This is a genomic window from Vibrio sp. Vb2131 (genome assembly GCF_033338535.1).
GTDB classification, from domain to species: domain Bacteria; phylum Pseudomonadota; class Gammaproteobacteria; order Enterobacterales; family Vibrionaceae; genus Vibrio; species Vibrio alginolyticus.
This window is the reverse complement of sequence record NZ_JAWOSW010000002.1, coordinates 115344-173014: the sequence shown is the minus strand read 5'-3', so window position 1 is coordinate 173014 and position 57671 is coordinate 115344. Positions and strand designations below refer to the sequence as shown.

General features: G+C 44.3%; 43 protein-coding genes and 1 pseudogene (2 of these 44 cut by a window edge). 20 read left to right on the top strand and 24 right to left on the bottom strand.

Features of this window, described 5'->3' with window-relative positions; genetic code table 11:
• The 8 genes from R7E38_RS02890 to fabV form a co-directional block, all read left to right on the top strand.
• A protein-coding gene (locus R7E38_RS02890; protein ID WP_017820846.1) for an MATE family efflux transporter crosses the window boundary here: on the top strand, positions 1-633 show its 3' portion. It extends 744 nt beyond the left edge of the window; the window shows 633 of its 1377 coding nt (coding positions 745-1377); the start codon falls outside the window, past its left edge; the stop codon is at positions 631-633.
• 187 nt (positions 634-820) lie between these two features.
• Entirely contained in the window at positions 821-1492 is a 672-nt protein-coding gene (locus R7E38_RS02885; RefSeq protein ID WP_005378040.1) for an ABC transporter ATP-binding protein, read from the top strand.
• Positions 1473-3926, top strand: a complete 2454-nt coding sequence (locus tag R7E38_RS02880; protein ID WP_005378038.1) for an ABC transporter permease — start codon at positions 1473-1475, stop codon at positions 3924-3926. The genes R7E38_RS02885 and R7E38_RS02880 overlap by 20 nt, the downstream gene beginning before the upstream one ends.
• Complete coding sequence (locus R7E38_RS02875; RefSeq protein WP_226082895.1) at positions 3926-5050, top strand: lipocalin-like domain-containing protein; 1125 nt, start codon at positions 3926-3928, stop codon at positions 5048-5050. The genes R7E38_RS02880 and R7E38_RS02875 overlap by 1 nt, the downstream gene beginning before the upstream one ends.
• Before the next feature lie 330 nt (positions 5051-5380).
• Complete coding sequence (nhaA, locus tag R7E38_RS02870; protein ID WP_005378034.1) at positions 5381-6532, top strand: Na+/H+ antiporter NhaA; 1152 nt, start codon at positions 5381-5383, stop codon at positions 6530-6532.
• Positions 6533-7249: 717 nt separating this feature from the next.
• A complete protein-coding gene (locus R7E38_RS02865) occupies positions 7250-7885 on the top strand; it encodes a TetR/AcrR family transcriptional regulator (protein WP_053306960.1) in 636 nt (211 codons plus the stop codon).
• Between the two features lie 71 nt (positions 7886-7956).
• Complete coding sequence (locus tag R7E38_RS02860; RefSeq protein WP_226082896.1) at positions 7957-10239, top strand: acyl-CoA dehydrogenase; 2283 nt, start codon at positions 7957-7959, stop codon at positions 10237-10239.
• A gap of 174 nt (positions 10240-10413) precedes the next feature.
• On the top strand, positions 10414-11616 hold the full coding sequence (fabV, locus tag R7E38_RS02855; RefSeq protein WP_005388648.1) for an enoyl-ACP reductase FabV: 1203 nt from the start codon (positions 10414-10416) through the stop codon (positions 11614-11616).
• A 78-nt stretch (positions 11617-11694) separates the two neighbouring features.
• Here the strand turns inward: fabV and R7E38_RS02850 are convergent, their stop codons facing one another.
• On the bottom strand, positions 11695-13377 hold the full coding sequence (locus R7E38_RS02850; protein ID WP_005378028.1) for an aspartate:alanine antiporter: 1683 nt from the start codon (positions 13375-13377) through the stop codon (positions 11695-11697).
• Between the two features lie 175 nt (positions 13378-13552).
• Positions 13553-13819 (bottom strand): GrxA family glutaredoxin, encoded by a 267-nt coding sequence (locus R7E38_RS02845; protein WP_005378026.1) that lies wholly within the window; start codon positions 13817-13819, stop codon positions 13553-13555.
• Positions 13820-14196: 377 nt separating this feature from the next.
• Between R7E38_RS02845 and R7E38_RS02840 the strand changes: the two genes are divergently transcribed.
• Positions 14197-15441, top strand: coding sequence for an iron-containing alcohol dehydrogenase (locus R7E38_RS02840; protein ID WP_017820842.1), 1245 nt, complete (start codon positions 14197-14199; stop codon positions 15439-15441).
• A 76-nt stretch (positions 15442-15517) separates the two neighbouring features.
• On the opposite strand, the gene R7E38_RS02835 is transcribed toward R7E38_RS02840, so the two are convergent.
• From R7E38_RS02835 to R7E38_RS02815, 5 genes are all read right to left on the bottom strand, one after another.
• Positions 15518-16372: a MurR/RpiR family transcriptional regulator gene (locus R7E38_RS02835; protein ID WP_005378021.1), complete on the bottom strand. Its 855-nt coding sequence runs from the start codon at positions 16370-16372 to the stop codon at positions 15518-15520.
• Between the two features lie 311 nt (positions 16373-16683).
• Positions 16684-18330 carry a pyridoxal-dependent aspartate 1-decarboxylase PanP gene (panP, locus tag R7E38_RS02830; RefSeq protein ID WP_005378019.1) on the bottom strand — a complete coding sequence of 549 codons (1647 nt, stop codon included), beginning with the start codon at positions 18328-18330 and terminating at the stop codon, positions 16684-16686.
• Between the two features lie 211 nt (positions 18331-18541).
• Positions 18542-19054, bottom strand: coding sequence for a hypothetical protein (locus R7E38_RS02825; RefSeq protein ID WP_017634875.1), 513 nt, complete (start codon positions 19052-19054; stop codon positions 18542-18544).
• Between the two features lie 208 nt (positions 19055-19262).
• Positions 19263-20168: a lysine exporter LysO family protein gene (locus tag R7E38_RS02820; RefSeq protein ID WP_005378011.1), complete on the bottom strand. Its 906-nt coding sequence runs from the start codon at positions 20166-20168 to the stop codon at positions 19263-19265.
• 146 nt (positions 20169-20314) lie between these two features.
• Positions 20315-21235, bottom strand: a complete 921-nt coding sequence (locus R7E38_RS02815) for an HDOD domain-containing protein (protein ID WP_005378009.1) — start codon at positions 21233-21235, stop codon at positions 20315-20317.
• 369 nt (positions 21236-21604) lie between these two features.
• Between R7E38_RS02815 and R7E38_RS02810 the strand changes: the two genes are divergently transcribed.
• A complete protein-coding gene (locus tag R7E38_RS02810; protein ID WP_005378007.1) occupies positions 21605-22192 on the top strand; it encodes a TfoX/Sxy family DNA transformation protein in 588 nt (195 codons plus the stop codon).
• A gap of 192 nt (positions 22193-22384) precedes the next feature.
• Here R7E38_RS02810 and R7E38_RS02805 read toward each other — a convergent pair whose 3' ends face one another.
• The 3 genes from R7E38_RS02805 to R7E38_RS02795 form a co-directional block, all read right to left on the bottom strand.
• Positions 22385-22933, bottom strand: coding sequence for a hypothetical protein (locus tag R7E38_RS02805; protein WP_005378006.1), 549 nt, complete (start codon positions 22931-22933; stop codon positions 22385-22387).
• A gap of 291 nt (positions 22934-23224) precedes the next feature.
• Entirely contained in the window at positions 23225-23722 is a 498-nt protein-coding gene (locus R7E38_RS02800) for a response regulator (protein WP_017820839.1), read from the bottom strand.
• Positions 23719-25659 (bottom strand): ATP-binding protein, encoded by a 1941-nt coding sequence (locus R7E38_RS02795; protein WP_226082898.1) that lies wholly within the window; start codon positions 25657-25659, stop codon positions 23719-23721. Before R7E38_RS02795 ends, R7E38_RS02800 begins: the two co-directional genes overlap by 4 nt.
• 186 nt (positions 25660-25845) lie before the next feature.
• Between R7E38_RS02795 and R7E38_RS02790 the strand changes: the two genes are divergently transcribed.
• The 3 genes from R7E38_RS02790 (at position 25846) to R7E38_RS02780 (ending at position 29761) form a co-directional block, all read left to right on the top strand.
• Positions 25846-27114: a DUF945 family protein gene (locus R7E38_RS02790; RefSeq protein WP_005389614.1), complete on the top strand. Its 1269-nt coding sequence runs from the start codon at positions 25846-25848 to the stop codon at positions 27112-27114.
• Between the two features lie 137 nt (positions 27115-27251).
• A complete protein-coding gene (gene serC / locus R7E38_RS02785; protein ID WP_226082899.1) occupies positions 27252-28346 on the top strand; it encodes a 3-phosphoserine/phosphohydroxythreonine transaminase in 1095 nt (364 codons plus the stop codon).
• Positions 28347-28429: 83 nt separating this feature from the next.
• Complete coding sequence (locus tag R7E38_RS02780; RefSeq protein WP_226082901.1) at positions 28430-29761, top strand: D-serine ammonia-lyase; 1332 nt, start codon at positions 28430-28432, stop codon at positions 29759-29761.
• 97 nt (positions 29762-29858) lie between these two features.
• Here R7E38_RS02780 and cydC read toward each other — a convergent pair whose 3' ends face one another.
• The 3 genes from cydC to trxB all read right to left on the bottom strand — a co-directional run bounded on the left by cydC (position 29859) and on the right by trxB (position 34423).
• Complete coding sequence (gene cydC, locus R7E38_RS02775) at positions 29859-31580, bottom strand: heme ABC transporter ATP-binding protein/permease CydC (protein WP_226082907.1); 1722 nt, start codon at positions 31578-31580, stop codon at positions 29859-29861.
• Positions 31573-33360: a heme ABC transporter permease/ATP-binding protein CydD gene (gene cydD / locus R7E38_RS02770; protein ID WP_226082908.1), complete on the bottom strand. Its 1788-nt coding sequence runs from the start codon at positions 33358-33360 to the stop codon at positions 31573-31575. The genes cydC and cydD overlap by 8 nt, the downstream gene beginning before the upstream one ends.
• Positions 33361-33463: 103 nt before the next feature.
• Positions 33464-34423 (bottom strand): thioredoxin-disulfide reductase, encoded by a 960-nt coding sequence (gene trxB, locus R7E38_RS02765; RefSeq protein ID WP_213966547.1) that lies wholly within the window; start codon positions 34421-34423, stop codon positions 33464-33466.
• Positions 34424-34782: 359 nt separating this feature from the next.
• On the opposite strand from trxB, the gene R7E38_RS02760 reads away from it, so the two are divergent.
• Together R7E38_RS02760 and R7E38_RS02755 are read left to right on the top strand one after the other, a co-directional pair.
• On the top strand, positions 34783-35439 hold the full coding sequence (locus tag R7E38_RS02760; RefSeq protein ID WP_005377989.1) for a 2OG-Fe dioxygenase family protein: 657 nt from the start codon (positions 34783-34785) through the stop codon (positions 35437-35439).
• Positions 35423-36658 carry a cysteine desulfurase-like protein gene (locus R7E38_RS02755; RefSeq protein ID WP_130546685.1) on the top strand — a complete coding sequence of 412 codons (1236 nt, stop codon included), beginning with the start codon at positions 35423-35425 and terminating at the stop codon, positions 36656-36658. Before R7E38_RS02760 ends, R7E38_RS02755 begins: the two co-directional genes overlap by 17 nt.
• Positions 36659-36748: 90 nt before the next feature.
• On the opposite strand, the gene R7E38_RS02750 is transcribed toward R7E38_RS02755, so the two are convergent.
• Positions 36749-37573 (bottom strand): DUF2797 domain-containing protein, encoded by an 825-nt coding sequence (locus R7E38_RS02750; RefSeq protein WP_053303179.1) that lies wholly within the window; start codon positions 37571-37573, stop codon positions 36749-36751.
• 334 nt (positions 37574-37907) lie between these two features.
• On the opposite strand from R7E38_RS02750, the pseudogene R7E38_RS02745 reads away from it, so the two are divergent.
• Positions 37908-39253: pseudogene (locus tag R7E38_RS02745) on the top strand (GGDEF domain-containing protein).
• Between the two features lie 142 nt (positions 39254-39395).
• Here the strand turns inward: R7E38_RS02745 and R7E38_RS02740 are convergent.
• The 3 genes from R7E38_RS02740 to R7E38_RS02730 form a co-directional block, all read right to left on the bottom strand.
• Positions 39396-40766, bottom strand: coding sequence for an SLC13 family permease (locus tag R7E38_RS02740; protein WP_017634863.1), 1371 nt, complete (start codon positions 40764-40766; stop codon positions 39396-39398).
• Between the two features lie 219 nt (positions 40767-40985).
• Positions 40986-41720, bottom strand: coding sequence for a vancomycin high temperature exclusion protein (locus R7E38_RS02735; RefSeq protein WP_005388862.1), 735 nt, complete (start codon positions 41718-41720; stop codon positions 40986-40988).
• A 154-nt stretch (positions 41721-41874) separates the two neighbouring features.
• Positions 41875-43563 carry an NAD-dependent malic enzyme gene (locus tag R7E38_RS02730; RefSeq protein WP_005377977.1) on the bottom strand — a complete coding sequence of 563 codons (1689 nt, stop codon included), beginning with the start codon at positions 43561-43563 and terminating at the stop codon, positions 41875-41877.
• 213 nt (positions 43564-43776) lie between these two features.
• Between R7E38_RS02730 and R7E38_RS02725 the strand changes: the two genes are divergently transcribed.
• From R7E38_RS02725 to R7E38_RS02715, 3 genes are all read left to right on the top strand, one after another.
• The gene (locus R7E38_RS02725) at positions 43777-46131 is read left to right on the top strand and encodes a helicase-related protein (RefSeq protein WP_226082912.1); all 2355 of its coding nucleotides are present in this window, start codon (positions 43777-43779) and stop codon (positions 46129-46131) included.
• Positions 46132-46419: 288 nt separating this feature from the next.
• Positions 46420-46797, top strand: coding sequence for a hypothetical protein (locus R7E38_RS02720; protein ID WP_005377965.1), 378 nt, complete (start codon positions 46420-46422; stop codon positions 46795-46797).
• Positions 46798-47127: 330 nt separating this feature from the next.
• A complete protein-coding gene (locus R7E38_RS02715) occupies positions 47128-48801 on the top strand; it encodes an alkaline phosphatase D family protein (protein ID WP_226082916.1) in 1674 nt (557 codons plus the stop codon).
• A 78-nt stretch (positions 48802-48879) separates the two neighbouring features.
• On the opposite strand, the gene R7E38_RS02710 is transcribed toward R7E38_RS02715, so the two are convergent.
• From R7E38_RS02710 to R7E38_RS02680, 7 genes are all read right to left on the bottom strand, one after another.
• Positions 48880-49983, bottom strand: coding sequence for a phosphoribosylaminoimidazolesuccinocarboxamide synthase (locus R7E38_RS02710; protein ID WP_005377963.1), 1104 nt, complete (start codon positions 49981-49983; stop codon positions 48880-48882).
• A gap of 203 nt (positions 49984-50186) precedes the next feature.
• Entirely contained in the window at positions 50187-50579 is a 393-nt protein-coding gene (locus tag R7E38_RS02705; RefSeq protein WP_130546007.1) for a SulA-like leucine-rich domain-containing protein, read from the bottom strand.
• A gap of 412 nt (positions 50580-50991) precedes the next feature.
• Positions 50992-51174: a hypothetical protein gene (locus tag R7E38_RS02700; RefSeq protein ID WP_005377960.1), complete on the bottom strand. Its 183-nt coding sequence runs from the start codon at positions 51172-51174 to the stop codon at positions 50992-50994.
• A gap of 177 nt (positions 51175-51351) precedes the next feature.
• The gene (locus R7E38_RS02695) at positions 51352-52326 is read right to left on the bottom strand and encodes a J domain-containing protein (RefSeq protein ID WP_238853021.1); all 975 of its coding nucleotides are present in this window, start codon (positions 52324-52326) and stop codon (positions 51352-51354) included.
• 76 nt (positions 52327-52402) lie between these two features.
• Positions 52403-53062, bottom strand: a complete 660-nt coding sequence (locus R7E38_RS02690) for an OmpA family protein (protein ID WP_005377956.1) — start codon at positions 53060-53062, stop codon at positions 52403-52405.
• Positions 53063-53279: 217 nt separating this feature from the next.
• Positions 53280-53975 (bottom strand): DUF2786 domain-containing protein, encoded by a 696-nt coding sequence (locus tag R7E38_RS02685; RefSeq protein WP_005377954.1) that lies wholly within the window; start codon positions 53973-53975, stop codon positions 53280-53282.
• A 208-nt stretch (positions 53976-54183) separates the two neighbouring features.
• A complete protein-coding gene (locus R7E38_RS02680; RefSeq protein ID WP_005388843.1) occupies positions 54184-54864 on the bottom strand; it encodes a DUF3334 family protein in 681 nt (226 codons plus the stop codon).
• A 263-nt stretch (positions 54865-55127) separates the two neighbouring features.
• Here R7E38_RS02680 and R7E38_RS02675 point away from each other — a divergent pair, with 263 nt between their 5' ends.
• A protein-coding gene (locus R7E38_RS02675) for an FAD-binding and (Fe-S)-binding domain-containing protein (protein WP_042521968.1) crosses the window boundary here: on the top strand, positions 55128-57671 show its 5' portion. 492 nt of this gene lie beyond the right edge of the window; the window shows 2544 of its 3036 coding nt (coding positions 1-2544); it begins with the start codon at positions 55128-55130; its stop codon lies off the right edge, out of view.

Below are 57671 nucleotides of genomic sequence, written 5' to 3'. Positions count from 1 at the left end.
CTCTCTTTGCCAACCACATTTAACTTCTTGGCGTGGGCTGGTGGGCTGTTTGCTTATCACGCCATCATGGGGCAAGCAGGTGTACAAGGTTTGGCGGCACTTTCCGTAATGACACCTGTTGAGTCGATCGCATTGGCGATGATGATTGGTTTATCGAATGCGGCTGCAGTTCTAGTCGGGAACCAGCTCGGCGCTCGTAATTTTGAACCCGTTTATTATCAAGCATGGGCTACGGTCATTTTGAATGTGCTTATCGCATTTGTGGTCGCCGTCTTGTTGATAGTGTCAAATCAATGGATCCTTAATGCGTTTAGTGCACTGACAACAGACACTCGCGAGCTAGCTGAACAGTTTATGGTGATTCTTGCGTTGGGTGTCGTGCTACGCTCGGTGCCGATGATGGCGATTGTTGGTGTATTACGTGCGGGCGGTGATGTTAAGTTTTGTTTGTATCAAGACATCTTGGCGCAGTGGGTGATCGGGATTCCACTCGCAGCATTTGCAGCGATTTATCTCAATTGGGACCCACAATGGGTTTACTTACTCTTTTTGACGGAAGAAGTTGTGAAGTGGGCGATTTGCTTGCCAAGAATGGTTAGCCGAAAATGGATGAAAAACCTGATTGGCCAGTAAGGAGGAACAGAGTTTATTTTGGCTGCAAAAATCTGCTCAAAACGTCAACAAAATTAGCAACAGAAAGTGAATCGAGTTGCATTTGTACTTCCATAGTGTGATCAAGCATTCAAAATACTTTCTACTAACAGGATTTTAGTGTAGATTCTGATCCCAATTTTTAAACACCATCCGAGCGGCATAATCAATGTTAAAACTGTCAGACCTATGTAAAGGCTATGTAGACGGGGGAGAGTTTCACCCTGTATTACAAGGGGCAGAATTAACATTGCAGCAAGGCGACCAAGTTGCTCTGATGGGGGAAAGTGGTTCGGGTAAAAGTACTCTGCTGAATTTAATCGCCGGATTAGATACTGCTGACTCTGGTGAAGTGCAGTTTCCAAATTTTGCTATGCATGAAGCACCGGAGCATTTAAGAACCCTTTATCGCCGCAACAATATTGGTAATATCTTCCAACAATTCAACCTGCTTCCTACACTTAATATTGCCGACAATATTCGTTTTTGTCGTCAGTTAAAAGGTCTGCCGGAAGATAAAGAGTTGTGGCGTCAAATTCTTTCTGCTTTGGACTTAATGCCATTGCTAGGACGTTATCCGGAAGAGGCGTCTGGTGGTCAGCAACAACGTGCGGCGATTGCTCGTGCACTCTATATGGAACCCAAAATCCTGCTTGCTGATGAGCCAACTGGTAGTCTAGATGAGCGAAACGCAGAAGCAGTAATGCGCTTATTAACGAGTCTCGCTCGCCAACTGGAGTGTACTTTGCTGTTAGTGACGCACAGTGAAAAAGTGGCCGCCCATATGGAAGGAAAGATTCGACTTCAAGGAGGGCAGCTACATGTTATGGCCCGTAGTTAAGGCACTACTCGGTCATTACCGTCGTTACCCTCTACAAATTATTCTTGTCTGGCTGGGATTAACTTTAGGCGTGTCCCTCCTTGTTGGTGTTACTTCTATCAACCAGCATGCAAAACAAAGTTATGCTACTGGGGAAAAGCTTTTCTCCAATCCTTTGCCATACCGAATCCGAACGAAGCACTCTGCCAATAAAATTCCTCAAGGTTTCTATATTCAGTTACGTCGAGCTGGGTTTAACCAATGTGCACCGTTTGATGTGCTTCATCTAGATGCCAAGACCGATATGAGCCTGATGTTGGTGGGGATAGATCCTGTCGCGATGATCCCACTACAACAAGGAAAATCGCTGGGTGAGATGCCGGTTTTATCACTAATGAAGCCTCCTTATCCTATTCTTGTTAGTCAAGATTTGGCCGCTTACATGAGTTGGCAGGATGGGGACTTCATTGAGATGAATGACGGAAGCCGTCTTGGGCCTATTCAAGTAGATAAGGACAAGATGCTTTCGGGTACTCGGCTGGTTACTGATATATCGTTGTTGCGTATGCTCAAGCGGAGCTCAGGTTTGTCTGCGATTTCTTGTGGTGAAATGCCAGAGGAAAAGCTAATAGCACTGAAAAACATGCTGCCAAACGGAATGACGCTCGTTAGGAATACGCGTACAGAGCTTGAGTCGCTAACTAACGCATTCCATATGAATCTCACCGCGATGGGAATGCTGTCGTTTTTGGTCGGGTTGTTTATTTTTTATCAAGCGATGTCTCTGTCTTTCATCCAGCGACAACGTTTGGTAGGTATTTTGAGACAGACTGGTGTTAACGGAACACAGTTAGCGCAAGCTTTATTACTAGAGTTGTCTTTGCTCGTCTTTATTGCGTGGGCGTGTGGTAACTTTTTTGGCTTGATCTTAGCAAATGAACTTATCCCAGCAGTGTCTTCGAGCCTGAGTGATTTGTATGATGCCAACGTAGGCTTAACCATAGGATGGTCATGGCAATCTAGCTTATACAGTCTAATCATGGCAGCGATGGGTGCGTTGATATCGTGTCTGTGGCCATTAATCCGTTTGTTGAAGTCACAACCAATCCGCCTTTCTTCTCGACTGTCGCTAATGCGATTTGCTGGAAGAGAGTTCTCTTGGCAGGCGCTTGCGGCATGTGCGTTTTGTGTCGCTGCAATAGCGGTATATCAGGCGCCGAAAACACAAGAAACCGGCTTTGCTATTATTGCTCTGATGTTGGTTAGTGTGGCGTTGTTTATGCCATTTATTATGTGGCATATGTTCCAAAGTTTTTCTTATACCATGCGATGGGTTCGTGTCCGTTGGTTTTTTGCTGATGCAGCAGCCAGCATGAGCTATCGCGGTGTGGCTACGATGGCGTTTATGTTAGCGCTGGCGGCAAACATTGGTGTAGAAACAATGGTCGGAAGCTTTCGAGATACAACCGATAAGTGGCTAAATCAGCGATTAGCCGCTGATGTGTACATCTATCCGACCAACAATTCAGCCGCTAGGATGAGCGCATGGCTCCAGAATCAGCCAGAGGTGAACTCGGTTTGGTGGCGCTGGGAAAAAGATATGCCGACCGAGCATGGTGCTCTGCAAGTTGTGAGTACGGGCTCTTCTGAAGGTGAGTTAGACTCACTTACCGTCAAGTTAGGTGTCCCAAATTACTGGTATCAACTGCACGCTACCAAGAGCTTAATGGTCAGTGAGTCGATGGCCTTGAAGCTGGATATCCGCCCTGGCGATTTCATTAACTTGCAAGAACCGCTTGGTGGTGACTGGCAAGTCGTAGGCGTTTACTACGATTATGGAAACCCATATAACCAGGTGATGATGTCGCACCGGAATTGGCTGTATGCATTTGCAGGTACGGGTAATGTTGGTCTTGGCGTAGTATTAAAAGATAACGTCAATGGAGAAGGGCTGAAAAATCGCTTAGAGAATGTATTCCGTCTCCCGCAAGATCGTGTGTTTGATAACGGTAATATTTATAGCCAAGCAATGAGAGTGTTTGATCATACTTTTGCGATAGCAGGAACCTTGGGCAATATCACGCTGATTATTGCCGTGTTTGGTTTATTCTTTGCGACGTTGGCAGGAGAACTTTCACGGCAGCGGCATTTTTCCTTATTAAGGTGCATGGGTGTGTCCGGAAAAGAACTTGTCGTATTAGGTGGTTTGCAGCTATTCGTCTTCGGAGCCATTTCTGCGATTATTGCAGTGCCGCTCGGCTTGGCGCTCGCACATTTGATCGTTGATATTATCATTAAGCAATCATTTGGCTGGTCTCTAGAGCTTCAAACGATTCCATGGGAGTATGCTCAAACCATTGCTTGGGCGATGCTTGCCATCATGGTTGCTGGCGCATTGCCAGTTATTAGAATGATCAAAAGTACACCGATGAAGTCATTAAGGGACGCGTTGTAATGAAAAAAGTGGGCTCTAAAAAACGCTTGTTGGTTTCAACGCTCATTGTTGTTACGTTCGCTTTTCTGACTGGGGCTGCTTTTTACTCAACTTTTTGGTTAGAGGCGACAGCAACACGAGAAGGCGAACTTGATTCTATCTTAACGCGTGAAAATCAAACGATTTTCGAGCCTGTACTACCTAATGAGCATGTCTCTTTACCCTCAGACTTTCGCTTTCATCCCGAGTATCAGCATGAATGGTGGCACTACTTTGCGAAACTAAAAGATGAGCAAGGCAAGATCTACAATGTTCAATGGAGCTATTTCAGGGTTGCGACGGACGAGCGAGAAACCAGCGGTTGGCAGAACCCTCAATTGTACATTTCACATGTTGTCGTCAGTCATGGCTCGCATGTATGGAAAGAGCAACGGGTAGCTAGAGGTGGGATAGGCCAAGCTGGTATGATCAATCGTCCTTTCAGGTTATGGATTGATAATTGGACTTGGCGATCACTCGGTGCGACGCCTTTCCCGGGCAACTTGAATGTGAATACTGATACGTTTGGACTTGAGCTCAATACCATGACAAGCGGCCCCTTTGTGGTGAATGGAGACAAAGGCTTCCAAGTTAAACATGCGTTGCAATCTGTTGCTTCTTTCAGCTTCAGTGCTCCATTTTTAAAAGTAAAAGGCAGCTTAAGCTTAAATGGTAAGCGATTCTCAGTGACGGGTTCTGCTTGGGCGCAAAAAGAGTGGGGCAGCGGCTTAATTGGTGAGGGGCAACAAGGCTGGGATTGGTTTGTTTTCAATTTAGATGATGGTCGAGCATTAACTGTTAGCCGTTATCGTCACCATGGGCAAACACCGCACGTGTTTGGCACGTTGTCGACACGCTCAGGTAAAGTCATCAACCTCTCAGACGATGATATCAGTATTGAGCCAATGCAAGTGACCAGTTTATCCAATGGAAGAAGGTTACCTTTGCAGTGGATTATCAATATTCCGAAGCATCAAATTAACTTGACTACCCGCATTATCAAGTCAGATATGTGGCTATCCTTTGTAATACCTTACTGGGAAGGGCCTACTTTAGCTTCCGGCTCCAATGAAGCTTGGGGCTTTATGCAGCTGACAGGCTATTGAGTTGTGAAGAAAACCACCCCCTGCGGGTGGTTTTTTAGTGCGCGAAGCTTCCTGGCTTTTTCTCAAAAGTACGGGGTTATCATGATGGTACAAGCCGTGTTATGCTGATTTTCTCATCATCTTGATAAATATTTGGTGCGACAAAAACAAATACGATCTCCGATCAAAATTGAGTGTCATGTTGGAAAATACGATGTATAGTAAACTTAACATCGAAAAAACCGAAGTTTATACTCTGAAGAAGCGATTATTCTAAAGTTTTCGACAGCTATACACTCTTATCACTCTTTGTTAATCGTTTATTAAGATAATAAATATAAGGACGAAACCATGAACGATGTCATTCGTGACTTTTTCAAAATGGAATCAGCAGGTGGTATTCTTCTCGTAATTGCAGCGGCAATTGCGATGACCATTGCTAACTCACCGCTGGGCGAAACTTATCAATCTGTACTGCATACTTATGTATTCGGTATGTCAGTTTCTCACTGGATTAATGACGGCCTAATGGCTGTTTTCTTCTTACTTATTGGCCTTGAAGTGAAGCGAGAGCTACTTGAAGGAGCGCTAAAATCAAAAGAAACCGCAATTTTCCCTGCTATTGCGGCGGTTGGTGGTATGTTAGCCCCTGCTCTTATTTACGTTGCGTTTAATGCTAACGACCCAGAGGCGGTTTCTGGCTGGGCCATTCCAGCTGCGACGGATATTGCATTTGCTCTAGGTATCATGGCGCTACTAGGTAAGCGCGTACCAGTAAGCCTTAAAGTGTTTTTGTTAGCTCTCGCTATTATCGACGATTTAGGCGTGGTTGTTATTATTGCACTGTTTTACACAGGTGATCTTTCTAGCATGGCACTGCTTGTTGGCTTCATCATGACTGGTGTCCTGTTCATGTTGAATGCGAAGGAAGTAACGAAACTGACACCATACATGATAGTCGGCGCGATCTTATGGTTTGCGGTACTTAAATCTGGTGTTCACGCAACACTTGCAGGCGTAGTGATCGGCTTTGCTATTCCTCTTAAGGGTAAACAGGGCGAACATTCCCCACTTAAGCACATGGAGCACGCACTTCATCCATACGTGGCATTTGGTATCTTACCTCTATTCGCATTTGCAAATGCGGGGATTTCGCTAGAAGGCGTATCGATGTCAGGCCTAACTTCAATGCTGCCATTAGGTATTGCTTTGGGGCTACTGGTTGGTAAGCCTCTAGGTATCTTCACCTTTAGTTGGGCTGCTGTGAAAATGGGTGTAGCTAAGCTACCGGAAGGCATTAACTTCAAGCATATCTTTGCGGTCTCTGTGTTGTGTGGTATCGGTTTTACAATGTCTATATTCATTTCCTCTTTAGCGTTTGGAAATGTAAGCCCTGAGTTTGATACCTATGCTCGACTAGGCATCTTAATGGGCTCGACGACAGCCGCGTTACTTGGCTACGCGTTACTGCACTTTTCTTTGCCTAAGAAAGCGCAAGCGTAAGATACACACTGTTTAGTAAAGCCTCCCATTCGGGAGGCTTTTTTATGTCTGCAGATCGGCACATCAACCACTTCAGGGTGGTTACTTTTGTGACCAACTAAGGTCTAGCTTATGGAGTTGGGGCAAATCATCGAAAGAGGCGCTTGGTAAATCTACAGGCGAAAAAAAGCCCAGCCGAAAATTTGACTGGGCGGATACAAACATAGGAGTTAATAAGAAAAAAGCAGCAACGTAACAATTAGATGGAAACAAGTTTGACGGCCAGTGAAACTTCAAATGCCCTAACTGTTACGTATATTCAGACCGAGCCTTTTCCAAACAGTTCCATTTTTTTTCAAAAAATTTCTACTTAATGCTTTCTAGCTTCTTACACACCCGAAAGTAATAGAAAAGTCGAGATGGATTACCAACTTGGCGAAGTTACTAACTTCTGTGTTTCTCATTTTATCTCCCCGAGAACCGAAGATGTATTTCATACTCTCGTCGCTCACTCCGAGCCGCCAAGGCTATTGTTAGCGTTTCAATTGCGATGGACTGAGAAATTTGATCGTTTTCTTCTGATAAGCTTCACCGGAGTATTCGATTGAATTTCAAAAGATTAGATCACACCTTTTACTGTCTGGTCAGACCAATTGGTTAAAGTGTGATGTTAATCATTTGTTAATCTTAAGTTTCGGGAGTATATTTTCAAACAGTTGTTTAATACGAGTGATTAAAATGGCCCCGAGAACATCAACAAAAGAAAAAATACTCGATGTCGCAGAAGGACTCTTTGCTGAACATGGCTTTAATGATACTTCGCTAAGAACGATAACAGGTAAAGCTAACGTTAACTTAGCATCGGTAAACTATCACTTTGGCGATAAAAAAACGCTGGTTAGAGCGGTTTTAGATAGGTATTTAGAAGCACTAATGCCGAGCATTAAGACTTCATTAATTGAGTTAAACACGCGCGATAGCTACAACATGGACGATGTCTTTGAGTCATTGCGATTACCTTTACGTACATTAAATGATGTACGCCCAAATGGTACTGCGCTATTTATGTTGTTAATTGGCCGCGGTTATACAGACGTTCAAGGTCATCTACGCTGGTTCATTACCACCAGATACGAAGAGGTACTGAACCTTTTCACTTTCTCGATAATGAAGGCGAACCCGGAACTATGTGAAGAACATTTGTTTTGGCGACTGCACTTCACGTTAGGAACCTGTGTATTTACGATGGCTTCAAGCCAAGCTCTTTCGGAGCTGGCAGAAAGTAAGTTTGAAAAGGAAGTCGATGTGAAATCTGTCGTCGATTTACTGATTCCATATTTGTCAGCAGGAATGTCAGCAAAGCAGTTGGCATAAGACAAATAAGAAAGTTAAACCAATAATAAGATTATACCCCGAGCGGTTACGTGAACAAAAGGATCTGAACTATGAGCTCTCTACGAAGAAAATGGATTAGTGACCCGGCTTTTAAAGTGTTCAAAAAAGTATTGCCACCTCTGTCTAGCACCGAGAAAGAGGCGATGGAAGCGGGTAGTGTATGGTGGGATGCCGAACTATTCTCAGGCAAGCCAAACTTCACAACATTGCATCATTATCCAACGCCTACACTGACGGTAGAAGAGCAGTCATTTATGGATAATGAGCTTGAAACCCTGCTAGAAATGCTTGATGACCAGAAGATTGTCAAAGAAGACAGGGATTTACCGCCTGAAGTATGGGAGTACCTACGTAAAGAGCGATTTTTCTCTTTGATCATCTCGAAAGCATATGGTGGTCGTGAATTTTCCGCTTTGGCGAACTCAACCATTGTTTCTCGTATTGCGACTCGAAGTATCAGTACCGCGGTATCGGTAATGGTACCGAACTCTCTTGGCCCTGGTGAGCTGCTATCGCACTATGGTACGCAAGAGCAAAAAGATTACTGGTTGCCTCGTTTAGCTGATGGTACAGACATCCCTTGTTTCGCCCTAACTGGCCCTGAAGCGGGTTCTGATGCAGGTGGCATACCTGATCAAGGCGTGGTTTGTTACGGCACCCATGAAGGCAAAGAAGTGCTTGGCGTGCGAGTTAGTTGGAATAAACGCTACATCACGCTTGCGCCAGTTGCGACAGTGCTCGGGTTAGCATTTAAACTGCAAGATCCTGAAGGGCTACTTGGTGACAAGAAAGAGGTTGGCATTACATGTGCGTTGATTCCCGCTGACCATGAAGGTGTCGAGATAGGAGAACGCCATGATCCTCTGGGGTCTGCGTTTATGAATGGTCCTACTCGTGGTGAAGATGTCTTCATCCCTATGGACTGGTTGATCGGTGGCGCTGATTATGCAGGTAAAGGTTGGCGTATGCTGGTTGAGTGTCTTTCTGCTGGTCGCGGTATCTCTCTCCCAGCGCTTGGCACAGCGATTGGTCACCTTACTACACGTACAACAGGTGCTTATGCTTACGTGCGTAAACAGTTTGGAATGTCGATCGGTAAGTTTGAAGGTGTTGCAGAAGCAATGGGGCGCATTGGTGGTCTTACTTACCTACTAGAAGCGACGCGTACGCTAACGACGACTTCTCTCGATATGAAAGAAAAACCTGGGATTGTAACCGCGATTGCCAAGTACCACATGACGGAAATCGCGCGTACCATTCTAAATGATTCGTTTGATATCCATGCGGGTCGTGCGATTCAAGATGGTCCAATGAACTATCTTGCTAAACATTACCTTGGTATCCCGGTTGCTATCACTGTTGAAGGCGCGAATATTCTGACTCGTAACCTGATGATTTTTGGTCAAGGTGCGACTCGATGTCACCCATATGTTCTAAAAGAAATGGAAGCCGCGGCGAATCCAGATTCTGAACAAGGTGCGAAAGAATTTGACAACTTACTCTTTAAACACATCAAGCACGCGCTCGGTAATACATTCGGTGCATTTGGTGCAGCACTAACTGGTTCTCGATTTGTTAACGCGCACATGAGTGGCCCAACGCAGCAATACTACAAAGACATTACTCGTCTCAGTCGTGCACTTGCAGTAAGTGCAGACTTTGCGATGTTAACCTTAGGTGGAGACTTGAAGCGTAAAGAAATGATCTCCGCACGTTTGGGTGATGGATTAAGCTATCTATACATGGCATCTGCTGCCTTGAAAAAGTATGAAGATGAAGGTCGTCAGCAAGGCGATCTAGACTTCGTTCATTACGCTGTTCAACACTGTTTGTATAACGCTTCTAAGTCATTAAATGAGGCTTACACCAACTTCCCTGTGAAATACGTTGGCGGTGTGCTTAAGGGGCTATTGTTCCCGCTTGGTAATCATTTCAATAAGCCAAGTGATGAGCTGTGTGTGAATTTGGCTGAAGCGATGATGACGCCAGGCGCGCAACGTGATCGCCTCACGCATCTGTGCTACATCGGAAAATCAGAGGATGACAGCGTAGGCTTAATGGAGAATGCATTCCTTGCAATGTACGACATTAAACCTTTGGAGCGTAAACTTATGAAGGCTGCGAAGGATGGTAAAGTGGCTCGTAAAGGTTTGCTGCATGACCGTTTGCAGCAAGCATTTGAAGCAGGCGTGTTAACTGAGCAAGAAATTGATCAAATCATGGCTGCAGATAAATTGCGCTACAAGGCGATTCAAGTTGACCACTTTAGTCATGACTTTTCTGAAGTGCGAACTCATAGCCCAAAAAAGTCGCAGTTGAATCCGGCGGCATAATAGACAACTAATGTTAAGAAAAGCACCTCAATGAGGTGCTTTTTTGTATTCTTGGGGAGTGGATGGTGGGATAGTGCTCCAACCACTTGCCTTTTAAGAGCATTTTTACAGAAATTAGATGCGAAATCCCAACGAAACTTTTATCCTAACAAGGTTTTTTAAAGGAAGTTGAATATGATCATCAAACCTAGAATTCGTGGATTTATCTGTACTACAACGCACCCTGTTGGTTGTGAAGCTAACGTAAAAGAACAAATTGCGTACACCAAAGCGCAAGGTCCAATCAAAAACGCACCTAAGCGTGTTCTTGTTGTTGGTGCATCAAGTGGCTACGGTCTATCTTCTCGTATCGCTGCGGCATTTGGTGGCGGTGCATCAACTATCGGTGTTTTCTTCGAAAAAGAAGGTACTGAGAAGAAGCCAGGTACAGCAGGTTTTTACAATGCCGCTGCTTTTGAAAAGCTAGCGCGTGAAGAAGGTCTGTACGCAAAAAGCTTAAACGGCGACGCTTTCTCAAATGAAGCGAAACAGAAAACTATCGAGCTGATCAAAGAAGACTTAGGTCAAATCGATATGGTGGTTTACTCACTGGCATCTCCAGTACGTAAAATGCCAGAAACTGGTGAATTAGTTCGTTCATCTCTTAAACCTATCGGTGAAACTTACACATCAACGGCTGTTGATACCAACAAAGATGTGATCATCGAAGCTAGCGTTGAGCCTGCAACAGAAGAAGAAATCAAAGACACTGTCACTGTAATGGGCGGTGAAGATTGGGAACTTTGGATCAATGCGTTGTCTGATGCTGGTGTTCTTGCTGAAGGTTGTAAGACCGTCGCGTACAGCTACATTGGTACTGAGCTAACTTGGCCAATTTATTGGGATGGTGCACTAGGTAAAGCAAAAATGGACCTAGACCGTGCAGCGAAAGCGCTAAACGACAAGTTAGCAGCAACAGGCGGCAGTGCCAATGTTGCGGTACTTAAATCTGTTGTAACTCAGGCGAGTTCTGCAATTCCTGTTATGCCACTGTATATCGCAATGGTATTCAAGAAAATGCGCGAAGAAGGTGTACACGAAGGCTGTATGGAACAAATCTACCGTATGTTCAGCCAACGTCTATACAAAGAAGACGGTAGCGCGGCAGAAGTTGATGAGATGAACCGCCTACGTCTGGATGACTGGGAACTTCGTGACGACATTCAGCAGCACTGTCGTGAGCTATGGCCTCAAATTACGACTGAGAACCTAAAAGAGCTGACTGACTACGTTGAGTACAAAGAAGAGTTCTTGAAACTATTTGGTTTCGGCGTTGAAGGCGTAGATTACGAAGCGGATGTGAATCCAGCAGTTGAAGCAGACTTCATTCAAATCTAATCGAATCACAGACTAGATAACCAATAAACAAAAGGCGCTCATTGAGCGCCTTTTTGTATTTCATAGTCAAAGTGAGTATTAACTTAGTATTATCAGAATCGTACCAGCTAGCGTCATTAAAATATTCGCAATCGCATAGGTACCCGCATAACCAAGGGCAGGGATGGTGGACTTAGCGTAGTCGTTAACGACATCCATAGCTGGAGCGCAAGTACGGGCGCCAATAATGGCACCGAAGAGCAGAGCACGGTTCATCTTGAGTACGTGTGCGCCAACTAAGTAAGCCAGAACTACAGGCACAACACTGACAATAAATGCCAAACCAATGACTTTTGGTCCTACTTGCGTTAGGTGCTCGAACATCTTTCCACCTGCACTTAGACCAATTCCCACCATAAAGAACATTAACCCTAGATCTTTGACCATATTCAGCGCCCCTTGTGGGACATAACCGAAAGTAGGGTGATTTGCTCGTAAGAAACCAAGCGTAATACCGGACAACAGAAGACCCACCGCATTACCCAAACTGAAAGACACCTGACCGAACGTCATTGTGATGAGGCCAAACAGAATACCCAAAATAAAGAAGCTACAAAAAGCGAGCAAATCGGCCATTTGACTGTGGATCGAGATGAAACCGATTTTTTCCGCCAGTCCATGTACTCGGCTTTTCTCGCCGCTCACTTGAAGGACGTCCCCTTTAGCGAGCACAATGTCTAAGTCCATAGGCATTTCAATCTGAGCGCGAACTACGCGGTTTAAGAAACAGCCAAACTCAGACAAATTCAAATCCGATAAACGCTTACCAGCGATAGCGTCACTTTTTACGACGATTTCTTCTTCAACGATGCGCAAATCAAGCAAGTTACGGTCGAATACTTCTTTACCATTACGGAAGCTAGGGTCTAAGCGAGCATGGCTGTCAGGGAAGCCAACCAGTGCAATTTCATCTCCCTCTTGCAAGATAGCATCACCATCTGGGTGGGCGAGAATACCATTGCGACGGATTCGTTCAATGTAACAGCCAGTTTGACGATAAATACCCAGTTCTCGCAAGTTTTTACCATCAGTCCAGTCAATTAGCTCTGGGCCCACTCGGTAAGCTCGAATAATGGGTAAATACACTTTTCTCTGGCTTGAATTTCCAAGGCCACGCTCTTGTGCGATTTGCTGCGCGGAATCAGAAAGGTTTTGTTTTTGCAGTTTTGGCAACAATTTAGCAAACATGATCATGCTAATTAAGCCGACCAGATAAGCCATCGCGTAGCCTACGGATAGATTTTCTAATACCAGAGAAAATTCCATATTCCGCGGTATAGTCGCAAGGCCAGAGTTAAGAGCATCTTGTGCACCAACCAGTACTGGCGTTGCGGTCAATGCGCCTGCCATCATACCGGCGGATAAGCCAAAATCGAGGCCGAAATAGTGACTCAAACCATACGTTAAGCTGACCGCAGACACGAGAACAGTCATGCTTAAAATAAAATAATGCTTACCATCTCTGAAGAATATACCAAAAAAGTTTGGTCCAGCTTCAATGCCAACGCAGTAGATAAACAGCATAAAGCCAATGGTTAAAGCTTCTGCATTAAATGAGAAACCAAGGTGGCCCATTACCAAAGAGGTAATAAGAACGCCAATAGAGTTGCCTAATTGTAATTTGCCAAATCGAATTTTTCCGATGGCAAGGCCAATGGCTAATACGACGAAGATTAGAAGGATAGGGTTTTGCTCAAGAAGGTATACGACGTCTATGTTCACTGTGTGGCTCGGTAGAGTGTGTGCCAAAAAAGATTAAGAACTGTGAATTGTAACTAAATATAGCAAAAAGATAAGTGAATTTTTTTAGGTTTTACCATTAGTTGACTTAACGTAATAACCAGCTGAAAAATAATAAAAAAGCCGCATGAAGCGGCTTTTTTGAAAACAGTCTTTATTACTCGTCAAATAGACCTAGGTGCTCTTTCGCGTATGCTTCGAATTCGTCGCAGCCACCGATGTGCTCTTGGTCGATAAAGATCTGGGGAACGGTTTCAACTGGTTTACCAACTGTTTTCTCAAGATCTGCTTTAGAAATACCCTCAGCGTGAATATCAACGTAACGGTAGTTGAAGTCATCACGTTTTGCTTTTAGCGTTTCTGCGTGCTCTTTTGCACGAACACAGAAAGGACATGCAGGGCGACCAAAGATAACAACGAACATAATCTTATTTCTCCTAAATCTATTCTTTTTTGAAAGCGTACAAAACATAGCGGCTGAGTGCGCTTTCTTTTGTTGGAGTAACTATGCCCGATCCAGATACGGAAATAAAGCGGCAATTACCTCTTGGTTCTATAGGTGAAATCTATCGAATAAAAACTAAACGCGCGTGCTTATTTTACGGCTCTGAAGTATGTGAAGTGACGCATAAAAAACATACATTCTAAAGGGTTAATGATGGCAAGGTGGAATTGGTCAATTTTTTTTGTTTAAAAAAATAGCAATCTATTTTGGCTATACGCAAATAACTTCAACTCTTACATAAGTGTTAAATCAGAGGGCGAGAGGTTATTTGGGTATATTCTTTTGGGAGGGTGTGTATGTTTCAGTTTATGACTGCAACAAGGATTATATTTGGTGAAGGTGCACTTCAATCTTCATTGTCCGTTATTAACCAATTTGGCTACAGTGTTTTGCTGGTTACTGGGCAGGATACCCAACGAGCCGCCCCCATTATCCAATATCTTAAAGCTCAAAATATGCGTTACCAGCACGTAGCTATCGTTGGTGAACCATACATCACGATGGTAGAAGAGACCGCAGTGCTCGGTAGAAAATTCCAACCTGATATGGTGGTTGCGATAGGTGGTGGCAGCGTCATCGATATGGGCAAAGCCTTAGCTGCCATTATTCCCAATCAAGGCAATGTTTACGATTACGTAGAAGTGGTAGGAAGAAGCGTCCCTTTAAAAGCAAAGCCTCTTCATTTTATTGCAATTCCTACGACAGCAAGCACCGGTTCAGAAGTGACCAGAAATGCTGTGCTGAAATCTGGACAAGATAAAGTGAAAGTGAGTCTTCGAAGCCCTGATATGCTCGCAGACGTTGCCATTGTAGACCCGACACTTACTTACGGGACCGACCAATACACATCTGGACGTGGCGCAATGGATGCGTTCACTCATTTAATGGAAGCGTATGTGTGTGGTGAGCCAAACCCTCTTACTGATATGGTCTGCGAAGAGGGGCTACGCCGTTTAAGCCGTTCAGTGATTGCCGCTTGTAAGCAAGATAATCATAAGGCGCGCTCTGATTTATCGTTCGCTGCATTGCTTGGTGGTATGGCGATTACTAATGCCAAATTAGGTGCTGCTCATGGGTTAGCATCGGCGTTAGGAGGCAAGTTAGACGCCCCCCATAGCGTTATTACGGCTCGCCTAGCTCCGCACGTGATGCAGGAGAACATTAACGCTGCTAAACTCGCGGGTAGGAATGATGTGATAAGTCGTTATCGTAAGCTGGCCCAATTAGTCACTGAGCGAGTAAATGCTAACGAACACGATGGAATTCTTTGGGTAAATATGGTGCTAGATAAGTTAGCGTTACCGCTACTGGCTCAATTTGGAGTATGCCAAACCTCTTTTGAGCAAGTGGCGAATGATGCGCTTAAATCAATGGCAATCAAAGGGAATCCTTTACCTCTTAATCAGGAACGTTTGATACACATATTGCAGCAAGTCTGTGATTGTAGCGGAGAGTGCGCAGCTGAGAGTGCACAACATGTCAGTTCTGTTGAAGTACTGGAATCAAGAACGGACTTATCGAGTGTCAACGACTTAGGGTGATTGCTCCCTTAGCAGCATTAAAACAAAAGGGGAGCCTTGAGCTCCCCTAGATAAAGTATTGACTAAGCTTTAGTGCTTAGTACTGGCTTAATTTGTCATAGCGACTGTCTTTCAACGCATCTTTTACGCGTTTTAGGTTCTCACGGAAACCTGTACCACGGCGAAGAGTGAAGCCAGTTGCTAGCACATCAATCACTGTCATTTGTACAACTCGGCTTGCCATTGGCATGTAAACGTCGGTATCTTCTGGAATATCGAGCGTGATGGCCAGCGAGCTTGCCTTTTCTAGAGGAGAATCCTTCGCTGTAATCGCAATAACCGTTGCGCCATTTTCACGAGCAAGGTTCGCTATTTCTACCTGACTCTTTGTTCGACCGGTATGAGAAATAAGAACCACAACATCATTATCACTGCAGTTGATACAACTCATGCGCTGCATAACAATATCTTCAAAACAAGTAATTGGAATATTAAAGCGAATAAACTTGTTTTGTGCGTCTCGGGCAACAGAAGATGATGCACCAAGGCCAAAGAATGAAATGCGCTTCGCTTGCGTTAGCAAATCGACCGCACGGTTCACTTGCATTGGATCTAGGCTATTTTTAGCGACATCTAAACACGCCATCGTCGATTCGAAAATCTTATGGGTGTACGCGTCTGGGCCATCGTCTTCTTCCACATTACGGTTAACGTAAGGGGTGCCGTTGGCTAGGCTCTGTGCCAAGTGAAGCTTAAAATCTGGAAAGCCCTTGGTGTCCAGACGACGACAGAAGCGGTTTACAGTGGGCTCACTAACGTCGGCCATTTTAGCCAGCGTTGCAATGCTTGAATGAATTGCAGTTTGTGGAGACGCCATAATTACTTCCGCAACTTTGCGCTCTGACTTACTGAAATTCTCCAGGTTTTTTTGAATTTTTTCTAATGTATTCATAGTGTTCACGAGGGTATAGAGAACAACTCGCTGGCTCTGCTAACGAAAGGAAACACGAAGATTCCGGAGTAGAGTGGGGCGTTAACGAAAACAACCAGCGCCATAGAATCAGTATAAACCTGATCTTCAATCAGTCTAAACCAATAACGGGTACTATTTAGTGAGAATTTGACAGGCCTCAAACAAAATGTTGTAAAAACTACAGAATTGGATGTGTAAACGAAGTTTTGTTGCGCTAGTCGCACGATAATGATGTTTGAGTTACATCAAAACGAAAAAAAATTTCAAATTGATGTAACTCGATCTGGCTGTTAAGACGATTGAATATCAACAACCAGCTGTTGAATTCTTTTCATCAAATTTGGTGCTTGCTTGGCGATTTCGCGTTGTTCATCAAGCACTGAGCTCAAAATTTCTTTTGTGGTCAGTGGATTTGCCAAAACCACTCGAAACACTATCGTATTCATGCGTTGCCATTGGTCTGGGTTCAGTCTTGTACGTGAAACGAACGATTTGCCCGTTTCGCGCTGACGCTTTTGAATAAACTGTGTTAACTCATTGATCAGCTCATTCAGTTGTTCTTTTTGTGAGCCTTCTGCTTGTGCTAATGCTTCACGGATGAATGGCGGTAAATAACGGTATGTGAGCAGACAAAGCTCTGGTTCAGAAACTAACTCGAAATCATCTTGCTGTTTGATTAAATCCGCAAAGTAGCGAGCTTTTTCAATGCTTTGGTCAATCAGAAGCTCATAACCTGGGCGACTTATGATGTGCATTGCGGCGTAGACCAACATCGCCATGCCCGAACGTGAGCCTTCTAGTGTATGGCTGCCTAGGTCTTTTGAACCTTTGCGCAATATATATTGAGCGTGATGCTCTATGGATTTCATTGCGTCAGGGTCTTTGAACAGAACCATACCGGCGCCCATCGGGATGTAGAGCTGCTTGTGTGCATCAATAGTTACTGAGTCTGCCATTTCCACACCTTTAAGAAGATGACGGTGATGGTTAGACATAAGTGTTGCGCCACCCCATGCGGCATCCACATGGAAGTGACAGCCGTGAGCTTGGCAGACTTCAGCGATTTCAGGCAATGGATCAACATTACCTGTCTCTGTTGTGCCAGCCACACCAATAACAGCAATAGGCTTGATGTTTTGTTTTTCGAGCTCAACAATTTTCGCTTTCAGGTCGTTGACAATAATACGGTTGTTGGCATCGGTTTTAACCGCAACCAAGCCCTCTTGGCCTAGCCCTAATACATCGGCTGCTTTCTTAAGGGAGTAGTGACCACGCTCAGACACTAGCACCGCTAAGCCATCATAGCCATAGTGCTTCATGGCTTTAAAAAGGCCTTCCTTTTCCACGCCTTTAAATGAGCCATTGGCCCTTAACGCTTTGTTACGTGCTACCCAAAGCGCAGTGATATTGGCAATGGTGCCGCCGGAACAAAATGCGCCTAATGAGTGGTTTGCACTGTGCATCCACTGATTGTAAAACGTATCATTCTGACCATATATCAAGCGATGCAGCATACCCAAAACTTGACGCTCAAGTGGTGTAAAGGCTTTGGAAGTCTCTATTTTTACCAGGTTTTGGTTTAAGGCGATCATGATCTTTGACAGTGGCATCAAGAAATAAGGCAGTGCCGATGTCATATGACCAATGAAGCTTGGTGAAGATGTGTGAACTGAGTGCGACACCAAAGTGTCGAGTAAGTGCTCTGTATGATCTGACACGAACTCTGGCTGCTCAGGAATCTGAGCAGAAGAAAAGTCTTTTTCGATTTCGCGTAAAGGCTTTTCTTCTGCCACGATGTGTTCACGAAGAAATTGATTTAGATTTCGCGAGAGGCTCTCGTCAATTTTAGTTAACGTTGAGTCCGGACCTTCTGGGACAGTGAAGATCTTTAGCAAGCTCTCAAAGCTAACATCAGCGGTTTTTTGTTCCTTAACCATAGCAAAGAATCTTTGTAGTTATTTTGGTAATGCGAGCGGCACAATCTAAACTAAAACGGGCGCAAAGTCCCGTTTTAATTGTTGAAACCCAAGTTGTAGAAATGAAAATTTTAGGTGAAGGTTACGATATTCACATTAAAAAATTCTAGATTGAGTACGTTAAAACATTCTAGTGTTTTCGAATGCTAATCAACGACTAATGCGAGCAATCTTAGTCACATTTCTGCTTTTCAATCTTTTCTATTGACTGATTGTACTTATTAAGTGCGGTATCAATTTGTTGGGGGTGACTAAGCAGATCAGCGAATGCTGAACGAAGCTCGTAGTTTTTTGGGTGGTTAGTTGATTGACGGTCGCTAAATGTCTGTTTTGCAACTTCACCTAACTTATCGCTTCGGGTCGCTAACTGCTTAACGTCATGTTGCTCTAGTTTTAACCATGCTTCGATTGGCTGTTCCGTCGCAACGCGGCTAGGGTCGTTCTCTAGAAAGTAGTGAACCGCTTCGCGGTTTAATTCAAAGTGATGTTTACGTCCATCCAAGAACCATTGACTAACTTCTTTCAGATCTGGATATTGGGTAACCGTCAAATCAACAAGATCTTGATACCACTGTAGTGAGGCATCGACGTAGCCATCGTATTTGCTAGCAAGACATTGTTGATCTGCGGCAAGCGTAAAAGTTGAGCTTGTAGCGAGGAGCGCTGCAACGACAAAGCGTTTCATTCTTCTTCCTTCTGGTTGTTATCCCTTTATTAACGCAATGCACATCAGTTGATGTTTCTCCCTTCTTTCTATTTGGTCGTGACAAATCGTTGGGCTGAATGACGAAAAGAAAGAGGGGTCTTGCCAAAAAATATTGACCACTTTGACGTTAACTGGGTATTTAAATTTTTGCCGTATTGTAATGGATGTTAAAGCGAAAACCTGAGATCTAGCTAGCAAGTGATACAAAGAAAAGCATCATAACTGGTACCAATAAACTCAAAATAAAGCCGCTAACGATAGCAACAGGAACACAACGCACACCACCGGTGGTTTGAATAACGGGTAGGGTGAAGTCCATTGCTGTTGCACCGGCATAACCAATTGCGGTGCACGGATAGCTACGAATAAAGAGAGGAATGGCAACCAGTGCGACTAGCTCTCTCATCAATTCAATCAAGAACGACGCGCCACCAAATACCGGACCAAAAGCGTCACCCATTAAAATACCTGCGAGTGAATACCAGCCAAAACCTGAAGCCATTGCGAGTGCTTGATAAAGAGGAAGATCCAAAAGCACCGCTGCAAGAACGCCACCAAGCATACATGTTGCGATGACAACAGCCGCAATGGCCATTCCTTGTTTATTTAATAGGATTTGACGCAGAGTAAGTCCACTATTGCGCAGCTGAATACCAATAAAAAATAGAAGTAGAAAGAGTATCCATTCGCTTGCTGTATCTACCCAACTCAAATCAATGGGTAACAGCAGGCCAACCACTAACCCGCCGCCAACGACCACGATAAGCTTAACAGACTCTAAAGCCATCGAAGATAACGGTAGCTTCTTTTGATTTTGATTGGTCTGGAGTGGGATAATTTTATCAATAATAGGCAGAGCCAACAGGTTGCAGGCACTTAGACACAAAAAAAACGTACTCGCATAGAGGAGAATACTTTGTAAGTTGCTGCTTAAATTATCGAGCGCCGCTAAGCTAAGACCCATCAACGACAAAATGACGTAAATAAGGTAGGACGTTGACTGATTGATCTTCTCCAATAACGAAGATCGAGATATAGGAATTAGATACCCCACCACAAGCGGAGCGAAAATAAATAGCATCCCTGAGAACATAAAGCTCAATGATTCCTTTTTGAGATAACATCAACACGCATAAATCAAATTATCTATCGGTTGAAATTAGAGACATTTCACCACACACAGCTCAGCCTTGAGCGAATCGTTTTATCGCGGATAAGGTATTATCAGAAAGCGATAAATTACAAACCGCTAGCATTGAGTACAGCACGGATTTGATCATTGAAGTCAGTATCACTCATGTTACTAAGTTCATACAAGACTTCTGCACCAGTTAAGTTGAATTCAACTTCATGTTCGTCAATGCGTTCATCGTGATTGCGGAACATCAATAAATGATGCGCAATTCTAGCGATGTCGAGATAACTCACTTCTGGTCGCGTTAATTCGTATTTTTCGTTTGAGGATACTTCTCTGAAGTCGTTGTCAAACCCCCAACGCTCAAGTACCAGTTTACTTGTGGCAGAACAACGTGTTTGGAAGATCTGCAATGCAATATCTGGGTCTAAGTAATTGCCCCTATCTAAGTACAAGTGGTACTCATTAATTAGGCAAAATAACCCTATATCGGCTAATAGACCGACCAATAACGCCTTTTCTTGCTCTAGATGACCATAAGTGCCTGGCTCGTGGCTACGAAACGATTGAACCAACATCACCATGACGGCACCGAGCTCACGAGATATCGCCGCACTCTTCACCAAGATGGCATTGCATTCTTTAGTGAGATTAACTGAGTGTTTAAGTTGCTCGATCGCTTGTGCGGTAACAATATCACGTACACGAAGTATTCCGAGACGAGATACCGCTGTAGTTAAGTCGTTGCAGGTGATATTTCTGCGATTGAAAATCACAGAGTTAGCGACTCGTAAAACGACCGCTGCTAATCCGGGATCTTCCAATAAACAGTTAGCAACATCGGCAATCGTGGTGTGTTCTTCGACACATAACTGCTGAATTTTAAGCACGACATCAGGAATAGGAGGTAACGAAATCTTACCCGTGGCGATGGACTGTTCTACCAGCTGAGCAAACTCGGATTCCAGTGCGTTTATAAGCTTATCTTTATTATTTGGCAGCCAAAAAAATGATAAATGTTCCATTGTGACGCTGTACTTGAGATCTTTCGTACAGTGTACCCTTACAGCGTATTCTTTATCAATTAAATGCGTATTATGTGCCCGTAATTGCCAGCGAGATCATAATGATGGCGTGTTTTAGGCATGCTATGCGTCAAAAAAATATCACCACACAAACAATAAGTGTGAAACTAATCACGTATGCAGAATTTATACTTTTTTATATGTGACCTATGTCCTAACTTATTTTTCAACGTTAAGTATGATTAAGCAAGTTGGTGAGCACAACTCACAAAAATATCGCCAACAAATCGACATTTATAATTCGCTATAAGCTGCTGTTTATCTGGTGACATCGCTAATCGGGGTAATTTATTCAGATTAAAGAGGTCAATGGACATGACAGACCAAGCTTTTTTTAAATATGTACGCACCTTCAGTGAGTACCAAAAACGTTCTATGTTCGGTGGTATTGGTTTATTCACCGATGATGCTATGTTTGCGCTTGTCAGCAATGATTGCTGCTACTTACGTGGTGGTAATGGACTAGATGAAGTGTTTACTCAACTGAGCTGTGAGAAGTATAAGCACGTCAAAAAACAGACGACGGCAACCGTAAATTATTATGATGTAACCGATTTATTCGAATCCGGATATGTAGGGCTTGATGAACTGGTACAGAAATCAATTGAATACTCAATTAAGGAACGGAAATATCAAAAGTCCTCTGCCAGTAGACGCTTAAGAGACTTACCCAACATGCAACTAACCCTTGAACGTATGGTCAAGAAAGCCGGTGTTGATGACGTAGAAACCTTTTTAGAACTTGGACCTGTAAAAGTCTTCAACAAAGTTAAAACGGCTTACGGTAATGATGTTGATGTAAAGCTACTGTGGAAATTTGCTGGTGCAACTGATGGCGTACATTGGAAACTGATCCAAGAGCCGCGTAAAAAACAGTTATTGGCACTGTGTGACTAGGCGAAGCTGATCGCACAATGATTGACTCGTTTCGATGGAGTTAGCGGGTCGTAAAGGCAAGTGTGAAAAGCGGAAAAAGGACGTTGAAGTTTTTTACCACTTCATTGAGTTAGTCATTAAATTAGACAAAAAACCGAGGCAGAGACCTCGGTTTTTGTTTTTTTAATTTGCTCTTTTCTTACAGCACAAATCTTAAAACTTAAAACGCGTAGTAAACATTACCTGATCACCGTAAAAATCGTTGATACGTGCTTCAGCACCCAAAGAGAAAAGCTCTGTTGAGTGGAATCGAGCGTAGGCAGAGCCAGTCCAATCGTCATCGTTATCGATAGAAACGTAGCCGACTTTGCCGCCTACTTCTAATTGAGGGCCCAACCATTGGCGAACACCTAAGTTCAGCTCCATACCAACATCTGTGCTGCTCTCGTTCGAAGGTTGCACAACGCGCATTAGCATTTCACCAGTAAGATCTGCCCAGTTGTTTAGCGGAGAATGGAAGCCAAAGCCTGCAGCTGAGTCAAAATCACTTTCAAACTCAGAGTCAATACGAGCAATAACATGCGCGTTCGGGTGAATTGATTTGCTGAATCCAGCACCAAATGTCACAGGACTTGCGCCAATACGTGCTTCGAAATAGTCGTAGCTAAAGTTGCTCATAGTTGCTGGCGCATTGCGATCGTTTGCAGCTAGGGCATGGCTTGATGCCACTAGTAAGGCAGCGGCTAATAGTGTTTTACGCATAACTAACGATAAACCTTGTTCATTATTTCCATGGATTCAAGCAACCACTTGAACCGTAATCTGATTTGTCCGACATCATAATAAAAAGGAAGGTCCACGACCAACAAAAATGTGTCGATGTTTTGTCAATTAACTTAATAGTTCCTTGGTTTAAGCAAAAACTACGCCATATACGTAGTGTCCGAGGATTTCACTCGGACAAGTAACGATGTTTTTCTAACCTCGTTCTACTATGCGAGGTAAGGTGGTTCAATGACCATCGTTGAGTTCAAGTTAGAACTAAACACTTTATTACTCGCCAAAGCTTGCTCTTCTATCTGCCATGGCGTTGAGGATTGCCTCAGAATCAAGGATTTGAGTCCAGGATAGCAGGTTATCATCATTCTCAATCACAAACGCGGTAAGCTGAGACACGATTGCCTTTCTCAACGCTTCGCCTTTCCAAGGTTTGGCAATGTAATAATCGAGACTCGCGTTATTTACGGCTTCTACGGTGTCTTCCAAACCGGCTTGTCCTGTGAGTAAAACTTTGCGCGCTGCTTTTGTGTCACCATTTTGACTGAGTTCGATTAAGAAGCTGATCCCAGTTTGTTCCGGCATAATGTGGTCACATAAAATGAGAGCAAGCTGAACTTCTTCTTCCGCCATCTCCTCAATCACTTGCCGAGCTTCAGTCACTGATTCCGCTCCTTCGACAACAAAGTTCTCCTCGAAGGGAGCAAGATCTTGGAGCACGCTATCCAAGACTTCTCGTTCGTCATCGACACATAAAATTAGATACTTGGTCATGTTTCATCTCCTTCTTCGATGACTGGTAACCAGACGGTCATTCGTGTGAACTGGCCGATCTCTGATTCGACGTCAATCCACCCTCTGTGTGCTGTTACGATTTGCTGGCAGATGGACAGCCCGATGCCTAAGCCAAAGTTACCTTCTTTTTTTGTGGTGAAGTTCAGCTCGAAAATGGCGTCTCTTTGCGACTCAGGAATGCCACATCCATTATCTTCAAATGAGATAACGGCATAATGTGTGTGCTCTTTTTCTACAAGGCGTGTTTGTATGTTTAACACCCCTTTTTCTGGAAATGCGTCAATGGCGTTAGAGACCAAGTTCGTCCACACCTGTTGGAGTGCGATCGGTTGACAAAGGATGGAAGGCAAGTTTGCATAGTCGGTTGAAACTTGGTGCATTTTTAATTTGTTCTCGAAAATCACCAAGGTGTCTTCAATACCTTCATGAATATCAGCATAGTGCAGGGTTTCATCATCTGACCGAGCATATCCTTTCAGGCTTTTTACCATATCAGCAATTCGTGCTGCACAGACATTAATTGAGCGAAGTGTAGAACCTGCTTTGTGGTATTGCTCTAGTGTATTGAGAGCATGATAAGACGCTTGCTGCTTTCTCGTTAGTTGGGTAAGTAGCTCTTGATCGGACTCTAATCCAAGGCTCACCACTTTTTTTGCCAATGCTCGGTCTGGAAGAGTATGGCTAAGCGCTTTTACGCGTGATCTGAGCTCAGCGGTTGAAGCGGGTTTTGAGGTTTGCGCTTTGCTCAGTAATTCAATGCCTTTGCTTTGTATATCGGAACTGGGCGCATCGTTAAGTAATCGTTCTAGCGTATGCGTTAAATTCTCTACGCCCCTTAATATCGCGGCTACTGGATTGTTTAGTTCGTGTGCCACTCCCGCAACCAATTGGCCAAGCATCGCCATTTTTTCTCTTTCAATGAGCTGCTGGTGGGCTGACTCTAAAGATTCGAGCGTTTTTTGAAGTTGCAGTTTGGTGTTGATGCTTCTTTGCAATCGGCGGTTGAAGTGGCGTAAGAGCAAGTTTGTAAAAAGAGGCAGTAAGTTTGAGTCGCTTTGCATCACTTTATTGAATACGTTGCGATCGAGTTTGATAACTTCTGTTTTGGTTAGTGTCAGAGCTGTCGAGAAAGAACATTCCCCAGTAACAAACGACATGCCTCCGACAATATTCCCTTTGTTATGGCGTACAACCTCTCGCTGCATGCCTTGCTCATCGCGCTTGTACAGAGCCACTTCACCTTCGGTGATAAACCACAAAAAGCTATTTGGCTCGCCTTCCACGGTTAACAAGTGTTCAGGTGAGTATGTACGGCACGCTCTTGTTTCGTCATTATCTTTAAAAAATTGCTGGAGAGCGGAGATCACTTGCTCGGCTAACTCGGCATCAGACATCGAGTGGTAGTCGTGTAAGAATCCGGCTTGATAATGGCTCATCTGGTTATTGATGTGCGCTCGCAACAAGCTGTGATGATCCAATATCTGACTGTAACTTAGCAGGTCTTCTTTGCCATTTCGCAAGATAAATTGGGTCAGCTCTTTTTGCACTGTGTTAAATAAGACGTGATCTGGCAAAGGTTTAGTGAGGCAGTGGTCGAGCCTGCCCTCATTAACGGCAGTGAGAATTGCCTCTATATCAGACGAGCAGCTAATAAGAATTTTTCTTGCTTGCTCGGTATGTGGCATCCGGTCTAAACCAATAAGAAAATCCACGCCGTTAAAATGAGCGTGATGGCTCGCTATAACTAAAGCAACAGTCTGTTCTCTTTCTTCTAGATACTCTAAAGCGCTTTGAGCCTCTTCTATCGATTCGACAGAAAAAATATCAAACTTACTTGAGAAGGCAGACAGCTCCAATCGAAACTGTTCAGCACTGATTGGGTTGTTGTCGAGACACAACACAGCATAACGATTCACAGATGTTTTAGCTCCGGTTAAAACTTCGCCACGCAAACTTTAACAATAAAAGGACATGATGAGTGGGAGCCAAGTATGATTCCTGATTAATGGACTAGAATAAGCATCAATAGTCTGATTTGTCTCAATGTTTTCTCCGCAGGTGGTTTGGGGTAGACTGACCGAAAATATCTAATAAGTGACGTTATGCAAAATCTTAAAAAAATCGGCGCCATTGGTGGTGCTATCTCATTAGCACTGTGTTGGCCATTGGCTGTCGGACAAATTGGTCAGTCCATCATTGAAGATGGTATTACCAATATGAATGATGAAATGATTAAAGGCGAAGTGGTCGAGTATCAGCGTGGCTATTTGTCTTCAGTCGTGCTGACTCGTTATTCAGTTGTTGATCCTGAGCTTAAAACGCAGTTAGAGCGTGATGGTATGCCAACGACGTTTGACGTAACCAGTGATGTTAGCCACGGTCTAACAAGCCTAACAGCAGATTCAAAATTGGTGGACAATGACTTTTTGCCTCTCACGATGCATAGCCAGACTCAACTAAATGGCAATACAGCATTTATCCTCGACCTAGACAGTTGGCATTATCGTAACGAAGCGCAAGGTGTTTCTGTTTCTACAAGCCCTGCAAAAGTAACAGGTGATGTGACGGTATTGGGTGATCTCAATTACCAAGTTTCCGTTCCTTCTGTTCAAGTGGATTTTGAAAACGGTGAAGAGCTTCATCTGAATGCATTGACAGGGCAAGGTAAAGGAAAGCAAGCAAAAGGCTATTGGCTGGGTGAGCAATCTTTTTCTCTAGAGAAGCTGGATGTGGTTGATGCGAACTTGACGCCTGTCTTTTTGATTGAAAATGCGAGCTACCGTGGTAACACTACGATGAGTGAGTCTGGTGATAAGCTGAACAGTCAATTAAACCTAGATGCTAAGAAACTACGTTTAACTGATGGGACGGATGTCGATAACTTTAAGTTGGATTTCTCAATTGCAGATGTGGATAGCCAGTCTTTTGATCAAATTATGTCTATCTATCAAAGCTCTCCTATGCTAGATGAGCAGGAAATTGCGAATTTATTGCCGCATGTCGATACGCTGTTTAGCAAAGGTTTTGATTTATCCGTGAACGAGCTTTCACTCGCGTTCGGTGACGGCAAGTTCCACAACGAGTGGCAACTATCCATCCCTGAAGGTACTGAGCATATTACTCAAGATCCAATGAAGTTGGTGACGGCCACTACTGGTGAACTTAGCACTTACTTCTCTGATGAATTAGTAACGCATTACCCATTTATTCAAGAAGGGATTGATGAGCTCCTTATTATGGAGTTGATCGAAAAAGTAGAGGGCGGTTATCAATTAAAAGCAGAAATTGGTGAAGGCAAATTGAAGTTCGAAAATGGGCATGAGTTCCCATTGGTGGCTCTACTTATGCCTGCTTTGATGCAACAACAGTAATTCGTGTTGTTGCGAATTTGTTCCAATTCAACGCTTAGTCTTTAAAAAGAGGTCGTAAGACCTCTTTTCTTGTTTTTATCACTGCGAAAACGTGATATTAATTTCTTAATATTTACATAGCAGGAGCAATGAGCATCATGGAACAAAATACGGACAACGTATTTAACTTCAGTGCAGGGCCAGCAGGTCTGCCTAAAGCAGTTATGCAGCAAGCACAACAGGAACTAATCGATTGGCAAGGTCTTGGCACTTCGGTCATGGAAATCAGCCACCGAAGCAAAGAGTTCATCAAAGTTGCAGAAGAAGCCGAGCAGGATTTACGTGACCTTCTGAATATTCCGGACAACTATAAAGTGCTGTTCTGCCAAGGTGGTGCTCGTGCTCAGTTTGCTGCTGTTCCTCTAAACTTACTTGGTGATGCCGATACGGCAACTTACATCGATGGTGGTTATTGGGCTGAAAGCGCGGTAGCTGAAGCGAAAAAATACTGCGAACCAGACGTGTTTGATGCAAAAACAGAAATCAACGGGAAAGTCGCGGTTCTACCTGCAAGTGAATGGGAAATTGCTCCAGAAGCGGCTTACGTTCACTTCTGTCCAAATGAGACCATTGATGGTATTGAGATTAACGATCTTCCTATTACCGAGAAACCGATTGTTGCTGACATGTCTTCGACAATTCTTTCTCGTGAAATCGATGTGTCTAAATACGGTGTGATTTACGCGGGCGCTCAGAAAAATATTGGTCCTTCCGGCATTGCTATTGCTATCGTGCGCGATGATTTATTAGGTATGGCGAAGCAGGTTCTACCAAGTATCTTGGATTACACTGTTTTGGCAGAAAAAGAATCAATGTTCAACACGCCACCAACCTTTGCATGGTACCTGTCTGGTCTTGTTTTCAAATGGCTGAAGGCACAGGGCGGAGTAAAAGCGATTGAGCAAGTGAACCGCGCTAAAGCCGCGCTACTGTATGATTACATCGATCAGTCTGATTTCTACCGTAATGGCGTGCACTCAGCAAACCGTTCTTTGATGAACGTGCCATTTCAACTTGCTAAGCCTGAACTAGATGCAACCTTCCTTGAGCTAGCAGACTCTAAAGGGCTGAAAGCGCTAAAAGGTCACCGAGCAGTTGGTGGTATGCGAGCATCCATTTATAACGCAATGCCGCTAGAAGGTGTTCAAGCGTTAGTAGACTTCATGCAAGAGTTTGAGAAAAACTACGCGTAAGCTCAAACTGATAGTTGTTCTCCAAAGCGTCGCTATTGCGGCGCTTTTGTTTATCTCAACTCACATCATTCCAGGAAGGTAAAATGACCAAGGCAAATATTGAAGCGCTGACTAAGCAGTTCCCACTCTTGGCAGCACTTATTGATCTTGAAGAGGTTTGTTGGTTTAACCCCCATATCACTTCCTTGGAGGAAGGCTTACCTCATGTCGGGTTAGATGAAAAAGATATTCAAGCGGCGAGTGAACGGCTAGCACGATTTGCGCCTTATTTGATGAAAGCGTTTCCCGAAACGGAAACGTCGCGTGGCGTTATTGAGTCCGCAGTGGTGGATATTCCCAATATGAAAGTGCGTTTGGAGCAGCAATACGACACGCCAATATTGGGCCGTTTAATGCTCAAAAAAGACAGTCATTTGCCAATTTCTGGTTCGATCAAAGCGAGAGGTGGTATTTATGAAGTGCTCACTCATGCAGAAAAGTTGGCGTTTGAAGCCGGCTTGCTATGTGAAAGCGATGATTACAGCAAATTGTTCAGCAATGAGTTTCGGCAGTTTTTTAAGCCGTACAGTATTGCGGTTGGCTCAACCGGCAATCTTGGTATGTCCATCGGCATCATGAGTGCGAAGCTGGGTTTTTCAGTTTCAGTCCACATGTCTGCGGATGCGCGGGAATGGAAGAAAAATAAGCTCCGGTCACATGGTGTTAATGTCGTAGAGCACCAGGAAGATTATGGTATTGCTGTCGCGCAAGGTCGTAAAGAGGCAGAAAAAGATCCCAACTGTTTCTTTATCGATGATGAAAACTCACGGACGCTGTTTCTAGGTTACTCTGTTGCGGGTGAGCGTCTTAAGCAGCAATTTGATGACTTGGGAATCGTGGTTGATGAGCATCATCCATTGTTTGTTTATCTTCCTTGTGGTGTTGGCGGTGGACCTGGTGGGGTGGCATTTGGCTTGAAGGTAGCATTTGGCGAGCATGTCCACTGTATTTTCGCAGAGCCAACGCACTCACCGTGCATGCTGTTGGGCGTACATACAGGCTTGCATGACGATATTTCGGTACAAGATTTGGGTATCGATAACATCACCGCCGCTGATGGTTTGGCAGTCGGGCGTGCCTCGGGATTTGTCGGAAGAGCGATGGAAAGGCTACTTGATGGTTTTTACACCATTGATGACGCTCGTATGTATCACCACTTGGGTGAGTTAAGTGAACTGGAAGGTATTAATCTAGAGCCTTCTGCATTAGCCGGTATGATTGGTGCAGTGCACGTCTCGAATAACCATGCTTACCAGTCTCGAATGAAATTTGACGAAGAAAAACTCAAAAACGCAACACATCTTGTTTGGGCAACAGGTGGGGGCATGGTTCCGAAAGATGAAATGGCGGCTTATCTCAAAAAATCTGGTCGGTAAATCAGCACTGTATACGTGCTTAATTAGGTAACTAATAATACAGGAATAACAAAAGGGCTCATCGTTTGATGAGCCCTTCTCGTCACTGAAAATCGAATTATAGAGATTGTAATAGCTGGTAGTAACGACCTTTTTGAGCGAGTAGCGTTGGATGGTCGCCTTGTTCGATGATCTCACCTTGTTCCATCAAACAGATGCTATCCATACTTTCTAGCTCTATCAGTCGGTGTGTAATGAATACTACTGTCTTATTAGCAAAGTGTTCATTGAAAAGCGCCATCACTTTTTGTTCCGTACGCTTATCGAGGCCTTCAGTCGGTTCATCTAAGAGTAGGATTGGGGCATCACGTAGCAATGCTCGAGCAATACCGATTCGACGTTTCTCACCACCAGATAACTGACGACCGCCGTCGCCTAACCAAGCGTCTAACCCCGGCTCTTCAAGAAGTCCGCCAAGCTCGACTTTTTGTAAAATAGTAGACAGTTGCTCATCACTTGCATCCGGAGCGGCCATGAGTAAGTTGTCACGTAGTGTCCCGTTTAGTACATCTACGCGTTGACTGACCACAGTCATTGCTGCCCGCAGGTCCGACTCGCTCCAATCTCGCAGTTTTGTACCACCGATTCGAACTTCACCTTGGTTAACATCCCAGTAGCGGCAAAGAAGCTGAATCAGTGTTGATTTACCTGAACCTGTTTGACCTACAATTGCAGTTTTAGTGCCCAACGGTAGTGAGAGTGACAAGTCTTTCAGCACCTTTTGCTGACCGTCAGGGTAAGTAAAATCTATGTTGTCGAATTCAATGTCTAACGTTGTGTCTTTATGTTTCGACTGCTCAGGGAAGACAACGTCAGGTTCAGCCAAAATTACTTCATTTAAACGACGAGCAGAAGTCAACGTTTGACCGAGATACTGGAATGCGCTCGCGATAGGCATCAGAATCTCAAAGCTCGCCATGGTTGCAAACGCAAACAGCGCAATCCAAGGATCAGGAGCACGACCACCTACGCCGTCTGCAGCAAACCAAAGCATCACAACCAGTGTAATGCCGTTCACCAGCATAAGCAGGCCTGAAGCCATGCCCGTTAAATTCGCGTTCACAAATTGGTTAGACAGCAACTGCTTCTGCTTCTCTAGAATGAGATTACGATAACGTTCTTCTGCTCCAAAGATACTCAGTTCACTGTAGCCTTGAAGCCAGTCCAGTGTCGCCACTCGCAATTGCGCTTTATGATGAGTGAGATTCTCGCCATTGTTTTTACCCAGTTTATAGAACAGTACTGGCCATACAAACAACATGACGGTAAGAATCGAGCCAAGCAGTAGGGCGAGATGCCAATCAAAGAACGCCAGGACAGCCGTTAAACTCAATATGCCAAAAACACCAATCACGACAGGGCTGATAAGTCGAAGGTAAACGTGATCCATCGCATCTACGTCCGCTACTAGGCGGTTGAGCAGATCGGCATCACGCATCGTAGAAACACGACCCGGAATCAGTGGTGCAAGTTTCTTAAAGAAGAAGATACGTAGATCGGTAAGCAGCTTGAACGTTGCATTGTGGCTAACGACACGTTCTCCCCATCGACCTGCGGTTCGAGCCATTGCAGCGCCGCGTACCCCGGCACCTGGTAACATGTAGTTGAAGGTCTCACGAGCAACCGTCAAGCCTGCCACCGCTGCGGCTGAAATAAACCAACCTGATAGCGTTAATAAGCCAATAGATGCCGCTAAGGTCAGAAATGCCAGTAGCATACCTAGCGAAAGACCAAACCAGTGTTTCTTATAGAGTTTTAGATAAGGGAGTAAATCACGCATCTAAGTTCCCCTTGTCTGTTTCACGTTGTGCGAGGTTCGCTTCCAACATGTCTTTAAATAAGCCATCTTCTGTCGACAGTGTGGCGTAATCACCACGTTGAACAATCTGGCCGTCCTGCATAACAAGAATTTGCGATACGTTTTGTAAAGGCGCAAGTTGGTGAGTAATCATCAAATTTGTTGTGGCATGCGCATACTTGTTAATGCCTTCCATCACGAGTTTTTCACTGCGAGCATCTAAGCTTGCGGTTGGTTCATCTAATAACCAAAAACGACCATTTTGTAGCATGGCGCGAGCCAGTGCTAAACGCTGCGCTTGGCCGACAGATAAACCACCAGAACGATCAGATATCGGATAATCCAACCCATGCATTTCAACAAATTCAGCAGCGTGAGAGTCATTCAACACAGAATGTACGTCTGCATCCTGAATATTGTGCTTACCTAGTGTGATGTTATCTCGAATGCTACCATGTAATAGCATCGGGTTTTGACCAATCCAGCTTACTGCCTCTCGCCATGTGGCTAGATCCAGTTGCGACAATTCGCAGCCATTAATTTTTAAGCTACCTTGATAAGGCATGAAACCGAGGATTGTGTTTACCAAACTTGTTTTACCTGCGCCACTTGGTCCAACTAAAGCCGTACTTTTGTTGGCTTCAAGAGAGAAGGATAGGGGACCTGCGAGCTGCTTACCTTCCGGACTAAAAATGGTTAACTGGTCCGCTTCAATATGGATAGGGCTGTTTTTATCTAACGCTTGGGTACCATCTTTGATTTGATCGACTTCCAAATCCAGAAACTCGACAATGCTTTCTGCTGCGCCAACCGCTTGCTGTTTCGCATGATAGAACGTGCCCAAATCACGTAATGGCTGATAAAACTCTGGAGCAAGAATCAGAATGAACAAACCAGCAAAGAGCGTAACACCTGTGCCGTAGTAGCCGAAGTCCAGCTCCCCGATATAACTAAAGCCAAAGTAGACAGCGGTAATTGCGATAGAAATAGAAGTGAAAAACTCTAACACCGCAGAAGACAGAAACGCGATTTTCAGAACGTCCATGGTACGAGTACGAAAGACTTCTGAAGCCCCCTTTAGCGTCTCAGTTTCAGATTTTGTTCTATCGAATAAGCGAATGGTTGTCATTGCTTGCAAGCGGTCATAAAAGTGACCCGACAAACGCTGCATCGCTTTAAAGTTTTTACGGTTTGCTTCTGCGGCTTTCATCCCAACCAGTGCCATGAAAATAGGCACTAGTGGTGCAGTGACCAGGAAGATCAAGCCTGCTGCCCAGTTTACTGGGAATACGACAACCAAAATGATGAAAGGCACTAGTACTGATAATGACATTTGAGGCAAATAGCGTGAGAAGAAATCTTGCATATCTTCTACCTGCTCTAAGATGAGCGTTGCCCAACTGCCAGCAGGTTTGCCTTTGATGTAAGCTGGCCCAACTTTATGAACTTTATCTAAAATGAGTTGGCGAATATAAACTCGAATTTGCTCCCCGCAACGGTAACCGGCAAGCTCTCGACCCCAGGTACAAGCAGCTCGACCGATAACCGTGCCACCGAGCCCAACAAAATGCCAAATGAGGTCGGCTTTGTCGACTTGGTCAATGATTAACTGGTGCAGAATGGAGGCGAGCAGGGCTGCTTGAGCCAATAAAAACACGCTTGAAAGTACGCCTAGGCCTATCGCAATCATAAGCCAGCGCTTGGCTAACTTACTTTGTTGCTTCAGCCACTTATTCAAGCTGCTTTGCTTTTTCTTATCCATCGTGAAGGCTTAATGATAATTGTTTTAATGAGGCGGTAGTATACAAAAGAAAACCCAGCGGGAATACCGCTGGGCTTTAAGGATATGACACAAATGTGAAAAGTTATTTGTCACCAAGTGAGTCTAAGAAACGTTCAGCATCTAATGCAGCCATACAACCTGTACCTGCAGAGGTGATCGCTTGACGGTAGTTGTGGTCCATTACGTCGCCAGCTGCAAATACACCTTCGATACTAGTTTGTGTTGCGTTGCCTTCAAGACCTGATTGAACGATGATGTAGCCATCTTTCATGTCTACTTGGCCTTCAAAGATTTGTGTGTTTGGCTGGTGGCCAATTGCGATGAATGCACCCATTACATCGATATCTTCTGTCGCACCGCTGTTCACGTCTTTAATGCGGACGCCCGTTACGCCCATATCGTCACCCAGTACTTCATCGAGAGTGCGATCGGTATGAAGAACGATATTACCGCTTTCAACTTTATCCATCAGACGTTTCACAAGGATCTTCTCTGCGCGGAATGAATCGCGGCGGTGGATCAGGTGAACTTCTGACGCAATGTTAGATAGGTATAGCGCTTCTTCAACAGCCGTGTTACCACCGCCCACAACTGCAACTTTCTGATTACGGTAGAAGAAACCGTCACAGGTTGCACAAGCAGAAACGCCGCGACCTTTAAATGCTTCTTCAGACTCAAGGCCAAGGTATTTTGCTGATGCGCCGGTAGATATGATTAAGGCATCACAAGTGTACTCACCTGAGTCGCCTTTTAAACGAAATGGGCGTTGTGATAGCTCTACTTCATTGATGTGATCAAATACGATTTCAGTTTCAAAACGCTCGGCGTGTTCTTTCATGCGATCCATCAATGCTGGACCTGTCAGTCCCTCAGCATCGCCTGGCCAGTTTTCAACTTCAGTTGTGGTGGTTAGCTGACCACCTTGTTGCATTCCCGTCACAAGCACAGGTTTTAAGTTTGCACGCGCTGCGTAGACGGCAGCTGTGTATCCTGCAGGACCAGAACCAAGAATTAATAATTTACAGTGTTTTACGTCGCTCATTATGGCTCCAAAAAGGGCGTAACATTTCCCTCGATTGTATGGAAATTCTTAGTGCTTTAAAAGCATAAACAACGATTGTGATCGAATAATTGGTTATAGATTAGAACCCACTAAATATTGATAGAGAACGTTGACTTCTAGCATAAAATTCTATTCGTAGTAGAGAAGTCTAGTTTCAAATATTGTCAAAGCGTAAAACTGAAACATGACTCTGTTTTTGTGTTTTTATTTGGTTTGTTATGTCGTTTTCGTCGTTTTGTTGAAGCTATCAACGTTAAAAGCTGGTAATTGCAGAATATTTGCGTAACCTAGTGTGTAAATTAAATGTTAATTAATGTGCCTCATTAAAGGAGCAAATGATGTTACATTCACGTGAGAATACTCTACATTTAACACAGCTCAGCATGGCAGCAATTGAGCAGCTTTCCCCATCGTTTGAAGAACTGCCTCGTACCGAACATGCAGATGGTCAGTATCGACTACGACGTTATTCTGTGGTTGGTTTTGATAACGGCAAAGTCATCGACTTAAATAAAAATAGCTTTGTTCAATCCTCTGATATCAACCGATTTCAAGGTGATGTTGTAAGACAATTCGAGCCAATTGAGAAGGATATTCTTACCAGCGATGGCTTTCGAGAAATGTGTGAATTGTTTGTCAATGCGAATCATCTGCCAAACGGTCAAGAAATAGAAATTCACCAAATCCGTATCAGGGCACTGGAAGAAGAAACCCAAGTAGCACCTGAAGGTGTGCACCAAGACGGTTTTGATCACATTGCAATGGTTGGTGTGGGACGCCATAACATCATCGGTGGCGACATCATGCTTTACAGCAGCCATAACCAAGCCCCATTTTTCCGTAAAGTGCTAGAAACCGGAGAGGTCGCAATCTTGGCTGATAGCAAGCTGTGGCATAACGCGTGCCCAATCCGCTCTGTTATTGATGACGAAGCGGGCCATATGGATGTATTTGTACTCACTGCTACGGATAAGCGTAATGAACTTCAATCTTAATCAGATCAGAGCGCAATTTCCGGCGTTGGCTCAATACCACAACGACAAGCCTGTGACGTTTTTTGATGGTCCAGGTGGCTCACAAGTGCCTCAATCAGTACTAGACAGCATGGTAGGGTATTTAGGTCGTTTCAACGCTAACTTAGGCGGACATTATTTTTCTAGCCAAGTGACCGTTGACGTAATGCAAAATGCGCGTGAGTCGGCTCAGGCTCTACTTAATGCCCCTTCATCTGGCAATATTGTCTTCGGTGCCAATATGACCTCACTAACCTTTCAGCTTAGTCGCGCGATTAGTCGAGATTGGCAAGCAGGAGATGAGATCATTGTTTCCGCTTTGGATCACTATTCAAATGTATCCAGCTGGCAGCAAGCGGCAGAAGATAAAGGCGTTACGGTTCATCAAGTTCGTATCAACGAAGAAGATTGTACGCTGGATATGGAGCATTTAAGCCGCCTTCTTTCTGATAAAACGCGCCTTGTCGCTGTGACTTATGCATCGAACACGACGGGCTCTATTGTGGATGTACAGCATGTAGTCAGCATGGCGCACAATGTTGGGGCACAAGTTTATGTGGATGCCGTCCATTATGCGCCTCATCATTTGGTTGATGTTCAAGCGTTAGGTTGTGACTTTTTAGCTTGCTCAGCTTACAAGTTTTTCGGACCGCACGTTGGTATTGCTTACATAGCCGATCAGTGGCTCCACAGTATTCGCCCATACAAAGTCGAGCCTGCCACTAATATAGGTCCAGGTCGATTTGAAACAGGAACGCAAAGTTTTGAAGGTCTTGCTGGTGTCGTTTCTGCGGTTGAGTATCTGGCTCAATTTGGTGAAGTCGGTTTACCTCTTCGCCAACGGTTGGAGCAAAGCTACCAACTGTATGAACAACATGAGCAGCGCTTGAGTGAGCGTTTCTTACAGCGTTTGAATGCATTAGATGGTGTCAATCTATTCGGTATCGCAAAGGAAGATAGCCAACTCCGCACGCCAACTTTTGCGCTAACGTTTGACCGATATTCTCCAGAGTTCATCGCGAAAACACTGGGTGAACATAACATTTGTGTATGGAATGGTCACTTTTATGCGTTGGGCTTAGTTCGTCAACTTGGTTTAGAAGAATCGGGTGGTGTAGTGCGAATTGGTTGTATGCATTACAACACAATAGAAGAAGTCGATATGTTATTCGATGTGCTAGAAAGCATCCTTGACGCATAACTAACGATTTCTTCCTAATAGAAAAACAAAAGCTCGAGTCAAACTCGAGCTTTTTTCGTTTTTATTTGAATCAACGCGTTCTGCAAGCGATTACGCACTAACTTCAACTTCATAGGAAGTGAATTTTCTTACATTAATAACGCCAGTATCAAAGATGAGGTATTGACCTTTGATGCCTTGCAAAGTGCCAGTAACAACCGGGTTTTTATCGAAGTTATGCGAAGTGATCTTCGTTGGGTGCTGTTGTACCGGGTAGCTAAGGTCGGTAATGCTTTCGTTTAATACTTCAATGGCATCTTCGCCGAATTGCTGTTTTATCTCGGCAATTTTCTCTTCGACTAAAGGCAATAGCTCAGCAAAACGGTCCTGCAATGCCATAGGTTCACCGTCACCTTTAAGCAGTGTGCGCCAATTGGTCTTGTCTGCGATATGTTTCGCCAGTTCAACTTCAATTAAACCGGAGATATGGCGAGTTTTTACTTTAAAAATTGGCAAGCCCTGAGTCGCGCCTTGGTCAATCCAACGAGTCGGGATTTGAGTATGACGAGTGATACCAACTTTTAAGCTGGATGTGTTGGACAGGTAGACAAAGTGATCCACCATGCAATTCTCTTCACCCCATTGTGGTTCGCGACAAGTCCCTTGATCGTAGTGGCAGGTCTCTGGCTTCATGATACACATGTCGCAGCTTGCTAGCTTTTTCATGCATACAAAACAGTGGCCTTGCGAATAACTCTTTTTCGTTTTCTTTCCACATGAGCAACAAAAAATATTGCCAGTGTGAGTCAGTGTGAGCGTTTTACCCAGAAACGGAGTTAAGTCGATCTCTTCCTCACCGACAGGAAGACGGTAATTGACGGCACCGTCCAGAGAAGCACGCATTTTGTTTAGCGTGCCAGTTGCAATTAATGACATGACATTACTCATTATTGTGTTTTTGCACAGTATATACTGAAGTGGAGAAGAGATGCAGGGTTGACAGGAGCTTTAAAGTAAATGTCTTGCACTAAATTATTATGCATCGTGTTTTATTTTCTAAAAATTATGGCTGTGAAATGCTTCGCAAATAGAAGTTGGGCTGCACTTTTTAGAAATTTTAAAACGTGATAACGGTTCAAAATCCGTTACTATGTGTCGAAACTAAGAATTGAATGAAAAAGCGATTTTATTTCTTGATAAATCACCTTGATTTCATTTTTTGAAATTATTGAACCCCACGTATTGTATAATCTCAGCAGGTCACTTGCCCATGAAGTGGATCCATAACTTTATCTTTGCTCTTTCTATTTGCACTATCAGTTTGGTTGCCCTTTATAGTGTGCTTGGCGATACGCGAAAGCTGACCATTACACCTGAGCATTTCAATATCTATGCAACTAAAGATGCCAGTGAAGGAGGTGTGAGTGAGGCAGATATCACATACGATCGGCAAAGCCTAGTTCTTAGCTGTGAACTAAAGCAGAGCTCGTATGCTTGGCCTTATTGCGGAATCTCGGTTTATACCGATTCAGCAACGCCAACACAGGGTATTGACCTTTCCAACTACCATACGATTCGATTGAAGGTGCGATATTAAGAGGCAGGAATAGGGGCTAACCCTAGCCACGACCTACGTTTGTATCTTCGCAATTATAATTCTGAGTATTCCAAGCCGGACGACGAGTACACCATTAAATATAATGGCATGCAGTTTTCTCCATCGGGTTCGAGCGATATTGTCGAAATTCCGATTAAAAATCTTCAGGTGATGACCTGGTGGTTAGTAGATAACGGAGTCGCGATTGAACACTCTGCACCTGAATTTTCAAACATCACACGTATTGATATTGCAACTGGGTCTGGTGCGGCACTTGGTAAACATAGAATTGTGATTGATAAAATTGAGTTTGAAGGCGCTTACCTTGCGCAAGAAACATTGTTGTATGCATTATTACTCTCTTGGATGGCGCTTGGACTGGCTTTTTCACTGCATGAGTTACGAAAAAATAGAGTGGCTTATGAAAAAGCGCAAAAGCGCAAAAGCGTCACCGTCATTTGGAAAAGGTGAATGATACTTTGCGAGCTCAAAACTATGAGTTTGCAGAGTTAGCGCATCGAGATGCTTTGACGGGCGCGATGAACCGATATGCTGTGCAACACTGGCTGGAACAACAATCTCGTCAGGTTCGCTGGGGGCATAACACCTTCAGTATTCTCTATTTGGACTTGGATAAGTTTAAAAAGGTGAACGACAAATTTGGGCACCAAATGGGGGATGACATATTGCGCGAATTTGTCATGGTGGTAGCGACTTCTATTTACTCAGACGATCGACTCGTTCGTTGGGGCGGCGAAGAGTTTGTCGTATTTTGCCCTGATACCAATATTGAACAAGCGTTAGAGAAGGCAGAAATTATTCGCAAAAATGTGGAGGATCATTTGTGGGTGCACGGTGAATCATTAACTTGCAGTATTGGCGTTGCCCAAATGCAGAATGAACGCGTCTCAGAAACCATGGCGAGAGCTGACGAAGTGCTGTATCAGGCGAAGCGCAATGGTCGCAACCGAGTGGAAGCTCATTATGGTTTACTTGCTTGCGAAAAGAAGCAAGCCTGATAGCCGTTCACTAAAAGGAAAGAAAAAAGGTGGCCAACTGGCCACCAAGAGGGAAACTGCTGAACACCACTTAGGGGGGAAGTTTGGGTTATCGATACGATTACCGTGAGCAGCAGTGTAGTGCTAATCGAACTTGCTATTTTTACCAGAACAACCAAGCGAAAAGCGTTAGTGCAGCAATACAGGCAATGTTTAATACGAAACCAATTCGCATCATTTCTTTTTGCTTGATATGACCCGTACCGAACACAATCGCGTTTGGAGGTGTTGCAACAGGTAACATAAATGCACAAGATGCAGCGACGGCAATCAGTGCAGAGAGAATAACCGGAGACATGCCTAAGGCTTCTGCAATGGTCGCAAATACAGGGACAAGTAGCGCAGCACTGGCGGTGTTACTCGCAAACTCAGTTAAGAAGACAACAAAAGCAACCACTGCAAGAATCGTTAAGAGAATACCGGCTTGCTCAAGGAAGCCTGACAAGCTATGAGCCAAAAATACGCTTGTTCCGGTTGCTTTTAGGACGTTACTCAGACAGATACCACCACCAAATAGGATTAACACACCCCAGTCGGTTGTTTTCTCAATATCTTTCCACTCGACGGCGCGAGAAGCACCAAGTAGAAGGATGGCGCCAATGGCTACAAGAGTATCGAACTTCGCGAAGCCACCCAGCATAGCGTTAATAGGCTTACTGAATATCCACAAAGTTACGGTCAATAAGAAAATCGCCAACGTAATCATTTTGCCGTTTGTCCATTCGACTGGTTGATGGTCAAGGTCAAACTTGTGGCTAAGGTCAGGCTTAGTCATCGTGTACAATACGAGGATAGCGATTGGCATTAATACTAGGGAAATAGGTACACCAAACTTCATCCATTCAGTGAAGCTAAGGCCAACTTCAGCTGCTGCAATTGCGTTTGGTGGGCTACCAACCAGTGTTGCAATACCACCAATTGAAGCACTGTAAGCGATACCGAGTAGAACAAACAAAAAGGTGTTGTGGTTTTTCTTGGCGTCTAGCTTTGTCATCACACCCAGCACAAGCGGTAACATCATCGCGGCGGTGGCGGTGTTTGAAATCCACATTGACAGGCCAGCACTCACACCAAATAGCATGAATACAGCGACAGACATTTTTCCTCTTGCCAGCAATAGTACTTTATCTGCAATAGCTTGATCTAACTTTTGTTTATGTAGAGCCGCAGCTAGTGCAAAACCACCCAAAAATAGAAAAATGATGGAGTTGGAAAAGTTATTCAGTGCGGCTTGAGTGTTGAACACACCCAAAAATACCGCAAGTAGTGGTATGAGCAGCGCAGTAATGCTGACGTGAATCGCTTCGGTTAGCCACAAAATAGCAACAAAAACTAAGATGCTCAGGCCGGTTACTACTTGTGGTTCAAAGGGTAAGGTATTAAACAAGATAATGAACAATAGGATATTCGCGTTCAAAATCATGCTGTTGCGAGTGAAGAACCAATTCTTCAATGTCACAGCGAGTGCGGTCATGGGTAGTGCTCCTTTTGCATTGCCTTTTGTCGGTTTTTTTATGGCAAAGTAACTGACTTGTAGTTATTTATTGATGAAATGTTACTTTGAATGCGAAAAAGAGTTTTGCCTGAATCGTAGAGCAAATTAGAAAGTGTGATGTTGAGAATTGGAAATGGGTAGAAAACTACCCATTTGTTTTATAGAAATGTTACTAGGCTTGTGAGCCACGTTATTCCTCTATTCGACGGGGACTTGAAGAGGCTCGTTAGCTGCTTTATTTGGCTCTTTTACTGCGACGATAGGTTCTTGAGGGCCAAGAAACTTAGGCTGCGTATTGATAATGTACAGGTCTAAAAACGCTTTCACACGGGCTAGCAGTTCTCGAACACGCATCGATGTTTTTTGCTTGTTGGCCGTCGGCCCTGCTACCGCGAGACACTGCGCATCAATGCTGTAAGCATCAGCGATGAACAGTGCGCGTTCACAGTGAAAGCGCTGAGTCACAATCAGAAATCGCTCCGAAGCAAAAATTTTTTTTGCTCGTACAATCGAATCTAAGGTACGAAAGCCAGCATAATCAAGGTGAATCACTTCTTCAGGCACGCCTGCTTTAAGTAAGTCGCGTTTCATTGTCCACGGTTCGTTGTATGAACGGTGGGCGTTATCACCACTCAATAAAAACTGTTTTACTTTGCCTTGGTTGTAAAGCTCAATCGCCGCATTAATGCGATGAGTGTAGTAAGTGTTGAGGATCTTTCCGATGTATTTACTGGTACCAAGAACTACGGCAACCTCATGTTGAGGGATTTGCTCGTATTCAGTGAAAATGCTCTCTTTGGCTTGTAAAACCACCCACCGGTCGATGGCAATAACAGAAACAAGCAGACTAAGTGCAGAGATCGACAAAATCAAAGCAAATCGCTTCCAGGAAAATTTCAGCTTCCACTTTGATCTTATGCGAGAAAACAACAAAACGTTTTATATCCTTAACTAAAAATGTAGTTCTCATCATATCTGATAGAAACAAAAAGAGAGAAGCCCATTTATGCCAAAATCTGGTTAGGATGATAAAAAAATAAAAGCCCCTACATGGTAGGGGCTAATTATTAAACGAATTGTCTCAAGCTTAGAACGCAGTGCGTTTGTAGCGGCGGTAAACAGGTTGCCAGAACGACTGTTCAATCGCCACGTTCAATGCTTCATCAGTAATTTCTAATGCGACACCTTGTTCAATTGCCTTTTTACCAACGGCAAATGCGATTTTTTTCGATACTAAGTGGATTTCTTCCAGTGGTGGAAGTAGTGCACCACGACCGTTGATTGCTAGAGGAGAACATGTTGCTAGCGCGCGACTTGATTCCATTAGCATCTCGTCAGTGACACGTTTTGCATTGACAGCAAGTACACCAAGGCCAATGCCTGGGAAGATGTAGCTGTTGTTACATTGTGCAATAGGGTAAGTGCGACCTTCATGAACCACTGGCTCAAATGGGCTACCTGTTGCAACCAGTGCTTCACCATTTGTCCAACGAATGATGTCGTTCGGTGTCGCTTCCACGCGGCTTGTTGGGTTCGACAGTGGGAAGACAATCGGACGCTTACAGTGTTTATGCATTTCTTCGATGACTTCTTGGCTAAATAGGCCAGGAGCACCAGAAACACCAATTAGTACCGTTGGCTTCGCGTTACGCATTACATCGAGTAGTGAGAAGCCATTTCCTTCATTTTCCCACTCTTTCGTATTGGTATGCTTTTGCACCAAGCGTTGTTGGAAATCAAGAAGGTTAGGCATGCCTTCTTGTAACAGACCCCAACGGTCAACCATGTAAACTTGCGAGCGAGCTTGCTCGTCAGAAATTCCTTCCGATACCATTTGTGCGATGATCGCTTCTGCGATACCACAACCAGCAGACCCTGCGCCTAGAAAGGTAATACGTTGTTTAGAAAGCTGAGTTCCTGCTGCTTTACAAGCTGCAAGTAGAGAGCCAACAGTAACAGCAGCAGTACCCTGAATATCATCATTGAAGCAACACACGCGGTCTTTGTAACGCTCTAGAAGAGGCATCGCATTTTTCTGAGCAAAGTCTTCGAACTGGATCAAAGCATCAGGCCAACGGCGCTGTACCGCTTGGATAAACTCTTCTACAAATGCATCGTATTCTGCACCCGTAATACGAGGATGACGCCAACCCATGTACATCGGATCAGCTAAGCGTTGCGGGTTATTGGTACCCACATCAAGCACGATTGGTAGCGTGTAAGCAGGGCTGATACCACCACACGCGGTATATAGTGATAGTTTACCGATAGGAATACCCATACCGCCGATACCTTGGTCACCCAAGCCAAGGATACGTTCGCCATCTGTCACAACAATCACTTTAACGTTGTGGTTTGCTGCGTTGTTCAGCAAGTCGTCAATACGGTCACGGTTCGGGTATGAAATGAACAGACCACGACCACGACGGTAAATGTTAGAGAAGTTTTCACATGCTGCGCCAACAGTCGGCGTGTAGATGATAGGCATCATCTCAGAAATGTGATTTTGCACTAGGCGGTAATACAATGTTTCGTTGGTGTCTTGGATGTTACGCAGATAAATGTGCTTATCCATATCGCTTTCGAAACTTTTGTATTGCTGGTAGGCACGTTCCACCTGCTCTTGGATAGTTTCGGTCGACTCTGGAAGCAGACCTTCTAAGTTGAATGAACTACGTTCTTCAGCAGAGAATGCACTGCCTTTGTTCAAAAGAGGGGTTGCTAAAAGAGCCGGACCCGCATATGGAATATATAGTGGGCGTTTATCGTTGTTCATTGGGTGCCTTATGTAGGGTTGAAGGATGCGCACCAAATTTTAACGGGTTCACTATTTAGTTGTAAACATGCGTTGATGCACATCAATGTAATGTCGCAAAAAAATTCAGATACCGACGAAAATATCGGCAATATTGGTTGTTTAGAGATACCTAAAGCAGGATTTTTTTACTTGGGTATAATGTTTTGCATCATCAAATCAAATCCAATTTCTATGTTTCAACTACCTATCGACAGCCTGAAAGCCGAGTTTGACCATCATGTAAGCCTTAACCATCTTGTGGTGGAAGCCGAAACCGGGTCGGGTAAATCTACCCGCTTGCCCATGTGGGCGGCAAAACACGGACGCGTTCTGGTTATTGAACCACGTCGAATTGCTTGTACCTCGCTGGCTGAATTTCTTGCGGAGCAATCTGGAAATCCAATAGGTCGCAAAGTCGGTTACGCGATCAAGCTTCATGCCTACTTTGATGAAAAAACCGAAGTTGTATTTGTGACTCCGGGGGTTGCACTGCGTTGGTTTTCGGAAAACAAGCTAGCAGACTTTGATGTCGTGATAGTGGACGAATTTCACGAGCGACGCTGGGATATTGATCTATTAACCGCCATTTTGAAGCAAGAAAATCAACATCGATTGATCGTCACTTCCGCTACCTTAGAAGGCGAAAAGCTTGCTCGTTACCTGAATGCTAAGCGCCTGAGTTCGGAGGGACGTTGCTTTCCAGTCACGGTGACACATCGTTCTACAGACAGCCGCTATTTACCGAACAAAAAGGGATGTGAACAGGAGGTTTTCGGAGCGGTAAAAGAAGCACTGGAAGATGAAGATGGCGATATTCTTGTTTTTCTCCCAGGACGTAAAGAGATCGCCCAATGCGCGCAGATGCTACAAAGCAGCAGTGATGTCATGGTGGTTAAACTTCATGCCTCGGTCAGTGATGCAGAACGACATCGTGCGCTGACGGTACAAAAGCAACGGAAAGTCGTATTGGCAACCAACGTCGCGGAAACCTCTCTGACCATTCCTAATATCCGTGTGGTAATCGATAGTGGTTTAGAGCGCAGAACTGTACAACGAAATGGACGTACAGCACTGACATTAACCAACATTTCTAAGGCCAGTGCCGCGCAGCGAATGGGGCGAGCAGGTCGCGTTACCGAAGGGGCTTGTATTCGTCTATATGGTGAGCACGCACCTTTAGAGTTGGTGACACCTCCAGAATTACACAGAGAAGAGCTCGTCGAGCCGATGCTGGCAGCGGCTTGTTGTGGGTACCGTCTCTCAACACTCGATTTTCTCGACTCAATTCCCCCAAAGTCGCTAGAGGCATCTCATTCGACGTTGTTATCTATGGAAGCGATTGATGAGGATGGCAATGTCACGCAGCATGGGAGAAAAGTATACCCACTACCCATTGATGCACTGTTTGCCGATCTCGTTACCAGAATTCAAGCGAAGCCAGAGAAGGAAGCAATGATTGATTTGGCTGCCGCCTTATCTGTGCCTGCGCAGCTCTATCAGCGACAAAGTGGTGAAGTTGCTGAGCTTCTATCTCAAGAGGAGCCATACGGATGTGATGTCTCTTTGTTGATCCGTTTGGTTCGGGGGGAGCGACTTCCGGGCATTGTCATTGATGCCAGCGCACTCGAAGAGGCGCAAGGTTTAGCGAAACAAATGCGAGAAGCATTTGAATTACCGGAACTTGACGTTGCCTCTCGATATAAACGTGAAGCGCTCTTTTTCTCCATCGCCTCATTGCACCCTGAGCTTGTGTTTGTCCGACGAGCTCGTCGAAGGGATGCTCTAGGAAATGGCGTAGTCGAGATGCTGGTTGGGCGTAACAGCCGCTTTCCTGACAAAGAAGAAGCGGCAATCGTGCTAGATAGCCATAGCGTGCCAGGACGAGGCGTTAAGCAAACACTAAACCTCGCATCGGTTATGATGCCTATCCCGCTGACGTTGTTACGCGAACTTGAATTTGGGGAGTGGCGACAAGGTGAGACGAATTATGAAGAAGAGACGCCAAGAGCAACAATGCATTTGGTCTACGCCGGGCGAACAGTCTGTTCTGAACACCAAGCGTTACAAGGTGATGTTGCTGTTCAGTCTATTGTCGAAATGATAGAAGACGAGACACTGTTACCAGGTTTTGCTTCTCAAAGAAAACAACAAATCCAACACTGGAAACTCTATAACGCATTGGGCCTTAATGTCGAAGGAGAAGAGGTTAACGACTTGGCCTCCTTGACATTTTCTAGCTGGTTAAAGGATCAGTTGGAAACATTAGGCGTTGAAAATGTCGATGATATGGCGTTATTTGAACCGGAAGACTTAACATTTAACGGTGTTCCAGAATGGGAATACGACGATTTCACGGAGCAGTACCCTTTAGAACTTTCGCTGCCAGAACTCCAACTGGATGTTGAGTATTACGCGTCTCGCAAGCTGGTACAGGTCGTTTATCGAGAGGGAAACCGTAAGGGAGACCCGAAGCGTTGGGAGCTGCCACGCTGGGCTGGTTGGAAGATACAGTATAAAAAGGCCAGTCGAGTGATTGATGTGAAGTAGGTCGGCGGATGACGTTGTGACGAAAATGGATATTTTCTTGGTGAATCTATAATGATTTCATATTGATAGCGTTACTTACGTGTTGTTTTTAGTTTCTTAATTGAAATATTAATCAATTGAATGCTTATATATGGCGAAGCTGTACATCAGTTGTTACAAAGCTGGTTTTAATATTTCCTTTTGTATGTAAATTAGGGCATAAAAGACGAATGTTTTATATCCCATTGCTATATCAAAACAGTTGAACGATATTTGGTATATCTCATTTTCGAGTGTCGGGGGCATAGAATGGATCAACAAGGAAAGACGTGCATTGAATTCGACTACACTAGCTTTTTAGGAGCGACAGGTAGTAAAAAATGGACCTTTTTAGAGGCATTTGCCACCATCGCGCCTATTTTCGGTTTGATGTGGAAACAGAACATTGCGGAATTGAGCAAGCCTGAAGATCGGTTGTGGGATGCCGCATTAAAATCGATGTCTTCTCGTAAAAGTGATGAATCCAATTTGGTCCGCTTAACCCAGTTAGCTAAACATGAAGGGATCAATGAATTGCGAGTCGTTATGCCATATTCGCTCGATGTTCAGCAAATCGAGTACATAGAATCTCGCAGTCAGTTGAAGGTGGATACGTCAGAACAAGATGTCCTTAACATCAAGTTTTAGGCTGAACATTTCCACTTCATCGATGTACCACTTAACAATAGTGCAATGAAAAGCGACCTCAAAGTAGGTCGTTTTTTTATTTTGAGGTTTTTGTCACAGGTCTTAGGAAGTGTGATGAATATAGAGTATTTGCACTTAAATTAACAAAAATGTAACGTTTGGAAATGCAATTGTCATAACTAGCTTCTAACTTTGTGTTTTTAGGACAAATTACCGACTAAGTGGTTGGTACTGTAAGTTCGAATTAACGTCCCTTATTGGCACACAAGGATGATTGAGTCACCACGTCATTTGGGCATAAAAACAAACACAATAAGAAAGGAAGTCAATATGTCTTTGTCTCGTCGAGACTTTATGAAAGCTGCCTCTTCAACGGCGATTGTTACCGGGCTGGTGGGCTGTGGTAGCGATGCTAGTGAATCTGTTGCGGTTACCTTTGAGCACGGAGTGGCGAGTGGAGATCCTACTCAAACACAAGTAATCATTTGGACTCGTGTTACGACCTCAGCAAGCTACGCAGATGTAAGCTGGCAAGTTTCATCTAACGAAAATTTTACTGATATCGTGCAAAGTGGCACTTTTGCCACAGACACGAGCCGAGATTTCACGGTAAAAGTCGATGTTCAAAATCTCAACGCAAATTCTCGCTACTACTATCGATTCATGGTTGGAGATGTCACTAGCGAAGTCGGGCAAACTCAAACATTACCAGAGGGTGGTGTAGAAAAGGCATCCATGGCCGTTGTTTCTTGCGCAAACTATCCTGCTGGTTATTTCCATGTGTATCGAGAGATCTTAAATCAACATGAGCAAGAACCGTTTGATGTGGTACTTCATCTCGGTGATTACATTTATGAGTATGGGGCTGGTGGCTACGCTAGTGAAGATGCTGAGGCACTAGGGCGAGAGCCAAGCAAAGGCACTGAATGCATTACCTTAGATGATTACCGAAAACGGTATGCGCAATATCGCCAAGATGCTGATCTGCAAGCGTTACATGCGAGCCTACCAATGATTGCAGTCTGGGATGACCATGAGCTTGCAAATGATAGTTGGAAAAATGGTGCGGAAAACCATCAAGAAGAGGAAGGCAGCTTTAATGATCGTCGTGCAGCTGCGGCTGCCGCGTGGACAGAATGGTTGCCCGTTCGTGAAAACACTTTCTCAAACATGCTGATTTACCGTCAGTTTTCGTTTGGAAGTTTAGTCAATTTGATGATGCTCGACACGCGACTTGTGGGGCGTGATAAACCGTTGGATTATTTCTCGCTCAGCTCACCAACGATGGAAGCTATTGGCGGTTTAGTTGCCCAGTCGCGCAGTCAAGACCGAGAGCTGTTAGGCGGTGACCAACTCGCTTGGCTGATGGATGCGTTCAGTACGCACGACGCAACTTGGAATGTGCTAGGGCAACAAGTGTTAATGTCTCGTATGGAGTTGCCAAGTTCGGTTATGACCGCGATGTTTCAATTGTTTACTGCCACTGAAGAACAAAAAACAGAGGCGTTATTAGCGGTAAACTCTGCGATTACGGGTTATCTCTCTGACCCAAGTTTAGATACCATTGCTTTGCCATATAACCTAGATGCATGGGATGGCTACTACGTTGAGCGAGAGAAAGTTTATCAACTGGCCAAAGCCAGCAGTGGTAACTTTGTCTGCTTGGCCGGAGATACGCACAATGCATGGGCAAGTGAGCTTAAAGACGTATCTAAGCATCCTATCGGGGTAGAGTTTGCGACTAGCTCTGTGAGTTCCCCTGGGTTAGAAGCCTACCTCGCGTTAGACCCTGTTGCGATCACTCAAATGGAATACACGCTGCCGCACTTAGTGTCAGAATTACAGTGGGCAGACATCAAACAGCGTGGCTTTATGCGCGTTACTTTTACGCCCGACAAGGCAGAGGCGACCTGGTATTTCGTATCAACGATTAAAGACAAAACATATCAGGTGACGACCAAGTCAGCCTCTACAACAGATGGCACTACGTTAAATATCGGCTAAACTGAGCCTAATACGAAAAAAGTCCGCAAGCTAGTGCGGACTTTTTATTGGAAAGCATTTAGCAATCTAGCGACAGTGCTAGTCAATCAATCCGTATTCTTTGCTCAGAACTTCGATGATTTCCGCTTTCGGATTCTCACTCAAATGAATCGGCTTGCCTGTAATCTTCTCGGCAATACCAATGTAGGTGCTCGAAATCGCCATCAAAGATTCGACGGGTAAAGCATTATCACGAGCGAGTGCTTCACGCTCTGGCATACGTTCTTTATTTAGCAAGATATCTGGGTCAGGGAAGTGGTTAAGTAGGAACTGGCGGAAACCTTCTTTTGAGTTCTCTACGATGTGACCTGCTTGGTACTCTTTAGCATCCCATATACGAGACGAGTCTGGTGTACCCACTTCATCCATGTAAATCAGCTTTTCATTGCCAGCAGCATCATGAACATAACCAAATTCGAATTTGGTATCGACAAAGATTTGGTCGATTTCTTCTAACGCTTGGCTTATAACGTTAAAGCCTTCTTTCAGCAATTTTTCGTAGAGTGCGATATCGTCAGCGCTTGAGAAGTTAAATGCTTCGTAGTTGTCTACGATGTTTTGACGAGTAATATTTACGTCATCCGCTTCTGGCACACCGGGAATGCCTTTTAGAATGCCTTTTGTGGATGGGGTCATTAGCAACTCTGGCAGTGCTTTGTCTTTTCCTAACCCTTCAGGAAGTTGGATTCCACAAAACTCGCGCTCGCCATTTGCGTAAGCGCGCCACATCGAACCCGTGATGTATTTGCGGCAGATGGCTTCGATTTTTACCGGTTTGGCTTTTTGTACAATCCAAACAAAAGGGTGAGGAATGTCTAGAATATGGCTATCTGCTAAGCCATTTTCTTTGAACAGTTTGAACCAGTGATTAGAAATCGCATTAAGCGCAGCCCCTTTACCCGGGACACCATTAAGACCACCTTCAGCATGCCAAATACAATCGAATGCAGAGATTCGGTCGCTAATTACCATGATAGCCAAAGGCGCATCTGGAGCGACATTGTATCCTTTTTCTTTGATCAGTCGGGCGCTGTCTTCTTCAGTTAACCAGTAAACTGAACGAACTTTTCCACTATGAACGGGTTTATGGGTGCGAATTGGCAGGTCGTCATTGACGGCAAGTACTTGATTAGCAAGGCTCATTGCGACATTCCTATCATCTTAATCAAACGTCAGAAAGAGAAGATATTCAGCAAAATGTGGGCGCTGAATAAATCGAATGTGGGCATCATACCAGAACTATTTTAACTCGCCAGAGAAAAAGCAAACGTTTGCCTGTTTTCTTTAATACAAAAAAAGCCCCCTTAAAAAGGAGGCGAGATGCAGGATGGATAACGTCGATCTTGTTAGTGGTACTTATTAACTCTGCCTTCGACGAAAAAGACTTCACACTGATAACGTTGAGCAATATCGCGAAGCATTGATTGATTCATTAGGGCAATCTTGTTCGATGCGACGACAGCGCTAGCGTTACCAGACTGAATAGCTTTAATCACGATTTCCACTTCAGAAAGCTGTTGAGACGGCTTCATCTGAATGATGTTTTTACAGCAAATATTAGAAGCAGTGAGTTGTTCAAAGTCTGGACGAGGGCAGTCTGCTGTAAACAAAATCCATTGTTTCTGCTGCGATAAAACAGCCAGCTTAGATAGAAGCTGATCCGAAACGGCCATGGGCTTAGTTGCTTGTGCCAATACGTTGTAACGAGAGTATGTATGAGATTGACTTTGTAACTGCATCTTACTGTTCCTTTATACATGCTGTATGTCTATACAGTAGTTTGTTTTGGCGACCTGATCAACCAGTTTCTCAAAAGTTATTTGCGGTTTTTTGAAAAGGAAATAAAAGAATTTTACTTTAAGTGATTGAATTTATTTGTTTATTTTTCATTTCTGATATGTCTAACATCAATTTAAAAATGTGAGGTGAGTAGAAAGTTGGACGAGAGACATACAGGGGTTTACTACTGTATATACAGGTGTTTTTCACGGACAGTGGTTTGTATACAGTGGAAGAGGGCTGATAACCGATGCGACATGCTATGTAGGATAGGAGGGAATACGAGATAGAGATTGGAAATAGGCTTGGGAGATCAAAAAAGCGCCTTATAAAAGGCGCTTTTGAAAATCTGTTCCATTGATTCCGTCTTGCTTAGCTCGCTCGTTGCAAACGTTCGCGCATTTGCAATTCGCCTTGGTTAAATAGGCGCACGTCGATTTTTGCCATATCGTAACAAGCTTTACATGAGTAGTGGTGCTTGCCATCTAAATAATCGTGACGAGTTACAAGACTAGGTTTTTTACACCAATCACAGGTGCCTTCTTCAGTGAACATTGATTTTCTCCCCACCTAGATTAATTTGAGTCGTTAGGTGTTATTTTGCGCCGGGCATTATGGCATAAAAGCGCGACTTAAGTTAAATGTCTGTTAATTTCTTTGAGAGGGAGATCGATTGCGGTGTTTGATTATATGGGAATAAAAGCATGGTAGCCAAAGTATCCTGACCTATTTTTACTGTTTTGTAACATTTTGTGAGACGAGCTTAAAGGCATGATTGAGTCGCTTCATTTCTTCTTCACTGCCCCTTGTGTCAGGATGATAAAGCTTTGATAACTGTCTATAGCGTAGCTTGATTGCCTGTAAATCAGGGATGGTTTGTGGTGTGTAGCCAAACATAGCACACGCGACGCTTAGCTTATGGTTTTCTGCCTGAGTTTTGGATTTCTTAAATTCTCTGAATACTTTCTCTAACTGACGCTTCAGTTGCTTGTTCGTAAACTCTAGCTCTTTTATTTTTTCCGCCATTCGTTGATTTTGGCTTTCCCCTTTGGCTTCACGCGCTTTTCTATTCTGCTTGAGTTTTTTGATCACGAGGAAACTTAAGCCGCTGATGATGAGTATCGCCGCTAGCCAAATCAGCCATAGAAACGGCGAGTGTTCTACTTTGGGGTTTGCAACTGTGCTTTTCTCTTCCTGTGCTTGCTCCGCCTTTTTATCGAGCGACTTTATTTGCGAGACTTGTTTAGCTCGCAGTTGGTTGAAGCGCTGCTCTAACAGTTGATTATAAGCCTGTTCTGCTGCTGGATTATGCTGAGAAGCCATTTGATACAAAGCTTCAGTCAATTGAGATGCTGTGACCTTATCTGGATTGCGCTGAATAAAGTTAGCGAGAAGAAAGCCCCGATCGGTTGGGTCATTGAGTGCGATAGAGGTTAGCCAATATAACGCTTGTGTTTCATTTTTTTCGCCATTTATCCCTTTAGCAAAGTCGTTCGCGAGCTGTTTTTGCGCAGGGAGGTAACCTTGGTTGGCGGATTGCTCTAGCCAGTAACGCGTTTCTGGTGAGGCTTCAGCTTCGTTTGATGCCAATAATTGTTGTGCGTACTCGTATTGTTCGATGGGGTCATTTGGAGCTCGAGAGGCAAGTGAGTAGCCAGAAAAGCTGAGGCTAAATAAGCAGAGTAGGGCAGACGTTTTGACAGACATTAATATGTCAGGCCTAACGATAATGGTTAGGCCTGCTCCGGTAATTTTTTATTATTACCGTTATGGTGCAACCAAATTACTTCAGTGGCAAGATCTGGATTTCAACACGACGGTTGCACGCACGACCTTCAGAAGTTTGGTTTGAGCAAATTGGGTTACGTTCGCCGTAGCCGCGTGCAATTGCACGACCAGGTGCAACGTTTTGAGATACTAGGAATTGACGTACGGACTCTGCACGGCGCTCTGACAACGTTTGGTTGTATGACTCACTGCCTGTGCTATCCGTGTAACCGTCAATAACGAGACTGGTATCTGGGTACTCAACTAGGATGCGAGCAACACCACGTAGAGTATTATGGATGCTAGCATCAAGCTGGTAAGAGCTTGAAGAGAAGCCGATACCGTTTTCCATACGCAGTAAAAGCTGATTTTCACCAACACGCTGAACTTGTACGCCAGAGTTTAGCAAAGCGCGACGTAACTCCGCTTCTTGTTGGTCAAAGTAGTAACCAACGCCAGCGCCAGTCGCTCCGCCTGCGGCTGCACCAATGAGTGCATGCTGACGACGTTCTTTAGCATCATCACCCGTTGCTAGGCCGATTGCTGCGCCAGCGATCGCACCAATAAGCGCGCCTTGCGTGGTGGAGTTAGTTTCGTATTCACCCGTTGTTGCATTTTGGCGTTGAGTGGCTTGACAGCCAGTAAGAGCTAGCACTAGAGCTAGTGCAATAGGCATCTTTTTCAAGGGAAAATCTCCGTATAAAACTGAGGCGAAACCATGCCTCATAATGGGATGCGAATTATGAATAAACAAGCATTAATATTTGTTATGAGAAAGTAAGATTGATAAGAGTTTCTGTAAGAAAATTCCTACCAATACTGCCAAAGCTCTCAAAGTAAGCCCCATCGACATCGAAGTCATTGCTGCTTATGTGAATCCTTTACTATTCTGGCTATTTCGATGAATCGCCCAACATTTTGCGTGCTTGTTCGCCGCCCACTCCACGGTTAACTGAAACCTTTCTACCTTTCTTTAAGCCCACTTCGTAGTCTTCAGTTAGGTTTTTCATTGCTTCTTTCAATTGCTTCTTGAACGTTTCGCGGTCAATGTTTTGGAATTCTTTATCAATATAGTCATTAATTTTATTGGCCGACTCTTCATCTGGAGAAATAATTGGCAATTTTTCAATCGCGCCTTCCACCCAGCCAGATACAAATGAGTTCACACGGCGAGTCACTTCCTGAGAAGAGGTGCCGGTGCCAGCAAAGCTGTTTCGGAATTGTCCGGTACTTTCGTTCATCTCGCGATAAACAATATCGAAAGCAAATGCAGCAAAAATAGCGCGATCTGCTTCACCGATAAATTCGACACGTTTGAGCCCTTTGTGATTCAACAATACTGCTTCGACACCGAATTTTGTGTTAATGCCGCGAATCACTCGCAATATGGTAGAACTGATGTTCGCTGGTAGCAGATGAGAAGATTGTGTTTTTCCCATTCTGATGAACTCAATATCGTCTTTATCGAGACCATATTTAAGCATGAGGCGATGTGCCATTTTGATAGCATTGGCAGCCTCATTAACATTAGCGGAATTGCCCAGTTCTAAGCACTTGGCGATTTTTTTCAGAGCTTTTTGTTTATCCATCGACAACCAGTAACGAAAGCAGAAAATTTATGAAGTCAGACATATTACCTTTTTTGACATAAAAACGAAATACAAGGTGGGACTGAAGATAATTTCAGCACATAAAAAGAAGCCTCGCATTAAGCGAGGCTGGCGTTTTAGTTCGTCGTAATCAGTATGAAGTCGTACTTGTGTCTAAGAAGCCATTCTTCATTAAGATTCGTTAGAATTACAACCCGAGCTGGTTGAGCAAGTCATCGGCATCATCGTTTGAACCCGACGATTTAGATTCTTTCTCAGCCAACTGTTTACGTGTTGCCTCTAAAATGTCGTCTGGGTTTTCGTCTTCAGCAACTTCAAACTCTTCCAGTTGGATGAACTCAGTTTTATCCATTGCTAGTTCGAGATAGAAAATATTGTTGTTTTCGGTGGAGAACGTCACTCTGCGCGCTTGAGGGCGGTCAAGGTTGGTATCAACTTGTAAGATAACTTGCTTATTCAGCGCCAGCATTTTTGGTTGGTTTTGTGTGATGTTCGTTTGCAGGTCTTTACGAATTTTATTAGTGAAGTCTCCGACCAGTTGATTCATGAGTTCACCCAGAACATCGCCTACCTCGTCAGAAGTATGAGATATTGCCAGTTCTTCTTCTGGCATGCCCATATTACGCATGTAGTTGGTGTAGATCTCCAGTGCGGCTTTTGCCGTAAAATTAATCACAACTAGCCCGGTAAATCCGCCATCAAACAGAACAAAACAGCCAAAATCTGGTTTGAGGCTAGTCTTGTGGATTTTTTGCACCATTGCTGAATAATTTACTTGAGAAGATGTCGCCGAAGTAAGTACGCCAGAAACAGACTGGCAAAGTTTGAGAAGGATATCTTCAGTGGTCACAATTTTATTTTTTTTCATTCTGAAAACTCATCTAGAAACGCGATTCGTTCCCCAATGTAAGGCATCAAGCGTGAAAAAATAAAGCATAAGTTTAATTATTGTATCGAGATTCTGATTTGCTCGTCTTTTTAAATGTTGTAAAGTGACGAAATTCAAAGAATATTACTTCACTAACTCTTTTGTGGTGTTTTTTTTCGCTTAGCGCCAATTTGTATGAGAAGTGAGCAAATAATTACACAACCCGCAGCTGATCGGATCAGCGTCGTAGGGGCAGGAAGCAAATGTTACCAAGATTACACTCGCAAACTGATGTCGATCCTCTTGTTCTTAGTTTTCTGAAAGAGCTTGAGCACGCCGGATTCACTGGTGATATCGAAAGCCAATATTCAAGCCGACTAGCGGTTGCCACTGACAACAGTGTTTACCAGCAACTTCCTCAGTCTGTCGTTCATCCCAAAACGACAGAAGATGTTTCTCTCCTCGGGAAACTGAGCAATAAAGAAAAGTACGAACGAATTACCTTTTCACCTCGTGGTGGCGGCACGGGGACCAATGGTCAGTCGCTAACCAAAGGTATTGTGGTGGATATGTCTCGCCACATGAACAAAGTGCTTGAGATTAATGAGAAAGAAGGCTGGGTTCGTGTACAAACTGGTGTAGTGAAAGACCAGTTAAATGACGCAGTTCGCCCTTATGGCTACTTCTTCTCTCCAGACTTATCTACCAGTAACCGTGCAACGATTGGCGGCATGGTCAACACCGATGCTTCTGGTCAAGGTTCTCTGAAATACGGAAAAACATCCGATCATGTTTTGTCGCTACAAGCGGTGTTTGCTGATGGCTCAGTTTTAGAATCAGACCTGTCCAACGGCTACCCAAAAGAAGACGAGTTTGCTGCCAAGGCGCTACGTGTAACGGAATCCGTATGTCGTGGAAAACGCCAGCAGATCGTAGATAAGTTTCCTCCTCTTAACCGCTTTTTAACGGGCTATGATTTAAAAAATGCCTTGAATGAAGACGGTGACCGTTTCGATATCACACGAGTACTTTGCGGCGCGGAAGGTTCATTGGCATTTATTACCGAAGCAAAGCTTAACCTGACGCCAATTCCGAAAGCGCGTACGTTGGTTAACGTTAAATACAACAGCTTTGATTCTGCACTGCGTAATGCACCGTTTATGGTAGAAGCGAAAGCGCTGTCTGTAGAAACCGTTGACTCAAAAGTGCTTAATCTAGCGAAGCAAGATATCGTTTGGCACACCGTGAGCGATTTACTTACCGATGTTCCAAATAAAGAGATGCTTGGCATCAATATGGTGGAATACGCAGGTCAGGACGAAGAGGAAGTTGCTGCTCAGGTTGCAGCATTGACCGCCAAGCTCGATACCATGTTGGAAACAGAAGAAGCGGGCATTATCGGCTACCAAGTTTGTAACGATGTAGCGAGCATTGGGCGTATTTACAACATGCGTAAAAAGGCGGTGGGTTTGTTAGGCGCAGCAAAAGGTCGTGCTAAACCGGTCGCATTCGCTGAAGATACCTGTGTGCCACCAGAAAACCTGGCGGACTTCATTGTAGAGTTTCGAGAACTGTTAGACAGCAAGTCTCTGAATTATGGCATGTTTGGTCACGTCGATGCTGGGGTGCTTCACGTACGTCCTGCGTTGGATTTGTGTGACCCGCACCAAGAAGCATTGATGCACGAAGTTTCTGATGAAGTGGTCAAGCTGGTGGCGAAATACGGCGGTTTGATGTGGGGTGAACACGGCAAAGGTTTCCGTTCAGAATATGGCCCTGAGTTTTTCGGCGACGAGTTGTTTACTGAACTGAGACGTGTGAAAGCTGCATTCGATCCACACAACAAAATGAACCCGGGCAAAATCTGTACACCGCTGGATAGTGATGCAGAGCTTGTCAAAGTTACCGATACCAAACGTGGTTACTATGACCGTCAGATTGACGTTCAAGTACGTGACAGCTTTAAACAAGCGATGGAATGTAACGGTAACGGTTTGTGTTTTAACTACGATACTAGCTCGCCAATGTGTCCATCGATGAAAGTAACAGCCGATCGTCGTCATTCACCGAAAGGTCGTGCGGGTTTGGTTCGCGAGTGGTTGCGTCAGCTCACTGAGCAAGGCATTGATATTCTTGACTTAGAAAAGCAAACACTAGAAAACAAAACATCAATCAAAACCATGATTGACCGCGTACGTCATTCTATCAATCGTCGTCACGAGTATGACTTCTCTCACGAAGTGTATGAAGCGATGAATGGTTGTTTGGCGTGTAAAGCGTGTGCGAGTCAGTGTCCGATTAAAGTCGATGTTCCGAGCTTTCGCTCGCGCTTTTTAAACATCTATCACTCTCGTTACCAACGTCCTGCAAAAGACTATCTGGTTGCGAACATTGAGACTATGCTGCCGATGATGGCGAAAGCGCCAGGTGTCGTAAATGGTGTTTTGAAGCAGTCGTGGGTGAAAAGTTTAACGGCATCTACGGTCGGGTATGTCGATGCGCCGTTGTTATCAGTACCCACCTTGAAACAACGAGTAGAGTCGCTGACAACGCCTTATGATCTGCAAGCGCTCAGTGGTTTGTCTTCGTCTGAAAAGAGCAAGCATGTTTTAATTGTTCAAGACCCATTCACTAGTTACTACGACGCTGATGTCGTTGAAGACTTCGTTAAGTTATTGAAAAAGCTGGGTATGAATCCGGTGCTTCTGCCGTTTAAGCCGAATGGTAAAGCACAACACATTAAAGGGTTTTTACGTCAGTTTAAGGACACAGCAGCCGACACAGCGAAGTTCTTGGCGATGGTAGCG

Coding starts and splice junctions, on each gene's coding strand:
- R7E38_RS02885 (WP_005378040.1), top strand. CDS start 821: ATGTTAAAACTGTCAGACCTATGTAAAGGCTATGTAGACGGGGGAGAG.
- R7E38_RS02880 (WP_005378038.1), top strand. CDS start 1,473: ATGTTATGGCCCGTAGTTAAGGCACTACTCGGTCATTACCGTCGTTAC.
- R7E38_RS02875 (WP_226082895.1), top strand. CDS start 3,926: ATGAAAAAAGTGGGCTCTAAAAAACGCTTGTTGGTTTCAACGCTCATT.
- nhaA (WP_005378034.1), top strand. CDS start 5,381: ATGAACGATGTCATTCGTGACTTTTTCAAAATGGAATCAGCAGGTGGT.
- R7E38_RS02865 (WP_053306960.1), top strand. CDS start 7,250: ATGGCCCCGAGAACATCAACAAAAGAAAAAATACTCGATGTCGCAGAA.
- R7E38_RS02860 (WP_226082896.1), top strand. CDS start 7,957: ATGAGCTCTCTACGAAGAAAATGGATTAGTGACCCGGCTTTTAAAGTG.
- fabV (WP_005388648.1), top strand. CDS start 10,414: ATGATCATCAAACCTAGAATTCGTGGATTTATCTGTACTACAACGCAC.
- R7E38_RS02845 (WP_005378026.1), bottom strand. CDS start 13,819: ATGTTCGTTGTTATCTTTGGTCGCCCTGCATGTCCTTTCTGTGTTCGT.
- R7E38_RS02840 (WP_017820842.1), top strand. CDS start 14,197: ATGTTTCAGTTTATGACTGCAACAAGGATTATATTTGGTGAAGGTGCA.
- R7E38_RS02835 (WP_005378021.1), bottom strand. CDS start 16,372: ATGAATACATTAGAAAAAATTCAAAAAAACCTGGAGAATTTCAGTAAG.
- panP (WP_005378019.1), bottom strand. CDS start 18,330: ATGGTTAAGGAACAAAAAACCGCTGATGTTAGCTTTGAGAGCTTGCTA.
- R7E38_RS02825 (WP_017634875.1), bottom strand. CDS start 19,054: ATGAAACGCTTTGTCGTTGCAGCGCTCCTCGCTACAAGCTCAACTTTT.
- R7E38_RS02820 (WP_005378011.1), bottom strand. CDS start 20,168: ATGTTCTCAGGGATGCTATTTATTTTCGCTCCGCTTGTGGTGGGGTAT.
- R7E38_RS02815 (WP_005378009.1), bottom strand. CDS start 21,235: ATGGAACATTTATCATTTTTTTGGCTGCCAAATAATAAAGATAAGCTT.
- R7E38_RS02810 (WP_005378007.1), top strand. CDS start 21,605: ATGGACATGACAGACCAAGCTTTTTTTAAATATGTACGCACCTTCAGT.
- R7E38_RS02805 (WP_005378006.1), bottom strand. CDS start 22,933: ATGCGTAAAACACTATTAGCCGCTGCCTTACTAGTGGCATCAAGCCAT.
- R7E38_RS02800 (WP_017820839.1), bottom strand. CDS start 23,722: ATGACCAAGTATCTAATTTTATGTGTCGATGACGAACGAGAAGTCTTG.
- R7E38_RS02790 (WP_005389614.1), top strand. CDS start 25,846: ATGCAAAATCTTAAAAAAATCGGCGCCATTGGTGGTGCTATCTCATTA.
- serC (WP_226082899.1), top strand. CDS start 27,252: ATGGAACAAAATACGGACAACGTATTTAACTTCAGTGCAGGGCCAGCA.
- R7E38_RS02780 (WP_226082901.1), top strand. CDS start 28,430: ATGACCAAGGCAAATATTGAAGCGCTGACTAAGCAGTTCCCACTCTTG.
- cydC (WP_226082907.1), bottom strand. CDS start 31,580: ATGCGTGATTTACTCCCTTATCTAAAACTCTATAAGAAACACTGGTTT.
- cydD (WP_226082908.1), bottom strand. CDS start 33,360: ATGGATAAGAAAAAGCAAAGCAGCTTGAATAAGTGGCTGAAGCAACAA.
- trxB (WP_213966547.1), bottom strand. CDS start 34,423: ATGAGCGACGTAAAACACTGTAAATTATTAATTCTTGGTTCTGGTCCT.
- R7E38_RS02760 (WP_005377989.1), top strand. CDS start 34,783: ATGTTACATTCACGTGAGAATACTCTACATTTAACACAGCTCAGCATG.
- R7E38_RS02755 (WP_130546685.1), top strand. CDS start 35,423: ATGAACTTCAATCTTAATCAGATCAGAGCGCAATTTCCGGCGTTGGCT.
- R7E38_RS02750 (WP_053303179.1), bottom strand. CDS start 37,573: ATGTCATTAATTGCAACTGGCACGCTAAACAAAATGCGTGCTTCTCTG.
- R7E38_RS02740 (WP_017634863.1), bottom strand. CDS start 40,766: ATGACCGCACTCGCTGTGACATTGAAGAATTGGTTCTTCACTCGCAAC.
- R7E38_RS02730 (WP_005377977.1), bottom strand. CDS start 43,563: ATGAACAACGATAAACGCCCACTATATATTCCATATGCGGGTCCGGCT.
- R7E38_RS02725 (WP_226082912.1), top strand. CDS start 43,777: ATGTTTCAACTACCTATCGACAGCCTGAAAGCCGAGTTTGACCATCAT.
- R7E38_RS02720 (WP_005377965.1), top strand. CDS start 46,420: ATGGATCAACAAGGAAAGACGTGCATTGAATTCGACTACACTAGCTTT.
- R7E38_RS02715 (WP_226082916.1), top strand. CDS start 47,128: ATGTCTTTGTCTCGTCGAGACTTTATGAAAGCTGCCTCTTCAACGGCG.
- R7E38_RS02710 (WP_005377963.1), bottom strand. CDS start 49,983: ATGAGCCTTGCTAATCAAGTACTTGCCGTCAATGACGACCTGCCAATT.
- R7E38_RS02705 (WP_130546007.1), bottom strand. CDS start 50,579: ATGCAGTTACAAAGTCAATCTCATACATACTCTCGTTACAACGTATTG.
- R7E38_RS02700 (WP_005377960.1), bottom strand. CDS start 51,174: ATGTTCACTGAAGAAGGCACCTGTGATTGGTGTAAAAAACCTAGTCTT.
- R7E38_RS02695 (WP_238853021.1), bottom strand. CDS start 52,326: ATGTCTGTCAAAACGTCTGCCCTACTCTGCTTATTTAGCCTCAGCTTT.
- R7E38_RS02690 (WP_005377956.1), bottom strand. CDS start 53,062: ATGCCTATTGCACTAGCTCTAGTGCTAGCTCTTACTGGCTGTCAAGCC.
- R7E38_RS02685 (WP_005377954.1), bottom strand. CDS start 53,975: ATGGATAAACAAAAAGCTCTGAAAAAAATCGCCAAGTGCTTAGAACTG.
- R7E38_RS02680 (WP_005388843.1), bottom strand. CDS start 54,864: ATGAAAAAAAATAAAATTGTGACCACTGAAGATATCCTTCTCAAACTT.